Source organism: Nonomuraea sp. NPDC049129, from assembly GCF_040648495.1.
In the GTDB taxonomy this organism is placed as follows: Bacteria; Actinomycetota; Actinomycetes; order Streptosporangiales; family Streptosporangiaceae; genus Nonomuraea.
Genome location: NZ_JBEZDU010000020.1, coordinates 57,453 through 113,112 on the forward strand (window position 1 = coordinate 57,453; position 55,660 = coordinate 113,112).

Consider the following 55,660-nt stretch of genomic DNA (forward strand, 5'->3'; position numbering starts at 1 on the left):
CAGGGTGAGGCCCGCGCCGATCCACGTCACCGCCGCCGCCCGCAGCGACAGCCGGTCGCCCAGCACCTGGTGCAGTCCCAGGACGGCCAGCCCGGTGAGGATGAAGCCGATCATGGCGGCCAGGTGACCGTATACCCACGCGCCCGACGCCATGGCGGCCGCGTCGTCGCCGGACGGCCGCACGGCCGGATAGATGAGGAACAGCACACCGCCGGCGGCGAAGGCCGCAGAGCTCAGCCGGGCGTTCATGGTCACTCCAAAGGGGAAGGGCATTGCTCTCTTGTGTGAGCAATGCTCTCCCTTTGGAGCGTTGATGTCAAGAGCGGTGCTCTCGCTTAGCGAGCAGGGGTACGAGGGTGCGGTCGCCGAGGCGGGTCATCGCGGCCAGCGGCTTCGTGGCCGCGCCGACCAGTAGCGGCAGGCCCGGCTTGCCCGTCGCCCTGGCCAGGGCGGGGCCGAGGGCGGCCATCATGGCGGTCAGACCCGGCAGCGGCCTGATCCACATGGTGATCTCCTTGATCAGGCCCTGGTCGTCGAGGTGCAGCAGGGCCGACTCCTCGATCTCCTGGCGGCCCAGGCGGGCGGTGGCGGCGAGCATGCGGGTTCGCTCGTCGCCCACGTCCGTGTGGTAGCGCAGATCGGACAGGGCGCTCATCGCCGCCGTGAACAGGTCGCGTACCTGCTCCTGGCCGTGGAAGGTCGCCGTGGCGCTGAGGGGGGAGTGGAAGACCACGTCCGGCGCCAGGGCGGACATGATCGCGTTGACGTTCTTCGCCTCGCCGGCCTCGCGGTAGGCGCGGGCAGGTGAGTCCTGAATGTGAACTGTCATGAGTTCACTTTATCAACCCACTATGCTGGGGTCGTGAACAGGTTCGGGGAGATGCACTGCTCCATCGCTCAGGCCGTCGGCGTGGTCGCCGAGCCGTGGACGCCGTTGATCCTGCGGGATCTTTTCCTGGGGGTGTGCCGGTTCGACGATCTCGCGGAGGATCTGGGCATCTCGCGCAACCTGCTGACGCGGCGGCTGGAGCGCCTGGTGGAGTCGGGGGTGGTGGAGCGGCGGCCCTATCAGGAACGGCCGGTGCGCTTCACGTACACGCTGACCGAGGCGGGCCGTGACATCGTGCCCGCGCTGTTCACGCTGATGGCCTGGGGGGACCGCTGGGCGACCCCGCCCGGCGGGCCGCCCGCACTGCTGGTGCACTCCTGCGGCGAGCAGTTCACGCCGGTCGTGACGTGCCCGCACTGCGGGGGGCGGGCCGACGCGGACACGGTGCGGGCCGTAGGCGGCCCCGGCGCCGCTCAGGGGCCCGGCACGATGGTCCTCGCCGCCCCCGGCAGACGCGACGAGCTCGCCCCCGGCGGACGCGACGGGGCCGCCCCGCAAGACGGCGAGGCGGCCCCGTAAGACACGGCAAAGGCGTCAGATCCGCGCGGGCACCTCGTTGCCCGCGTCGCGGATGGCCTTCGGCAGGTTGACCATGGCCAGCAGGACGAAGCCGATCACGAAGAAGATGATCATCGAGATGATGGCGATCCGGTAGCTGTTGGTGAGCTGGATCGCGATCGTCACCGTCAGGGAGCCGATGAACGCCGACCCCTTGTCGCTGATCTGCAGCAGGCTGAAGTATTCGGCCTCCCGCCCCTTCGGGATCACCAGCGAGAACAGCGAGCGCGACAGCGCCTGGGTGCCGCCCAGCACGATCGAGATGGCGAACGCGAGCAGGTAGAACTGCAGGGCGGCCTTCTCCTGCAGGAAGTACGCGATCAGCACGATCACCGTCCACACCACCAGGCTGCCCAGCACCGTGTGCTTGGTGCCGAACCGGCGGGCCAGCCAGCCCATCAGCAGGGCGCCGAAGAACGCCACGAACTGCACCATGAGGATCGCGCTGATCTGCGTCTCCTTGCTCAGCTTGAGCGCCTCGGAGGCGAAGGCCGAGCTGTTGCCGATGACGGTCTGCACGCCGTCGTTGTAGACGAGGTAGGCCACCAGGAACAGCAGCGTCAGCGGATATTGGCGCAGCTCGCTCAGCGTACGGCCGAGCTGCTTGAAGCTGCCGCCGACAGAGCGCAGCGCCGTGCTCTCGTGGGCCGCGACCGGCCGGTTGCGCAGTCTCAGCAGGGGGACGATCGTGAAGATCGCCCACCACAGGCCCGCCGACATCATGCTGATCCGCACCGACATGCCCTCGTCCAGCCCGAAGCTCTCGTGCTTGAGGTAGAGGACCAGGTTGAGCGCGAGCAGCACGCCGCCGCCCAGATAGCCGATCGCCCAGCCGCGCGAGGAGACGCGGTCGCGTTCCTCGGCGGTGGAGATCTGCGGCAGGAACGAGTCGTAGACCACCACGGACGAGCCGTAGGCCAGGTTGGCCAGGATGAACAGCACCCCGCCCAGCATGTAGCGGTCGCCCTCGAGGAAGTACAGGCCCACGGTGGCCAGCGCGCCCACGTAGGCGAAGCCGCCGAGCATCTCCTTCTTGCGCCCGGTGTGGTCGGCCAGCGCGCCCACGACCGGCAGGAAGAGGATCTGCAGCAGCACCGCCACGGTCAGCGTCAGCCCGAAGAAGGCGGCCGGTCTGATGTCGGCGCCCAGCACGTCCACGTAGCCCAGGCCCGGGTTGGCCTCGGCCAGCTTGTCGAAGTCGGTCGAGCAGGTGGCGGCCGCGATTGAGGGGAAGTCCTTGGCGCAGGCCGCGGTCCTGGCGACCGAGATGAGGTACGGGCTGAGGAAGACCGAGATGATCGTGGTGTAGAAGGCGGAGTTGGCCCAGTCGTAGACGTACCAGCCGCGTTGTTCGCGCCTGCGTGCCGAGGGAGAGTCGGCGGTGTCGTCGGGAGCCGCGGGGGGTGCGGGTACGGGCATGTGTCGTGTCGCTCCTATGCGGCCATGCGGCCCGGATGCCACAGGCCGCGACGCTCCAGCACGTCACGCAGGCCGGTGACGTTGTCGGTCATGACACCGTCGACGCCGAGGTCGAGCAGGTGCTCCATGCGGGCGGGGTCGTTGATCGTCCATACGTGCACCTGCATGCCGATGGCGTGCGCCGTACGGATGAGACGGCCGGTGGTGACGCGCAGGCCGCGGAAGCCCACCGGCACCTGCGCGCAGGGCACGCCCGCGCGCTTGAGCCGGGTCAGCAGCCGGCCGTAGCCGGAGGTCGACGCGGCGGCGCGCAGTGCGGCGACGCCGCGCGGGCCGAGCGCCGAGCAGACCTCCCGGCCGAGCGCGGCCCTGGCCAGCACCAGGCGCTCGTCGGAGAAGGAGGTCAGGCAGATCCGGTCGTAGGCCCCGGTGCGCCGGACCGCCTCGGCGAGCGGCGCGATCGCGGCGGCCTCCTTCACGTCGATGTTGAAGCGGATCTCCGGCCAGCCGCCGAGCAGATCCTCCAGCAGCGGGATCTCGTGCACACCCCCGATGCGCGCCCGCCTGACCGTGCTGTAGGGCAGCTCCGAGATGCGGCCGCGCCGGTCGGTGACCCGGTCGAGGGTGTGGTCGTGGAAGGCGAGCAGCACGCCGTCGGCCGTGGCGTGCGCGTCGGTCTCCAGGTAGCGATAGCCCAGCCGGACGGCCTGCTCGAAGGCCGCGACGGAGTTCTCGGCGCCCTCGGCGGCGCCCCCGCGATGCGCGAAGGCCAGCGGGCCCGGATGATCGAGAAACGCGAAGCGGCGGCTGAGCACGTCCTGAAGTATGCCTTCCGTGGGTGAAAAATAAGGTTACGAATCAGGGAGATTCTGCCATTCCTGGCGCCGGGCCTCGGCCAGCGCGATGGCGGCGGCCACTGAGACGTTGAACGAGCCGACCCGCCCGACCTGCGGGATGTAGCAGACCCCGTCGACGGCGTCGAGCAGGGCCGGTGAGCAGCCGTGGTCCTCGCTGCCGACCACCAGGCACACGTCGCGGCCCAGGTCGGCCTGGTGCAGGGGCACGGCCTCGGCGGTCAGTTCGATGGCCAGCACGGAGTAGCCGTCCTCGCGGGCGGCCTTCACGGCGTCGACGGCGGGGACCGGCTCGTGCCAGGTGACCAGCCGCTCGGTGCCGAGCGCCGTCTTGCCCGCCTTCGGGTTGGTCGGCGGGGTGGCGTTGCCCGCCAGCCAGATCTGGTCGACGCCGAACGCGGCGGCGCTGCGGAAGATCGAGCCGACGTTGAACGGGCCGGTGACCGACTCGAGGATCAGCGACAGCCGGTTCGAGGTGTTTCTGCGCCAGGTGCGGTTGAGCCGCTTGACGTCGGTGGGGCGCAGCTGCCTTCTCATCGGGTTACCTTCAGGATTCGGTAGGCGGCGCGGGAGGCCGCGCGGCCGGCCTGCCAGCCCTGCTCGCCGAGCCAGCGCTGCAGCGAGTCGGAGCCGAGGTGCTTCTGTACGACCAGGTAGGCGACGCCGTCGGGCGTCAGCCGGGTGAGCCAGCGGGTGAGCATCTCGTGCAGGGCGGGCTTGCCAATACGGATAGCGGGATTAGACCAGATAGCCCGAAATTTCACGTCATCGGGTACCTCGTCGATATGCAGCGACCTTACTTTGTCAAGGCGCGCGGCCTGGGCATTGCGCGCCGTGAGCTCCACGCTGCGCCGGTTCACATCCACGGCCCAGACGGTCGCGCCGGGCGCCCGCGAGGCCATGGTCAGCGCGATCGGGCCGTAGCCGCAGCCCAGGTCGAGCAGGTCGCCCTCCTGTGGCGGCGGCGGGACGCTCTCCAGCAGCACGCGGGTGCCGAGATCGACCCGCTCGGGCGAGAACACCCCCCGGTCGGTCTCCAATCGCAGGTGCAGGTCGGGCAGCACCAGGTCGACGGAGCCCGGCCGGCTCGCGGTCCGCGGCTGTTCGGAGAAGTAGTGGGCCACGTGCCAAAACGTTACGGGATCCGGGCACCGAACAGGACCGCGGCACCCGCCACCAGCAGTCCGGCCACGATGGCGGCCACGATGAACCACTGGGTGACCTCCTGGTCCACCAGCTTGAAGCCGAGCGAGGTGCCGATCTGCTCGTAGACGTCACGCAGCTCGCTGCCGGACTCCGCGGCGTAGGCCCGGCCGCTGGTGCCGTCGGACAGTGACTGCAGGGTCTGCTTGTTGACCGGCACGTTCACCGGCCGGCCGTCGATGGAGACGGTGCCCTCCTGCGTGCCGTACGCGATGGTGGAGACCGGCACCCGGGCCTGCTGGGCGGCGTCGATGGCCTCGTTGACGCCCCGGCCCGAGGTGTTGTCGCCGTCGGACAGCAGCACGATCGCGGCCGGTGGCGGGTCGGTGGCGGCCTGCTGGTCGAAGGAGCGCACGGAGTCGAGCGAGTTGAACACCGCCTCGCCGATCGCGGTGCCCGGCCGGGTGGTCAGGTTGCCGATCGCGGTCACGACGGCCTGGTGGTCGGTGGTGGGGGCGATGACCACGTTGGCCGAGCGGGCGAAGGAGACCACGCCGACGTTGAAGCGGTCGGGCAGCTCCCTGGCGAACGCCTGGGCGGCCGCCTTGGCGGCGCTGATCCTGTTGGGCTGGACGTCGTCGGCGTCCATGGACAGCGACACGTCCAGCGCGATCATGATGGTGGCCCGGTCGCGCGGCACCTTCACCTGGTCGGCCGGCTTGGCCGCGCCGATGACCAGGAGCGACATCATGGCCAGGAACAGCAGCGGCGCCACGTGCCGCCGCCAGCCGGGGCCCGCGGGCGCGACCAGGTCGAGCAGCGCGAGGTTGGTGAAGCGCACGGTGTAGCGGCGCCGGGCGAACTGCGCCACGACGTATCCGACCACGAGCAGCGCCACCACCGCGAACAGCCACAACCACGCCGGCGACAGAAAGGTCACCCTGCCTCCTTTTTCGGCATAGGGCCATTGTCGCGCTGTTCGATGGCGGTCCCGCTACGCACGTGCCCTCCGATGGGCGAGATGGGTCATGCGCCGCTGGCGGAGGACGAACTGCGCGATGTCGAACACCCAGTCCCTGTCGGTCCGCAGCACCAGGTGCGCCACACCGGCGCGGCGCAGCGCGGCCTTGGTGCCTTCGCGTTGCAGTGCTGCAGCTTCGGCATAGTCTCGGCGTACTTTAGGGGAAAGGTGCACTTCGCGTACGTGCCCGCTCTCGGGGTCGGCGAACGCGACCCGGCCCACATCGGGGAGTTCGAGCTCGCGCGGATCGATGATCTCCACGGCCAGCACCTGGTGGCGGGCCGACAATCGCTTGATCGGCCGCTCCCAGGGCCGCTCGGCGCCGGGGTCGAGCTCGGGCTTGGCGTCGAGGAAATCCGACACGATCAGCCGCATGCCGCGCCGCCTGCGGGTGGCGGCCAGCACGTCGATGCCCTCCGCCAGGTCGGGCGCGTCGGGTACGGCCTGCCCGCGCGGCGCGTCCATCAGCGAGTGCAGCAGCCCGTACAGGGCGGGCCGCCCGGTGCGCGCCGGCATCCGGTGCACGAACTCGTCGTGCAGCACCAGCGCCCCGAACCGGTCGCCCATCCGGCTGGACAGGAACCCGATCGCGCCCACCGCGGCCACCACCAGGTCGCGCTTGTCACTCTCGGCGGTGCCGAAGTCCATGCTGGGCGACAGATCGGCCAGCGCCCACGTCTCCAGCTCGCGGTCGGCGATCAGGTCGCGGACGTGCGGCACGGTCGTGCGGGCGGTGACCGCCCAGTCCATCCGGCGCACGTCGTCCTCGCCGGGCACGTAGACGCGGCTGTCGCCCGCCTCGCTGCCCGTTCCCGGCAGCAGCCCCAGGTGAGCGCCGTGCAGCAGCCCGTCGAGCCGCCGGGTCACCGTCAGCTCCAGCCGCCGCAGCGCCTGCTCGGCCGTCCTCATCGGCCGCGCTCCGTTTCCGTCATCGGTTCTGGTTCCACACGACGAGGGGCGGCGGTACGGCGTGCAGGATCTGCCGGACGACCTGTTCGGGATCGACGCCGTCGGCCAGCGCGTCGAAGGTGAGCATCAGCCGGTGCGACATCACGTCGACAGCCACGTCCCGTACGTCGTCGGGCAGCAGGTAGTCACGGCCGCGCAGCAGGGCCAGGGCGCGCCCGGCGGAGACCAGGCCGAGCGTGGCGCGCGGGCTGACGCCGATCTCGATGGTGTCGGCCAGCTGGCCCAGCCCGTACTCGGCGGGCGATCGAGTGGACATGACCAGCCGTACGACATAGTCGGCGACGAGCTGGTGGACCGAGATCTGCTCGGCCGCCTCCTGCAGCGCCATCAGCCGCGTGGGGTCCAGCACGCGCTCGGGCGTCGGCGGGGTGACGCTCATGCGGTGCAGGATCTCCAGCTCCTCGTGCGCGCTCGGGTGCGGCACCCGTACGCGGAACAGGAACCGGTCGCGCTGCACCTCGGGCAGCGGGTAGACGCCTTCGGACTCGATCGGGTTCTGGGTGGCCAGCACGATGAACGGCTTGGGCAGCTGGTGCGTGACCCCGGCCAGCGTGACCTGGCGCTCGGCCATCACCTCCAGCAGCGCCGACTGAACCTTGGCGGGCGCCCGGTTGATCTCATCGGCGAGCAGGAAGTTGACGAACACCGGACCCAGTTCGACGTCGAACTTCTCGTTGGAGGGATGGAACACGCGGGTGCCGACGATGTCGCTCGGCACCAGGTCCGGGGTGAACTGGATCCGGGCGAACGTGCCGCCCACCACCGTGGCCAAGGTGGACGCGGCGAGGGTCTTGGCGACGCCTGGCACGCCTTCCAGCAGGCAGTGACCGCGGGCCAGCAACGCGACGACCAGCCTCTCGACCATGTGGTCCTGGCCGACGATCACCCGCCGGACCTCGTCAAGGGTCTGACGCAGCACGGCCGCATCGGTTTCGTCTGGCAAATCTTCGGCGACGCTCATGACGCCATTCCACCAAACGTCCCGCAAACGTGCACGGCGCCGGTCTGTGCTTTCATGGCAAACGTGGCCAGTCCGCTGCAGTACGGAGATCCGCCCCGGCTGGGGCCGTTCGTGGTGCAGGCCCGCCTGCACTCGGCGCCGGCCGGTTTCGTCTACCTCGGGCAGGGGGCGGACGGGCGCGCCGTCTCCCTGGCCGTGCTGACCCGGGGCGCCGCCTTCGACGCCGCCGCGCGCGAACGGTTCGTGACCGTGATGCGCGAGGCCGCGCCCGCCGGCATGCGCGGCTGGCTCGGCCGGGCCACCAAGACGCGCGCCGCGGTGCTGGACGGCGCGCCGGAGGTTCTGGCGATGGAGACCGGCACGGCGCCCTGGGTAGCGGTGCCGTACGCGCCGGGCCGACCGGGGGCCGAGTGGTTCCTGGAGCCGGTGATGGTCGGTGGCACCCTCATCGGCCAGGCGCACGGCCCGGACTTCGTGCCGTACTGGCTGACCGACCGCGCTCCCGCCCTGCCCGGCCAACCGCGCGGCCGCCGGCCGCTCACCGAGACCCGCCGGCGGGTGCTGCTGGCCGCGCTGGCGCTGGCCGTGCTGTTGCTGCTGGCCACGGTGATCGCGTTGCTGCTGATCATGGGCAGGGAGGACGCCGAGCCGCTGCCCAGGCCACTGCCGCCGACGAACTTCCAGCCGACGGCGCCCCCTACGCCGGCCTCGCCGGAGCCGCAGCAGCCGACGCCCAGCCAGACGCCGGCGCCGAGCAAGAGCGGGCAGGGCACGCCGGGGCCGTCGCCCGGCGAGGACACGGGAGACGGCTCGCCGCTCTGACCGCTGTTAATGGGTTTGAGCCTCACGTTACGTGAGGTTCTAGCGTCCGTGGGCATGGAGTTCATCGTTCAAGACACGCTCACGCCCATGGCCGAGCTGCTGGAGCAGCCGCTGGAGCGGCGCCCCGGCCTGCTGCGCGAGCTGCTCGAGCCCATCCGCCAGGTCATCCCGGTGCCTGGCGACATCGTCGACATCCACCACCAGGGCAGCGGCTTCCGGGTGGACGCCGAGGACCCGCGGTATCTGCCCGCGCTCCACGCCATGATGGAGGCGGACGTCCTGGGGCAGATCGAGGGCGAGCTGCACCGGGCCGCCGATCGGCTGTCCCACCTCAAGCTGCCCGAGTCGTTGCGGGTGCTGTTCGTGCTGGGCGATCCCGGCAGCGAGCAGCTGATGAAGGTCACGGGCGGCTACTACGGGATGGGCAGCTCGCCTGGCCTGCTGTACCTGCTCGGCTGGCCGTCGGAGGAGATCATCGGCAGGATCGCGCACTGTGCCGTCCACGAGTTCCACCACCAGGCGCGCTACACCAACGTGCCGTGGCACCCGACGGTGGGGGAGCACGTGATCTCCGAAGGGCTGGCGGAGGCGTTCGTACGGGAGCTGTCGGGGGTCGAGGCCATGGGGCCGTGGTCGTCGATGGTCAGCGGCGAGGAGCTGGAGCGGGCCGACGAGAAGATCATGGCCGACTTCGACCTGGAGGGGATGCACCTCACGTCCGCGTACGTGCTGGGGGACACCACCGTGGCGCGGTTCGGGCAGGAGCCTCGCGGTATTCCGGACATGGCGGGATATGCGGTGGGGTTGCGGCTGGTGGACGCACACCTGGCCGCCACTGGGATGACGGTCGCGGAGAGCACGGCACTACCGCTGTCGCAGCTCGTACGGCGGGGCGAGGCTTCGTCTTAGCCGGGTGAGGCCAGATCTCGGCGGGGTGATCTCAACGGGGCGATCTCAACGGGGCGAGACGAAGCCCGACTCGTAGGCGGCGATCACGGCCTGGGTGCGGTCTCGCGCGCCCAGCTTCGTGAGCACGTTGCCGACGTGCGTCTTGACGGTCTCCTGGCTGACGACCAGCTCGGTGGCGATCTCGCCGTTGGACAGCCCCCTGGTCATCAGCCGCAGCACGTCACCCTCGCGGCCCGTCAGCCGCCCGATGCCGGGCACCGAGGCGGGCCGGGCCGCAGGGGACTGACGGCCGGCCAGCGTCCGGATCGCCGCCGGGAACAGCAGCGACTCCCCGGCCGCCACCAGCTTGATCGCGTGGACCAGCTCGTCGGTCCTGGCCCGCTTGAGCAGGAACCCGCTGGCGCCCGCCCGCAACGCCTCGTAGACGTAGTCGTCGTTCTCGAACGTGGTGACCACCAGCACCTTGGGCGCCTCGTCCATGGCCACCAGGCGCCGGGTGGCCTGGATGCCGTCCACGGCGGGCATGCGTACGTCCATCAGGACCACGTCGGGCCGCTCGCGGCGCACCACGGGCACCACCGCGGCACCGTCACCGGCCTCGCCGACCACGCTCAGCCCCGGCTCGGCGTCGATGATGACCCGCAGACCGGCCCGGATGAGGTCCTCGTCGTCGGCGATCACGACCTTGAGCGTCACGAGCCCGCCCGCCGGAACGTCGCCCGCCGGGGCGCCGCCCGCCGGGGCGCCGACCGTGGCTGTGCCGATCGCCGGGACGCAGACCGTGGCGATGTCAACCATGAGGGTGTCGACCATGAAGGGGCCGAGCATGGGGGTGTCACGGAACCGACCGTAGTGGCAGCCGGACGGACACGCGCCAGCCGCCCTCCACCGGTCCCGCCTCCAGATCGCCGCGCAGCAGCCGGACACGCTCCCCCATGCCGGTCACACCCCGACCACCCGACCGGCCGCCGGATCCGGCGGCCGACCGGCTGTCCGGTTCCATGCCCGGCCGCTTGGTCTGCGCGCTTGACCGATGGGTCTGTCTGGTCTGTGCGCTTGACCGACCATCCAACCGGGCGCCGGTCGCGGCGGTCCCGTTGGTGATCTCCACTCTCAGGTCGTCGTCCTGTACGGCGACGGCCAGGCGTACCGGCCCCTGACCGTGTTTGATGGCGTTGGTCAGTGCTTCCTGGACGATCCGGTAGGCCTCCCTGGAGACCACGGCGGGCACGCCGGTCAGGTCGCCCACCTCGGGGCGCACGTCGGCGCCGGTGGCGGTGGCGAGGTCGCCGAGATCGGCCAGTGTCGCCTGCGGCGGCCCGGCCTCCGGGGGCGGGGAGCCGTCGCGCAGGACGCCGAGGACGTGGTCGAGATCGTCCAGGGCGGCGCGGGCCGACTGCTCGATGGCCGCCAGGGCCGTCCTGGCCGTCTCCGGGTCACGGTCGAGCACCCGCCCGGCCGCGGCGGCCTGGAGGGTGACGACGCTCAGGGCGTGACCGACGGAGTCGTGCAGTTCGCGCGCCAGGCGGTTGCGCTCGGCCAGCGTACGGGCCTGACGCTCGGCCGCGGCCAGTCGTTCGCCCGGGGTGGGGCCGAGCAGCGCGGGGGCCAGCCGGGCCAGCAGGGCGCCCCCACCGGCCGCGACCAGCACCACCGCGCCCAGCACGACCAGCCCGAGCAGCGGCCAGCCCAGTGCCGCCCAGCCCGGCTCGACGTCGAACCCCAGCAGGCGCGCGGGCCCGCCGACGAACGGCACCGCGAACGTGAAGACCGTGAACGGAATCCCGGCCAGCGTGAACCCGCTCGCCACGCCGCCGACTCCCAGGTGGAGGGTGTACCAGGCGGTCGTGCGCCACCGTTCCTCCCACGACCGGCGCGCCTGCCTGGGCGGCGTCTCCACGCCGACGCCGAGCAGCCCTTGGGCGGCGCTCACCTCCAGCGCCCGTACCGGCAGGAACAGCCCGGTCAGCGTCACCACCGGCAGCACCGCCACGAACACCCCGAGCTGGGCGGGCAGGAACATATTGACCGACTGGCCCTGGAGCAGGCCCGACGTCAGGACCCCGGCCATCATGTACGGCATCAGCAGCGCGCCGCCGAGGATCAGGCACGCCCATCGCCGGGGCAGGTTCCATCTCACACTCGCGATTGTATGTCGATGGTTATTCGCTCTCGGTGGAATGCGCCTTTAGAGAAATGCGCCCCCAGCGAAAAGGAGCTGGAATTCCGGCGGTCCGGGTCTAGCGTCGTTGAATAGTTCGAGAGAAAGGCGATTCCATGACGGAGACCCAGCGCGCGGCCTGGCCTGACCAGGTAAGCCAGCGCCTGCTGAAGGAGCGCATCCTTGTTCTCGGCCAGGAGGTCGACGACGAGATATGCAATCGGCTGTGCGGCGAGCTCCTTTTGCTGGCGGCTGAGGACCCGAATCGGGACATAACGCTTTACATCAATTCGCCCGGCGGATCGGTGACCGCGGGGATGGCTCTTTACGACATGATGCAGTTCGTCCCGTGCGACGTCGCGACGGTCGCGATGGGCTTCGCCGCCTCCATGGGGCAGCTGCTGCTGTGCGCCGGCGCCCCCGGCAAGCGCTACGCGCTGCCCAACGCGCGGATCGTCATGCACCAGCCGCTCGGCGGCATCGGCGGCTCGGCCAGCGACATCCAGATCCAGGCGGAGAGCCTGCTCTACACCAAGCGCAGGCTGGCCGAGATCATCGCCCAGCACACCGGCCGGCCGTTGGAGCAGATCCAGGCCGACTCCGACCGCGACCGCTGGTTCACCGCGCAGGAGGCGCTCGAATACGGATTCGTCGACCACCTGGCCGAGGGGATGAACTGACATGAGCGGACGTTACGTGCTGCCCTCGTTCACCGAGCGCACCTCTTACGGCATCAAGGAGATGAACCCGTACAACAAGCTGTTCGAGGACCGGGTCATCTTCGTGGGCACGCCGATCGACGACACCAGCGCCAATGACGTGATGGCGCAGCTGCTGACGCTGGAGTCGCTCGACCCCGACCAGGACATCAACATGTACATCAACTCGCCGGGCGGCTCGTTCACCGCCATGACGGCGATCTACGACACGATGCAGTTCGTCCGGCCGGAGATCCACACCGTCTGCATCGGCGAGGCGTCCTCGGCCGCCGCGGTCCTGCTAGCGGCGGGCACGCCCGGCAAGCGCGCCGCCCTGCCGCACGCCCGCATCCTGCTGCACCAGCCCGCCACCGAGGGCGGCCGGGGCCAGTCGAGCGACATGGAGATCCACGCCAGGGAGATCCTGCGCATGCGCGACCAGCAGGAGGCCATGCTGGCCCGGCACACGGGCAGGACGGAGCTGGAGGTCAGGAAGGACATCGAGCGGGACCGGATCTTCACCGCCGAGCAGGCACGCTCGTACCACCTGATCGACGACATCTACGCCTCCCGGAAACGGACACTGACCACCACCCGCTGAGGCGTGGAACCGGACGCTGGCAGCCACGCCCGCTGAAGCACGCAGTGGCCGCCGGCCGCCTCGGCCGGCCGACCACGGCCACGTCGGCCACCTCGGGGTGGCGGCCGAGCACCTCGGCCACCGAGGCGGGCCGCCGGCGGCTGCCTGCTGAAGTGCGGACGCGTGAAGTGCGGACGCGGCCACCGACGGCGAGGACGAGGACGCGCGGGGCGGCCTGCTTTGAGCCTGGTGTGTAGCGGCCGTCCCGCGCCCTTCGGGACCAAAGGGGCATCCCACCTGACCTACTGCGAAAGCAGGACATATACGCTTCTGGCGGTTCTCGGGGGAAATCGGGGGAGTGGCGTGCCGCTGGAGCATGTGGTGTTGGTGTTGGCGGCTGCCCTGTGCGCGGGCTGGGTCGACGCCGTCGTGGGTGGTGGCGGGCTGGTGCAGTTGCCCGCGGTGATGGTGACGGGCATACCGCCCGTACAAGCGATGGCCACCAACAAGCTCTCCTCCGTCTTCGGCACCGCCTCGGCCGCCGTGACCTACGCGCGCACCACGAAGCTGGACCGGGCGGTCGCGCTGCCCGGCGTGGGGCTGGCCGTGGTCAGCGCCGGGCTGGGCGCCCTGGCAGCGGCCGCGATCTCGGCCGAGGTGCTGCGCCCCGCCGTGATGGCGGTGCTGGTCGGTGTGGCCGCCTTCGTGACGCTGCGTCCGGCTATGGGCTCGGTGCCGCAGCCCCATCTGCGGACGAACGGCCGCGTCGTGGCGGCGGTGACGATCGCGGGCGTGGGCATCGCCTTCTACGACGGCATCATGGGGCCGGGTACGGGGACCTTCCTGATCATCGCGTTCACCACGATCCTCGGGCTCGACTTCGTGTCGGCCTCCGCCTCGGCGAAGATCATCAATACCGGGACCAATCTGGGCGCGCTGTTCGTGTTCGGCTGGCAGGGTCACCTGCTGTGGGGGCTGGGCCTGGGGATGGCCGTCTGCAACGTGGCGGGCGCGCAGCTGGGCGCCCGCATGGCGCTCAAGCGCGGCACGGGCTTCGTCCGCGTCGTGCTGCTGTGCGTGGTGGTGGCCATGGTGATCAGGCTGGGCTGGCAGCAGTTCGGCTAGGACCCGACCGGCAACCGTCAACCGGTTCCGACCCGACCGGTTCCGACCCGACCGGTTCCGACACGACCGGTCCCGACACGACCGTTTAGGATCCGACCGGCTCGGTCGTACGAGTGCGTAGCGCGGTCGCGGCCAGCGCCACGAACGCGGCCAGCAGCGCCGGTACGGCCAGTGCCCGCGGCAGCCCGGAGAGTTCGGCGATGCCCCCGATGAGCACCGGCCCGGACAGGAACCCCAGATAGCCGATGCTCGCCACCCTCGCCAGCGCCCGCCCCGCGAACGCCGGGTCACGATGCCCGGCGGCGGAGAACACCTGCGGCACGATGCACGACAACCCCGCCCCGAAGCACCCGAACCCGGCCACCGCCGCCACCGGATGCCCGATCGTCAGGGCCAGTCCCAGCCCGGCGGCGGCCAGCAGCCCGCACCCGCGCACCAGCGCCACCGGCCCGAAGCGGGCGGCCAGCCGGTCCCCGGCCAGGCGTCCCGCCGTCATCATGATGGAGAACGCCGCATATCCCGCCGCCGCGAACCCCGCGGACGCGGCCAGGTCCTCCCGCAGGTAGACCGAGCTCCAGTCGGCCGCCGCGCCCTCGCCCACCAGGCAGCAGAACGCCAGCACGCCGAGGAAGAGGATGCCCTTGGGCAGCCCCGGGCGTACTCCGTCGGCCGAGATCACCGGGGCAGGGCGGGAGCGTAGCGCCCAGGCCGCCGCCCACGCGGCCAGGAGCGCGATCACCGCCCCGACGGACAGGAACGTGACGGCGGGGGAGAGCGCCAGGTGCGCGAACAGCCCGCCGGCCGCGGCGCCGGCGAACCCGCCGATGCTGAACACCGCGTGGAAGGACGACATGATCGGCCGTCCCCAGGCGCGTTCCACCTCCACCGCGTTGGCGTTCATCGAGACGTCCAGCACCCCGTGCACCACGCCGAACCCGAACAGCGCCGCGGCCAGCGTGCCCAGGTTCGCGGCGTAGGCGGGCAGGACGAGCACGACTCCCTGGAGCAGCGCGGCCGGGATCATGACGCGGCTGCTGCCGTAGCGGTCGACGAGGCGGCCGACCGCCTGCATGCCCACCACCGCTCCGGCGGCGATGGCCAGCAGCGCCAGGCTCAGCCGCCCGTCGCTCAGCCCGAGGTTCTCCTTGATGGCCGGAATCCGGGCCGTCCAGGTGCCCACGGCGGCCCCGGCGAGGAAGAACAGCAGATAAACGGCGACCCGGGCGCGGCTCACGGCGACTCCTGAGCGAGACGGGCGGTGACTCGGGCGCGGTTCAACGGCGACTCCTGGACGAGACGGACGGCTACTCGGGGCCGCTTCACTGGGACTCCTGTACGAGGCGGACGGCGACCCCGGCGGCCGCCAGGGCGTCGTGCTGCTCGCGCGGAATGCCGTCGTCGGTCACCACCACGTCGAGCCGCGAGATCGGGCAGACCGCGCCGAACGCCGTCCTGGCGAACTTGCCCGAGTCGCACGCCACGATCACCCGCCTGGCGGCGGCGATGGCGGCCTGCTTGACGGCCACCTCCGGCAGGTCGTGGGCGGTCAGCCCGTGCTCGGCGGACAGTCCGCAGCAGCCGATCACCGCCGTGTCGAAGCGCAGGGCCTTGATGGAGGTCTCGGTCAGGGGGCCCATGAAGTTCAGCTCGCCCTGCCGTACCTCTCCGCCGGGCAGCACCAGACGTACGCGCGGCGCCGCGGCCAGCAGTGACACCGACTGGAGCGCCAGCGGCAGCACGGTGAGCCGGCGGTCCAGCAGCGCGCGCGCCACTTCCAGCGCGGTCGTGCCACCGTCGAGCAGCACCGCCTCGCCGTCGGCGATCAGCCCGGCCACCTCGGCGCCGATCCGCTGCTTGGTCTCGACCGCCTCGCGCTCCCGCACCCCGAACGGCGGCTCCTCGCCGCGCAGCAGCAGCGACAGAGCGCCGCCTCTGACCCTGCGGAGTACGCCCTGCTGGGCCAGCTCGTCCAGATCGCGGCGGATCGTCATCTCTGACACGCCGTGCTCGGCGGCCAGCTCGGCGACCGAGACGCTGTCGTGGGTGCGGAGGGCGTTCATGATGGACATCACACGTTCCATGTGTTCATACAAACACGAATAATGTGCGCAATACAATGGGGGCCATGCGCGCCAGCCGTCTGCTCTCCCTCCTGCTGCTCCTGCAGGCGCGCGGCCGGATGACCGCCACCGACCTGGCCGCGGAACTGGAGGTGTCGGTCAGGACCGTCTATCGCGACGTCGAGGCGCTGTCGGCCGCCGGCGTTCCGGTCTACGCCGATCGCGGCCCGGCGGGCGGCTACCAACTGCTCGACGGCTACCGCACCCGGCTGACCGGGCTGACGGCAGAGGAGGCGTCGTCGCTGTTCCTGGCCGGCCTTCCCGGGCCCGCGGCCGAGCTGGGGCTGTCGGAGGTGGTGGCGAGCGCGGAGCTGAAACTGCTGGCCGCGCTGCCGCCCGAGCCGCGCTCGCACGCCTCCCGGATGCGCGAGCGCTTCCTGATGGACGTACCCGGCTGGTACCGCGACGCGGACGACGTGCCGCACCTCAGCGAGGTGGCCGCGGCGGTCTGGGAGCAGCGGCGGCTGCGGATGACCTACCGGCGCTGGGGCCAACAGGACGTCGAGCGGGAGGTGAACCCCTACGGGCTCGTGCTCAAGGGCGGCTCCTGGTACCTGATCGCCGCCCCCGACGGGCAGACGCCGCGCACCTACCGGGTGGCCCGCATTCTGACACTGGAGACCCTGCCCGGCGGGTTCGACCGGCCCGAGGGCTTCGACCTAGGCGACTTCTGGCAGGACTATTCGCGCGAGTTCCGCGAACGCATGTACACCGCCGAGGCCGTCATCAAGGTCGCCCCCGGCACCGACAGCCTGCTCGCGTACACGATGGGCAACGACGTCGTCACCGCCGCGCTGGCCGAGGGCGGCGAGCCCGACGCGGAGGGCTGGCGCACGCTCACCGTACCGATCGAGTCGCTCACGCACGCCCGCTGGCTGCTGCTGCGGCTCGGGGCGAGCGTCGAGGTGCTCGGACCGCCCGAACTGCGCGCGCTGATGGCCGAGGCGATCGCGGAGCTCGGAAAAATCTACGGCTGAATCCGGGCGATTCTGCCACGATGCCCCACATGTATCTCATCGCATTCGTTGGCGCGTGCATCTTGGTGGCGATGGTTCCCGGGGTGAGTACCGCGATCATTCTCAGACAGACCCTGCGGGCCGGGCGCGGTTCCGGCCTGGCCGCCACCCTGGGCAACGAGGCCGGCATCCTGATCTGGGGGCTGGCCGCCGCGTTCGGCCTGTCGGCGCTGGTGCTGGCCTCGCAGGTGGCCTACGACGTGATGCGCGTCGCGGGCGCGGTGCTGCTGGTCGTGATGGGCGCGCAGTCGCTCTGGCAGGCCCGCCGCAAGGACGCGCCGCCGGTCGAGGTGGACGCGGTCAGCGGGCGGCGCAGGTCGTTCCTGGCCGGATTCGGGACCTGCCTGGCCAACCCGAAGGCGGCGGTGTTCGCGATGTCGTTCCTGCCGCAGTTCGTGCCGCGCGGGCAGAACGTCCCGCTCACCCTGGTCACGCTCGCCGTCGTCTGGGTGCTCGTGGACCTGCTCTGGTACGGCCTGCTCATCTGGACCGTCGCCAAGGCCAAGGCGTTTCTGGGCCGCCCGGCGGTCAGGCGGCGGTTGGAGCAGATCTCCGGCGTCGTCCTCATCGGCCTCGGCCTGAGGCTCGTCCTGGATTCGCGATGACGGGCCGCTGGGCTACGTTAAGGGGATGACGAACGACCTGGCGACGCTGATGCGGCAGGCGCAGGACGAGGATCCGCTGCGGGCGCTGCAGGCCACCACTGCCTTGCGGCACGAACTCGAGCGCATGGAGGCGGTGCAGGTGCGCCGGGCCAGGGTGGCCGGGCTACCGTGGGCGCAGATCGCCAACGCGATCGGGGTGAGCAAGCAGGCCGTGCACAAGAAGTACGGCAGGGGCTAGCGTTCGGTTCCTCAGCGTGCGCGCCATTTGTCGAGGAGCTGGGGCAACTCCCGCTCCACGAACTCGAAGTAGTCGCGCATTCTGGCCAGGTTCGCGCCGGCCACGGTGCCGTCGCCGCCGACCGCCTCGACCGCGGCCGACGCCTCGCCGGTGATCTGCCGGAAGATCGGCATCTTGGTCAGCGTGAGCTCGTACCAGGCGTCGTCGGGCAGGCGGTAGACGTCGCGGCGGGATCCGGGCACCGGCTCGCGCACCACCAGGTGCATCTGCGTGAGCAGACGCACCGCGCCGGAGATGGCGGCCGGGCTGACGCCGAGCCGCTCACCGAGCTCGGCGGCCGTCAGCGTCCGCTCCTCGGCCGCCATCATCGTGAACAGCACCCGCGCGGCCATGGGCGGCAAGCCCCAGTCGGAGAAGATCCGCGCCATCCGCTCGACCGTGTGGCGCACGGCCTCCTCGTCACGACTCACAGGCGGATTCTACGGGCTTCACAAACGGGCGAAACTTCCCGCGTGTTTGCGCAGGGTGAGGGCGGCGACGATGACCCTCACCGCTTCCGGTCCCTCGTCGCAGCCGAATGCACCGACGACCAGGGCACCGAGATCAGCATCTGGCAGTCCGCGCCCGGCTTCTGACCGGCGGGCCGCTCGGGGAGGGTGCGCCCGTCAGTCGGGGGCCTTCACGGTGGCGATGCCGAGCGTGCTGGTCATCGGGAGAATGCCCGCCTCGAAGACGGCTCCCAGGACGGGCTGGATGAGCTGAGCCAGCCGATCGGCGCGCTGTTCGCCCAGCTGCCGCCACGGCTCGGCGGCCAGGTCGTCGGTCATCCGCTCGACCTGGTCGCGCAGCGCCCGGCCCTGGTCGGTGGCCTGGCCCTCGGTGTCCACCAGGCCGCGCCCGGCCAGCCGGTCCTGGGCGGCGGCCCACTCGCTCTCGCTCCAGCCGCGCCCGGCGAAGTTGGCCACCGGGGCGCCGCCGATCGCGGCCAAGGAGACCAGCGACTCGCACGGGTCCAGCTCCGACGCCTGCAGTGCCACCAGGTGGCCGTCGCCGCGGTGCTCACGCAGCACGGTGGCGGCGTGCCAGAGCGCCAGGTGCGGCTCATCGGGCCAGGGCAGGTCCAGGTTGGCCGCGGCGAACGGCCGTCCGCCCACCGTCACGCTCTCCGCCACCCGCCGGGCCAGCTCGGCGGCCTCGCCGAGCGCCCCGACCCCGTCGCCGAGCAGGGTCCGATAGGTACGGTCCACGGCCCGATGGCGGGCGCGCAGCACCTCTGCGGGACTCGCGGTGTCCCAGACGGCCGGAACGTGTTCGGCGATCGTCCGCGGGCTGAAGCTGTAGTAGGTGGCGAAGGCCAGGTTCGTGCCCGCGCGGCCCAACGGCGCGGTGCGGTAGGCGAAGTAGCTCGGCCAGCGCGACTCCACGTCGTAGCCGATCGCCGCCGCCTCCTCGAAGGCCTGCGGGGAGAAGTACAGCGCCGCGTGGATCGGCTCCAACTGGTGCCACATGCGCCGGGCGAGTCTGCCATCGATGGACATGCCGATTCCTCACTGTCTAGGTAAGCTATGACAGTGACGATAGACTCCTGGCGCATCACTGGTCAATCGCAAATAGACAGTTATGTTGGCCGGTGGGTGGAGCTCGCCGTCCTCCTGGTGAACGTACTGGCCGTGGGCGAGGCGCATGGGCGCGATCTTGAGCCGCCGGCCGGCGGGGCCGCGCGCCGTGCCGCCGTACTCGATGCCACGGCCCGCCTCGAGCGGCCGCCCGCCGGGGGGCTGACCGCCGCCGACGCCGACCACCTGGCGGAGGTGGCCGCCGAGCTGCGGCCCGTCTTCGGCGGCGGTCCCGATTCCGTCGCGTCGCTCAACGCGCTGCTGGTACGGTACGCGGCCGTCGCCCACCTGGGCGGAGAGCCGCCCATGCTGGCCTTCCACCAGCCGGGAGCCCCACTGGTCGACGCGTGGGCCGCCGACATCGGCACGGCGCTGGCCATGGTGATCGGGGTGGGGCAGGGGGTACGGCTCCGGTCGTGCGAGGCGGAGGGGTGCTCGCTGGTCTTCTTCGACGTGACGCGTAACGCCTCGCGGCGGTTCTGCGGGCTGTCGTGCCAGAACCGCGCCAAGGCCAGCGCGTATCGCGCCCGGCGGCGGACCTAGGGTAGCCATGGTTTCCCGGGTGGTTTGTCACGTAACCGGGCTCCATCCGTGTGACGGTCCGTGGTGGCTGGTGTCCTTTTGGAGGGATACCCCCTTCGGGGGGTGGAGAGAGGGCGGTCCGTCGGGGCGGAGGTCCTATGGAGGGACATCCTCTTCAGGGGGTGGAAGAAGGTGGTCCCTCGGGGCAGAGGCCCATGGAAGGGCACCCCCTTCGGGGGAGGAAGAACGGAGCCAGGGCTGGGGGAGTGGCGGGCCAAGCGAGGGCTTGGCTTGGGGGGTAGGCAGGTGTGGCGGGGAGGCTACCGGCGGTTGAGGGCGAGAGGTAGCACGACGTGGTCCACGAGGCGCCGGGCCAGCTCGCTGTCGACGGGCTCGCCGCTCACCAGCGCGCGGAAGAACAGGACCGCCGGGCCCACCTGCCACAGCAGGTCGGTGTCGGCGCTGCGGGACAGCTCGCCCCTGGTCCAGGCCCGCTCGAACACCTCCAGCGTCAACCGGCGGCGCGTCGCGACGTAGTTCTGCTGCACCGCGCGCGCCAGGTCGGCGTTGTGCAGGATCTCCCCGACCAGCCCGGCGACGACGTCGCTCAGCCGGGCCAGCTCGCCCACCAGCGACTCCATCAGCCCGAGCAGATCGGCCCGCAGCTCACCCGTGTCGGGCGCCACCGGCGTGGTGGAGACGGCGTTGACGAATGCCGCGACCACCAATTCCGCCTTGGACGGCCAGCGCCGGTAGACGGTGTGCTTGCCCGCCTTCGCGCGTGCGGCCACGGCGTCGATGGTCAGCCGGTCGTAGCCGGTTTCGCGCAGCACATCGAGCACGACGCCGAGCAGTTCGGCCTCGCGCGCCGGCCCGCCCCGCAAGGGCGTCACGGACATGACTTCAAGAGTAGGCGTCAGCGCTGCCAGACTGTCAGGTCCATAGTGATGTAGTTGCTGTCACCCTCGCTGACCTTCGTCACCTTGACGAGGCCGATCGTGTTCCGGCCGAAGACGCACACGAGCCTGCCTTCGGCCTGGTCGGGTTCGTAGGTGCTCATGTACTTGGTGTTGTCGACGCGCGCCTGATGAGTGCCGGTCTGTCTGGAGTCGAGCACGGCCATCTTGTCCGCGGCGAGGCCGGCGGCGCCGTATCTGACGTCGTCCTCGTTCTCCGTCGGGTGGGCGGGTGCCTGTCCGGTGACCGTGACGATCGCGGCGGGCTGGGCGAGCGGAGTGCCGTCGGCGGCGCCCGGCCTGATCAGCCCGGCCGTGGCGGCCGTCGCGACCACCGCGGCGGCCACGGCCGCCCCCGCCACGACGCCGAGCCCGAACGTGCGCCGCGTGCGCCAGACCTCCCAGCGCGAACACGTCGGCGGCGGAGCCCAGCGATTGCCAACATCTCTTCGCGAAGAACTCTTTGCGAAGAGATGTTGGCAATCTAGGGTGGGGGCATGACGTCAGTCGTAGTTCTCGATGCCAAGGGCTTGCGGGCCCTCGCTCACCCGGTGCGGGTGGAGCTGGTCCAGTTGCTGCGCAAGTACGGTCCTTCGACGGCCACCCGGCTGGCCGAGCGCCTCGGCGTCAACTCCGGTACGGCCAGCTACCACCTGCGCAGGCTGGCGGCGGCGGGCTTCGTCGAGGAGGACGCCGAACGCGGGAACGCGCGGGAGCGGTGGTGGCGCGCGGTGCACGAGGTGACCCGGCTGACCTCCAGCGACGTGGCCAGGCAGGAGCCCGAGGCGCTGATGGCATACCTGCGCTCCGTGGCCGCCGCGCACAGCCTGCTGACACAGCGCGCGCTGAACGAACTGCAGACCATGCCCCGCCCCTGGTTCGATGCCTTCGACATCAGCCACTGGGCGCTCCGTCTCACCCCGGAAGAGGCGGAGCGGATGCGTGAGGAGCTGCTGTCCGTGATCGACCGTTACCGGCGAGACGCGTCCGAGCAGACGGCCGAGGGTGCCGAACGCGTGTCGCTGGTCATGCACCTGCTGCCGGAGCCGGACGGATCGGAGGTGGATCCGTCATGACTCCTCCTGCGACCGGACGGTCCTTACGCCCGCTGGCCGGTGTTCTGGCCGCCATGGCGATGTCGTTGACCGGCACCCGGGTGTCGGCCATCGCGCTGCCGTGGTTCGTGCTCGTCACGACCGGCAGCGCCGCCATGACCGGGCTCGTGGCCTTCTGCGAGATGGCGCCGTACGTCCTGGTCAAGCTGCTCGCGGGGCCGCTGGTCGATCACCTGGGCCCGCGCCGGGTCTCGTGGGTCGCCGACGTGGTGAGCGCCGCCGGAGCCGGGGCCGTGGCTCTGCTGCACGCGCTCGACCTGCTGGCCTTCCCGGCGTTGCTCGGGCTGGTGGCACTGATCGGCGCGGCTCGTGGGCCCGGCGATCTGGCCAAGGAGATCATGGTGCCGGAGGCGGCCGAACGTGGCCGGATACCGCTGGAGCGGGCCGCGGCACTGTCGGGCGTGACCGAACGGCTGGCCGCCACCTTGGGTCCGGCGATGGGCGGGGCGCTGGTGGCGCTGGCCGGTCCGCTGGTGGGGCTGGCGCTCAGCGGGGCCTGCTTCGCGCTCGGCTCCGTCGTCATCGTGTGGGCGCTGCCACGCACCCAGGCACGGTACGCGGGCGCCCCGATCCCCGCCCCGGTGCTGGAGGCGGGGGGCTACTGGCGGCGATTCGCCGAGGGGGTCGCCTTTCTGCGGGCCGAGCCGATGCTGCTGGCCCTCACCCTCATGGTCGCCGTGACGAACCTGCTGGACGCCGCGTTCGCCCAGGTACTCGTGCCGGTGTGGGCCCGGGAGTCCGGCCATGGCCCGGCCGTGATCGGGCTGAACAGCGCCGCCATGGGATTGGCCGCGGTCGGCGGGAGCCTGGTGGCCGCCGCGGTGGCGCACCGGATGCGGCGGCGGGCGGTGTTCTTCGTGGCCTTCCTGGTGGCGGGGCCGCCGAGGTTCCTGGTCCTGGCGATGGACGCGCCGGTGTGGGTGATGCTGGTCGTGTTCGCGGTGAGCGGGCTCGGCTGCGGGCTCATCAACCCGATTCTGGGCGCCATCCTCTTCGAGCGGGTGCCGCGACGGCTGCTGGGGCGGGTCAACGCGCTGGGAGACTCGCTGGCCTGGGCCGGGATTCCGCTGGGCGGGCTCATGGCCGGCGCGGCGGTGGCCGCCGCCGGACTGTCGCCGGTGCTGGTCGCGTGCGGGGCGGCCTACTTCCTCACCATCGGGCTGACCGGGTTGCGCCGTGAATGGCGGCAGATGGACCAGCCCCGTGGCGTGGGCTCGCCCTCCGCGCCGGCATCAGCCGAAAGCATCGGTACGGAGAGCAGCCGCAGCCCATGACCGGACGGGGGAAGCCCGCCCCGACGGCCTGTCCGGTGAGCACTAATCTGTGGACGTGTCCTCCTACCTCACTCTCAGCGCCGCCATCGAGCACGAGACGGAGGCCCGCCGCTCCCGTTTCGTCTGCGCGCTCGCCCCGGCGAGGACGCCCGCGGAAGCCTCGGCCTTCATCGCCGAACGCCGCCACCTGCACCCGAGCGCCTCCCACAACTGCACGGCCTACGTGATCGGCGATGACCGGAAGGGCGACGACGACGGCGAACCAGGCGGCACGGCGGGCACCCCCATGCTCCAGGCCCTGACCGGCAGAGGCTTCAACGATGTGGTGGCGGTGGTGACCCGCTACTTCGGCGGCACCCTTCTGGGCGCCGGCGGCCTGGTCCGCGCCTACAGCTCCGCGGTGACGGAGACCCTGGACCAGGCGGTACCGATCCGCATGATCCCGGCGACGCTCTTCGAGGTGACAGTGGCCCACGACCAGGCGGGCCGCATAGAGAACGACCTACGGGCATCGAGACACCCCATCAGGGAGGTTTCCTACGGCAGCAAGGTCGTCTTCACAGTGGCGGTGGGGGACGACGAGACGGCCGCCTTCACGGACTGGCTGGCCACCCTGACGGCGGGCAGGGCTCAGGTGACACCGGGCAACAGAATCCACGTAGTCGGTTAAGAATGCGGCCGTAACGGCGGCCGGCCCTGTGCGGGCTCAGCGGCCGTGTCCCTGGAGGCCCTCAGCCACGTACGGCGGGTGGGTCTTCCCAGGCTTGCCGTAACAAAACATTAGACCATAACAAGAAACCAGCAGGTCATCCCTCGAGGGCGTACTGCATGACGCGGAACTTCGCTTGCGCCTCGGCGAGTTCGGAGCTCGGGTCGGAGTCGCCCATGATGCCGGCGCCCGCGAACAGCCGCGCCCGGCGCCCCCGGACGATCCCCGACCGCAGCGCGATCCCCCACTCCCCGTCCCCGTGCGCATCGATCCACCCGACCGGACCCGCGTAGCCCGCGCGGTCCATCCCCTCCAGCTCCCGGATCACCTTGATGGCGGTGTCGGTGGGCGTGCCGCCCACGGCCGCGGTCGGGTGCATGGCGGCGACCACGTCGAGCACCGACGCGCCGTCGGCCAGGCGCCCGGTCACGTGGCTGGCCAGGTGCTGGACGTTGGGCAGCATGAGCAGTTCAGGCTCGTCGGGCGTCTGCAGCGACGAGCACAGCGGGGCGAGCGTCTCGCGTACGGACGCGATCGCGCACTCGTGCTCGTGCCGGTCCTTGGCCGAGGCGAACAGCGCCGCGCCGCGCGCCAGGTCGTCGGCCGGACCGGTGCCGCGGGGCGTGGTGCCGGCCAGGACGAGCGACTCGATCTCCTTGCCGGTGCGCCGGATGAGCAGCTCGGGGGTGGCGCCGACCAGGCCGGCGACGGAGAAGGTGTAGCAGTCGGGATAGCGCTGTGCGAGGCGGTCGAGCAGGAGGCGTACGTCGATCGGCCGCTCGGCCGTGGCGATCAGGTCGCGGGCCAGGACGACCTTCTCCAGCTCGCCCTCGCGGATGCGCCGGGTGGCCTGGGCGACGACATGCTCCCATTCGGGGGCGGACAGGCTGCCGTCGCCGTAACTGATGCGGCCCGGATCGCGTACGGGCGTGAGGGGTTCGAGGCGCGCGTCGCCGATGGTGGTGAGCCAGGCGCGGCCGGCACGCCGGGCGAGCACGGCCTGCGGCACGACGAGGACGGAGCCGGCGGCGTTCTCGTCGAAGGTGAAGGAGCCGAAGGCGACGGGTCCGACGCCGGGCATGCCACCGGTACCGTCGAAATAGCCGTCCATGTGGGCGTCGCCGAACAGGTCGGCGAGCCACCGGCTCGCCCAGGCGAACCGGTCGGGACCTGCGGGAACGGCCACCCGCGCGGCCTCACCCCAGCCGACGAGTCCTTCGCCGTGCCGGATCCAGGCATAGGGGGCGGCGGTCCGGGGCAGGGAGGCCAGCAGGTCACCGGGGTCACCTATGGGGGCGGTGCGAACCGGTAGCGGGCGGGTGGTTCCGAGCGCGACACTCACCCAGACACTCTATGCGGGAACTGAACACGTTCGACTGGGACCCCCGTGAATGACCGGTTACGGTCAATGAACCCAGATAAAGGGGGAACCCGCATGATATTCGGAGCATCCTCATCGGATGAGGACTGTCAAGCAGCGATATGAACACGGTCCCGAGATGGCAGATGTTGCCTTGACGACATAGTCGGCCTCCGCGCCCATCCCTACTTTGGGCCGCATGATCACTCGTCTCGCACCCCTCTTCGCCGCTGCCCTCGTTCTTCTCGGTTCCGGTACGGCACACGCGTCGTCCTCGGCGGAGCCTGTCCCAGAGGTCATGGCGGCGTTGGGAGACTCGATCTCGGCGGGGTTCAACGCGTGCGGCTGGTACGTCTCGTGCACCTCCCGCTCCTGGTCGGCGGGGGACAACGCCGAGGTGACCAGCCACTACCTGCGGCTGGCCGGGCTGAGCCGGACGATCACGGGGCACAACCGCAACTTCGCGGTGCCCGGGTCGACGAGCGCGGACCTGATGGGTCAGGTGAAGCAGGCGATCACCGCCAAGGCGACATACGTCACAATCCTTATCGGCGCTCAGGACGCCTGCAAGCCGGCGGAGAAGGACATGACGCCCGTAAGCGTCTACCGGCAGCGGCTCGACGCGGCTCTGGCGGAGTTGCGGGCCGGGGTGCCGGGGGTCAGGGTGTTCTTCGCCAGCATTCCCGACCTGCGCCGGTTGTGGCAGGTCGGCAAGAGCAACGCGCTGGCGCGCACGTTCTGGACGCTCGGCCGGATCTGCCCCACGATGCTGGCCTCCCCTTCGTCGGCCAAGCCCGCGGACGTGGCGCGGCGGGCCCGGGTGCGGGCGCGCGTGATGGCCTACAACCACGAGGCCGCCCAGGCGTGCGCGACGCTGGGGACCGCGTGCCGTACGGACGGGGGCGCGGTGTTCGCCTACCCGTTCACGCTCGACCACATCAGCAAGTGGGACTATTTCCACCCCAACCCCCAGGGGCAGCGGGCCCTGGCCCAGCTGACGTTCAAGAACGGCTTCGAGTGGATCGACGTGCTCTGAGCGGCGCTGGTCATCTGAGCGGCGGTCAGCGGCACTGGGCGAGCATGGCGTTCTTGTCCGCACGGGTGACGGGCAGGTCGTACTTGAGCGCGACCTGCGCGAAGCGGGTGACGTAGGCGCAGCGGATACGGTGTTGCGGCGGCAGCCAGCCCGCCGGCCCTGAGGCGTCCTTCTGCTCGTTGGCGGCACCGTAGACGGGCAGCAGGTTGAGCGGGTCGTTGGCGAAGTCCACGCGCTTGGACATCGACCAGCGCGGTGTGCCCATCCGCCAGCCGTAGGCGAGCGGGATGACGTGGTCGACCTGGATCTCGTCGGCGTGGTCCTTGCGCCAGTCGATGGTCCGGCCGGTGTAGGGGTCGGTCAGGACGAGGGAGACGACCTCGCAGCGGGAGCCCTGGCGATACTTGACGTCCTGGCCGTCGCGGGCGAGCAGGTCGTCGCGGGTGCGGCAGCCGTTGCGGGCGTACGGGACGCCGGTGGCGGTGTCGGCCCAGTTGTCGCCGTATCTGGTGCGCTCGTAGCCGGTCTTGGGGCCGCGTCCCTTGACCCGGAGCCGCTTGATGAGGGTGCGGGCGCTGGCCCGGTCGGCGTCGGTGGCGATGGGGGCGAGTCCTGGGCGGGTTCCGCTGGTGTTGGTGAGGGGGCTGGCCGCGGTGGCCGGGCTGGTCTTGGTGCCGCCGATGAGGGAGACGACCAGGACGCCCCCTGCCAGGAGGGCGACCGTTTCCTTTGTGCTCAAGTACGCCTCCGGGGATTCTTGGGCACAGGTTCTCTAGAGATCAATTCCCGACATTGTGGTGTTTGACACAGTGAGAGGTTTGAGGCGGCAGAGAGAGGGGTGTGTGGCGCGCGGTCCTGTTGATCCGGATGCGGATCTTCATGGGCGGTGGCCGTTTTCTCAGTTGCGGAGTAATGATGTAAGCAACTGAGAAGGGTGTCGTCATGGATGATTACTCTCGCGTCGTCTCCTCGGTGGCGGCCGAGCTGCTGCCGAGGGTGGCCAGTGTTCGGGCGGATCGGGGCAGCGGGTCGGCGGTGGTCTTCACGGCCGACGGGTTCCTGCTGACGAACGCGCACGTGGTGGGCTCGTCGAGGGCGGGCACGGTGGCGTTCGCCGACGGGTCGTCGGGTGAGTTCCTGGTGGTGGGGCGCGATCCGCTGTCGGATCTGGCGGTGATCAGGGCGCAGGTGCCCACGCCGGAGCCCGCCGTCCTGGGCGACAGCGACGAACTGGTGGTGGGACAGCTCGTGGTGGCGGTGGGCAGCCCGCTGGGGCTGGCCGGTTCGGTGACGGCCGGCGTGGTGTCGGGACTGGGACGGTCGTTACCGGCCCGGAGCGGTCAGGCCGTACGCCTCATCGAGGACGTGATCCAGACCGACGCGGCCCTGAACCCCGGCAACTCGGGAGGAGCGCTGGCCGACTCGCGGGCGCGGGTGGTCGGCGTCAACACGGCCGTGGCCGGCGTCGGGGTGGGGCTGGCCGTGCCGGTCAACAGCACGACGCGGGGGATCATCGCCACGCTGATCAAGGACGGCCGGGTACGGCGGGCCTACCTCGGACTGGTGACCTCGCCGGCGCCGCTGAGCGAGCCGCTCCGCCGGCGGACCGGGCAGGACAGCGCGCTGCGGGTGGTGGAGGTGATGCCCGGATCGCCCGCCGACCGGGCCGGCCTGCGGGCGGGGGATCTGGTGCTGAGCGCGGACCGCCATCCGGTGGGCGACGCGCAGAGCTTGCAGCGGCTGATGTTCGCCGAGGCGATCGGGCGGCCCCTGCCGATCACGGTCCACCGCAATGGGGCGCTGGTGGACGTCATCGCGGAGCCGGTCGAGCTGACGAGCCGCGCTTAGTCGGCCGTCAGGAGGACCACGGAGTCTGCGCGGGCTCGGCCGGCGCCGGTGCGGATTCCGCGGGTGCCGGTTCGGCCGACGCCGGTTCCGCGGGCGTGGGCGGCGTCGGCTTGACGTAGGTGCCGTTGCGGCGGGCCAGGAGCTCCTCGAACAGGGCGTCCCACTGCGCGCCGATGACGTCCACGTCGTACGTGCGCGCCGTCTCCAGCGCCCCGGCCGCCAGGCGGCGGCGCAGTTCCTCGTCCTCGATGACGCGCAGGAGCGAGGTGGCGAGGTTGGCGTTGGTACGCGGCTTGACCAGCAGCCCGTCGACCTCGTCGGTGATCATTTCCTTTGGCCCGTGCGGGCTGTTGAAGCTGACGATGGCCAGCCCCTTGGCCATGGCCTCCAGGATGGTCATCGGGAAGCCCTCGTGGCGCGAGCTGAGCACGAAGACGGACGCCTTCTCCAGCTCGGCGCCGACGTCGGAGGTGGCGCCGGGCAGCTCGATCTGGCCCTCGAGACCCGCGTCGATCACCTGCTGGCGCAGGTTGTCCTCCTGGGGGCCGGCGCCGTAGATGCGCAGCTTCCAGTCGGGGTGGGTCTTGGCGACCTCCTCCCAGGCGACGATGAGCCGGTGGAAGCCCTTGAGGCGGGTCAGTCTGCCGACGGCGATGACGACCTTGGAGTCGAGCTTGGCCACGTCGCCGGTCATCGGCGGCACGGCGTTGGGGATGCGGATCAGCCGCTTCGGCTTCTTGGGCAGGGCGGCGCGGTAGTCGCGCAGGTCGGCCTTGGTGAGGGTGGCCAGCGCGTCGAAGCGGCGGTAGCGCCACTTGATCAGCTCCTGCACCGCCTCCGGCTGGGTACGCAGCGCGACGTGCTCCTGGCCGATGGTGATGACGCTCGGCAGCGCTAACTGGGCCATCGCCAGGTTGAGGCCGGGCCTGGTGGAGATGAGGATCCCGGTGTCGAGCGAGCGGATGTAGCGGGCCAGCTTCAGGTCGGTCCACAGGTTGAAGCGGTGGAACGCCGACTCCTCCGGCGGGATGAGCTTGCTCGGCCGCTTCGACAGCATCGCGCGTACCGGGTCCGGGCCCGGGTTCAGCCGGTCGTCCAGGAAGCGGAACTTGACCCGCGGGTCGATCGGGAAGAAGGGCTCCTCGGCCTCCTTCAGGATGCTGACGATCTCCACGTCGTGGTTCTCGGCCAGATAACTGGCGAGGTTGAAGACGGTCCTGATCGTGCCGCCCATGCCGTACGCGTGCAGGATCAGGATTCTGACCTTGTCCGTGGACGGCGGCGGCGCTTTGCGCACCTTGCGGCGGTTGTAGCCCTTGTACAGCCGGACCATCGCCGACCTGCCCTTGCGTGCCAGTGCGCGCACCTGAGAAGTCCCCCTTGAACCGAGAGTGTCACTACACAAGTGGCCAATGGCGATGTGTGCGAATTCGCCACCGGCTTATTGTCCCGCTTCGGTGGAGTGTCCTGTCCATCCCCGAGGACTAACCCCACGCATGATCTATAGACGTTGCAAATCCTCTTAAGGTTGCATCCGTGGCCGATGTGTTGGATCCGGGGTGTGTGGGGGGTGTTCGGCCAGCAGCCCGAGTATCACGTCGATGGCCTTCTCGAGCTGGGTGTCCGTGCCCGCCGCGTAGTCCTGCGGGGTGATGTCGATCTCGATGTCCGGGTCGGTGCCGTAGTTCTCGACCTGCCAGCCGACGTCGTCGAAGGCGAAGGAGAACTCTGGCTGTGTGGTGACAGTGCCGTCGGCCAGCCGGTGCCGCGGCCAGATGCCGATGACCCCGCCCCAGGTTCGCTTGCCGACGAGCGGGCCGAGGCCGCGCAGCTTGAAGGTGTGGCTGAAGATGTCGCCGTCGGAGCCGGCCCATTCGTTGGTGATGGCGACCAGCGGACCGCGCGTCGACTCCGGCGGGTAGGGCTCGGGATCACCCCAGCGGGGATAGTCGTAGCCGAGTCTGCGGCGGGCCAGCTTCTCCAGCAGCAGCGCCGAGACGTTGCCGCCGCCGTTGAAGCGGACGTCGACGATGAGCGCGTCACGGTCGTGCTCGGCCAGGAATCCGCGGTGGAACTCGGCGAACCCGTCGGTGCCCATATCGGGAATGTGTACGTATCCGACGCGGCCGTCCGAGCGCTGATGGCAACGGGCGCGGTTGAGGTTGACCCAGTCGCGGTAACGGGCGGGCCCCTCGTCGGCGATGGCGCGGACGACGGCGGTGAAGACGCGCTCGCCGCGCCGCAGGGTGAGCTCGACCTCCTCGTCGGCCTGGTTGACCAGGCGTTCGTTGGGGGTGGCGGTCTCGCCGATGGGGGCGCCGTTGATGGCCAGGACCGCGTCGCCCGGCCGTACGTCCAGGCCGATCCGGTTGAGCGGGGAGGTGGCCTCGGGGTTCCACGCGTCGCCGGTGACGATGGCGCCGATGTGGTAGACGCCGTCGCGATAGTCCCAGTCGACGCCGAGCTTGCCCTGCGTGTAGTCGGGGCCCGGCCGGTACTCGCCGCCGCTCTCATAGGCGTGACTGGTGGCCAGCTCCCCGTGGAGCTCCCACAGCAGGTCGGAGAACTCGCCGCGGGTGCTGACGCGTTCGACGAGCGGCAGGTAGCGCTCGTAGACGGCGTGCCAGTCGACGCCGGCCATGTCCTCGGTCCAGAAGTTCTCGAGCTGCAGGCGCCACGCCTCACGGAACATCTGCCGCCATTCCGCCGCCGGGCAGACCGACACCTTGATCCGGGACAGGTCGATCCACCCGGTTTCGCGGCCCGGGGTGTCGCCGTCGTCGTCGGGCGTCTCGGCGGCCTTCAGCACGCGCAGCCGGTCGCCCGCCCGGTACAGGAGCGTTTTGTGATCGCGGCACAGCTCGAAGTCGCTGACGCCGCGGGCGAAGGTCTCGCGCTCACCCTTGGTGAAGTCGTACAGGTCCAGGATGCTCTCACCCTGCAGCGGGCTGCTGAGAATGAGCGCCTTGCCCGGCAGCCCGGCGACCCGCTCGTAGCGGCCTTCCGGCAGGGGGAACGCGGTGACGCGGCGGGCCAGGCCCTCGAGGTCGACGCGCAGCGGCTCGGGCTCGCCCTCCTCCTCTTCCTCTTCCTCCTCGTCCTTCGCTCCCAGGAGGCGGGGCTGCGGGACGAACGGGTCGGGGACGTCCCGTCGCAGCGCGATGGCGTAGGGGCGGGTGCCGAGGGGGAAGCCGAGGTCGAACTGAAGCTGGTCGTAGACGGGGGAGAAGACCCGCTGGCCGATGAAGTAGAGATAGCGGCCGCGCGGGTCGAAGGCGGGGCGGGAGTCTTCGAGCAGGGGTTCGGTGGCGGCGACGGTCTGGCCGGTCGCGGGGTGGTGCAGCATGATCGCGGCGGTGTGGGCGTTCAGCGGGGTGGCGTACGCGAGCCAATGGCCGTCGTGCGACCAGGCGGGGTCCGCCGGCGGGCCGTGCGGGTTGGCCTCGACGAGTACGGCCCGCCCGGTGGCCAGATCGACGAGGTGCAGCTCGTCGCGGTGGTTGGTCACGGCGACGCGGTCATGGGCGGGATCGGGCACGAGCGCGGTGATCCGCCCGAGCCGGGCGATCTCCGGGGCGGCCGGGTCGCCGAGGATGACCAGCTGTTCCTCGTCACCGTCGTCACTGGCGGCGGCGATGAGGCGGCGGCCGTCGTTGAGGAAGGTCAGGAAGCGGTAGCGGACGCCGTCGGGCTCGCCGTGCTGCCGGACCGGCCCTTCCCAACCGGCCATGGTGTACGCCTTGCCGCGCGCGGTGACGGCCAGGGCGCTGCCGTCGGGAGTGAGCGTGGCGCTCTCGAGGTAGTCGTCGGCCTCCACGAACCGGCGGTTGCGCTGGGTCCTGGAGCTGGCCAGCCGTACGTCGATCCGCTGGGGCGCGTCCTCCGGATCGAGCAGGTAGAGGTCGGCGCCCGCGTGGTAGACGAGGCGGTGGCCGTCACCGGACAGATTGCGCGCGTAGTAGTCGTCGTGGTGGGTGTGCTTGCGCAGGTCGTCGCCGTCCGGAGTGCAGGAGTAGACGTTGCCGACGCCCTCGTGGTCGGACAGGAAGCAGACGCGGTCACCGCTCCAGCAGGGCGACGCCAGATTGCCGGGCAGCCGGATGAGCCGGCGGAAGCGGCCTTCGCCGTCGGGGTCGATCCACAGGTCGCCGACGGTGCCGCCGCGGTACCTCTTCCAGCGCGCGGGGTCGGCGGTGTTGCGGCCCAGGACGATCATGCCGCGGGGGCCGTGGGCGATGGAGTTCGCCGGCCCGTACGGCAGGCGGTGCGGCACGCCGCCCGGCGCGACCCGGTGCAGCCACTTGCGGCCCTCGAACGGCTGGCACTCGTCGCTGGCGTACAGGATGCGGCCCTCGGGGTCCCAGCCGGTCACGGTGCAGCGGGCTCCGTGATAGGTGACCCGCCGGGCCGCGCCGCCGTCGGCGGGCATGACGTACACCTCTTCCGGGCCCTCCTCGCGCCCGACGAAGGCGAGCTGGTCGCCGCGCGGCGAGATGCGCGGGTAACCGGCCTCAGCGAGCCCGGCGGTCAGACGGAAGGCGCGTCCCCCGAGGGCGGAGACCATCCACAGGTCGTCCTCGGCCGCGAAAACGACCACGTCCTGGAAGATAGAGGGGAAGCGCAGGTAGGCGGACATGTGTGCTCCGTGATCAGGCAGCCGGGACTCCGGCCGCGGCTGCCTGATCCTTTCACCGCGTCAAGCCATGTCCGGCTTCTTGGGCTCCTTCTTGGCGTCCTTGGCGTCCTTGTCCTGGCGGGCGGGCTTGATCGTCTGTTTCTTGGTCTTGCCGGTCTTGGCGGCCGGCTTCTTGTTCGTCTGTGCCATTGGTTCCCCCTGAACGGATGATGTGGGATTAGTACATCAACCGCCTTAGTACCCATTTCCGGAAGAAAACCGACATGTGAAGTAACTGTCGGCGGACGACTGGTGACATATCGTTACCTTCGGGCGGGACGATCACCGAAGGGCCGCGACCACCACACGCCCTCGCCATGCGACAGGCCGGGCAGCGCCAGCTCGAACTCGCGCACCGCCAGGGCCGGGATGTCACCGCTGACCAGCCACACCGCCTCCCGCGGCACGGCATCGGCCACCACGGCGCCCAGCGCCGCCAGCCGTACGGTCGCCGCGCTCAGCGACTCCGGCGGCACCTCCAGTTCGAAGCGGTGGCACGGCTCGTACACCCGGGTGCCCGCCTGGCGCAGCGCCCGCCGCAGCACGTTCGTCGTCCGCCCCCGGAAGTCGGCCGCCGTGGTGACCGGGCTGTCGTAACCGGTCCTGGTCAGCGTGACCAGGAGGTCGGTGACCGGCCAGCCGTGCGGGCCCACGGACAGCGTGTCGCGTACGGTGTCCTCGATGGCCCGGTGGAAGGCCAGCGGCAGCGACCCCAGATCCACGCCCAGCCGGTATCCGACACCGGACCCGATCGCGGCGGGCTCCACCCGCAGGCCGACGGTGGCGACGAAGTCGTTGCGGCCATGGCGGGCGATCTCCTCGACGACCTCCGCCCGGCGCGCGGGCCGTTCGAGATAGACGGGCCGGGTCGGCTCGAACACCGCCTCCACCCCGAACTCCCCGGCCAGCGTCTCGGCGATGACCTCCTTCTGCACCTCCCCATAGAGCAGGACCGACGTCTGGCCGCCGGGCAGGGCGCGGGTGCCGATCAGCGGATCCTGCTCGGCCAGGGCGGCGAGCGCGGCATGCAGCCGGCCCTCCTGCCCGGGAACCCGCGGCCTGACCACCGTCTCCAGACTGGGCGCAGGGAAGTGCCCACCCTTGGACGCGTCCTCTGGTGAGATGCCCAGGCGCCTGTCCGGCGCGGTGTCGAGGTGGTCGTCTGGTGGGGTGCCGACGCGGCTGCCTGATGGGGTGCTGAGCTGGTCGCTTGGTGGGAGGCCGAGGTGGTCGCCGACCCGGACCTCGGGCACGCCCCACACCTTCGCGATGTCCCCGGCCACCGCCTGCGACTCCGCCGACCCGGCCACGCGTACCGCGGTCGGCCGCCCACCGTACTCCTCCACCGTCCCGTCACGGCGCAGGCGATGGAAGGGCACCCGCTGCCGCGCACGCAGCACGCCGGACCGCATCCGCAGATAGGCGACCTTCTCCCCGGCGGCGCCCCGCTCGATCGCGAACACGGTCGCTTTGAGCGCCTCACCCGACGAGGCCGTGCCTGACTTAGGCGAGCCCGCCACGGCTGTGCTCGCTCTGGGCGTGCCTGACCCGGCCGTGCCCGCTATGGCTGTGCCCGCTATGGCTGTGCTCGCTCCGGGCGTGTCCGGCATGGTCGTGGCGGGCAGCAGCCGGAACCCGTGGAGCAGATCGCCGACACCCCGCCCGGTCATCGCCGACCCGAACAGCACCGGATGCAGCACTCCGTCGGCGCACTGCCGGGCCATCGCCGCCCACACCTGCCGGCCACTCGGCGCCCGCCCCTCGACGAGCGACTCCAGGATGCCGTCGTCATGCTCGGCCAGCATCTCAGCCACCTCGCCGCCGACCGCCTCACCGCCAAGGAGGGAATCGCCGGAACCGTCCGCCTCGTCCGGGCCGATGATGCGGCGCGTGCGGGCATCCGGACCGCCGATCTCCTCGACGGTGTTCAAGGCGACGGTGTACGGCGAGAGCCACCGCCGGATGTCCTCCAGCAGCTCCCGCTCCCGGGCCCCGGCCCGGTCGATCTTGTTGACGAAGATCAGCGTAGGCACCCGCAGCCTGCGCAGCGTCTTCATCAGCAGCCGCGAGTGCGGCTGAACCCCTTCGACGGCCGACAGCACCAGCACGGCGCCGTCGAGCACGCCGAGCGCGCGTTCGACCTCGGCCACGAAGTCGGCGTGGCCGGGTGTGTCGATGAGGTTGACCCGTAGGTCGCCCACGGTGAAGGAGGCGACGGCGGTGCGGATGGTGATGCCGCGGCGCCGCTCGATGGCCCCGCTGTCGGTCTGTGTGCTGCCGTCGTCGACGCTGCCCAGCCGGTCGATCGCGCCGGTCTGGAACAGCAGCCGCTCGGTCAGGCTCGTCTTACCCGCGTCTACATGCGCGAGGATGCCGATGTTGAGGATGTACATGCGTGGTCGAAGCCTCGAGAACTCTCGTGCCAATGGGGCGCTGGGAGACTCGAAGGCACCGCATTACATGCTCCTGCTGGTCGGCGTCAGAAACGGCCTCATGATGTCATCTGCGTCGGCCGCGCTGCCAATGATTATTCGCGGCTCACCCGCTCGCCGGCCCGGAGAGGCCGGAGAGGCCGAGCAGTCACAGGCCGGAGAGCCCAGAGCTGATCGCACCCCACGGGCCGGAGAGGTCGAGCTCCTGCGCCGTCAGAGGCAGAGAGGTTGAGCCGGCGCGCCGTCGCAAGCCGTAGAGGTCGAGGTGCCGCGCTGTCACAGGCCGGGGAGGCTGAGTTGCCGCGCCTGTGGTGCGGGCTCGGGGTGGGCCGGTGGAGCGGGCTCAGCACGAGGCGGGAGGCGGCGGGCTGAAGCCGCGGTCGCCCGGCCGACACCGTGGCGTCGGGCCAGCTCCTTGACCTGGTCGGTGATGCGCTGCTGGTAGGCCTGCGGCGCGTAGGCGCCCCTTCCGTACAGCTCCAGGTAGCGCGGCACGAGCCGGGGATGCTCACGCGACAGCCACTCCAGCCACCACTCGCGCGCCCCGGGCCGCAGGTGCAGGACGATGGGCGCGAGGTGGGTGGCGCCCGCCTGGGCGATCTCCTTGACCGTGCGTTCGAGCTGGTCGGGGGAGTCGGTGAGGTACGGCAGGATCGGCGCCATCAGCACACCGCAGGAGATGCCGTGGTCGTTGAGCGTGGCGCAGACCTCCAGTCGTCGGCGCGGAGCGGGGGTGCCGGGCTCGACGGAGCGCCACACATCGGGGTCGACGAAGCCGACCGACACGCTGGCGCTCACCTGGGTGACCTCGGCGGCCTCGGTCAGCAGGTCGAGGTCGCGCAGGATGAGCGTGCCCTTGGTGAGGATCGAGAACGGATTCGCGGCGTCGCGCAGGGCGGCCAGGATGCCCCTCATCAGCTGGTAACGGCCCTCGGCCCTCTGGTAACAGTCGACGTTCGTGCCCATGGCGATGGGGCCGCCGTGCCAGCGCGGCGCCGCCAGCTCCTTGCGGGCCAGTTCGGCGGCGTTGACCTTGACCACGATCTTCGAGTCGAAATCGGCGCCGGCGTCGAGGTCGAGATATTGGTGGGTCTTGCGGGCAAAGCAGTAGACGCAGCGGTGGCCGCAGCCCCGATAGGGATTGATGGTGTGCTCGAACGGGACCCGGCTGGCCGCCGGCACCCGGTTGATGATCGAGCGGGCCTGGATCTCGTAGAAGGTCATCCCCTTGAACTCGGGAGTGTCGAACGTGCGGGTGACCGCGCCGCGGGCGAACAGCGGCACGGCCGGATCGTCCCGGCCGGAGTCGGCCAGGCGCAGGTTGTCCCAGCGCATCCCATGATTAGAACAAAGGTTCGACGAAGATCGCAAATGAAAAGAGGTGGCAATTACCTGCTTGGGCGGGGGCTAATGATCTTCATGGTTGGGCAGAAACCCGGCACAGAGCTTGCGTTCCGGAGGTGCACCCATGGCCTGGTCGCAGGACGAGGAGCGGATGCTGGCGCAGATCGAGCAGCACCTCGTCGACGACGATCCGCGACTTGTGGCGAGGTTGGAGTCGTTCAACGAGCGGGCTCGTCGCAGCGAGGAGAAGGTCGACGGGCAGTCCGGCCGCCGGCGCAGGCCGCGCCGCTCGACGGTCATCATCCTGATCAGCTGGCTGTTGATCGCCACTCTGGTCGCGACGCTACTGATCATGGTCCTGCGCCACGAGGCCGCCACGGCACTGGCGCTGGCCGCCTCGCTCTAACGCATCTCCCGAAATATCCGGCGTTTTGTGACGCCCGTGCGCCAGACGCCGTACGTCAGACGCGAGACGCCGTGCGCAGTGCGGTAGACGCCTGACGCAGTGTGTCGGATGCCAGACACCGTGTGCCGTGCCCGCAGGCCGTGATCTCGCCCGCTGGAGACACAAGTCCTATTGCTCCCGGAATACTCGCATGCGTATAGTCGCCCACGAATATTCGTCTACGAGGATGGTGTGGGTGGCGCAACGACGCCGGGTGGCCAATCTGCTGGCCCTCGCCGTGCTCACGGTGGTCGCGGAACGGCCGATGCATCCGTACGAGATGGCATCCGTCCTGCGGGCCCGTGGTAAAGACCGCGAGACGCCCATCAAGTGGGGCTCCTTCTACACAGTGGTACGCAATCTGGAGAAGCACGGTTTGATCAGGGCCACCCAGAGCGCCCGGCAAGGGGGCCGGCCCGAGCGGACCGTCTACCGCATCACCGCCGACGGCCGCGAGGAGGCCGAGGACTGGACGCGCGAGCTTCTGGGGACTCCTGAACGGGAGCCGACGGGGTTCGAGGCCGGGCTGTCGGTGATGGGCGGGCTCGACCCCGAAGAGGTCACCGCGCTGCTCCGGCGGCGGCTCGCCCTGCTTCGTGACCGGATCGCCGTCCAGCGCGAGACTCTGGAGGTCGAGCGCGGCGAGATCCCGCGGCTGTTCCTCATCGAGTCCGAATACGCCCTGGCCATGAGCATGGCCGAGGAGGCGTGGACCGGAGCGCTGCTGGCGGAGCTGACGATCGGCACGTTCCCCGGCATCGACCAGTGGCGGGTCTACCACCAGAACACCCGCCCCGCACCGGTCGCGACTGGCCCCGCGACAAGGGGCCACGCGGACGAGATCGGCACGGCGGAAAGAGCCCGACTGGACAGAGGCGGCCTGGCGGGCTGATCGGGTCACAGGGGAATGTGACCCGATGCCCAAGCGGTCACAGAGGAATGTGACCGCCCGGGCATAGGCGGGCAGATCGGGTCACAGGTGGCGCAGGAAGGTGGCCGCCACCGGGGCCGCGACCTTGCCCCCGGTGCCGCCGCCCTCCACCACCACGGCGAAGGCCACGTCACCCTTGAACCCCATGAACCAGGCATGAGTCTTGAGCTTGTCGCCGGTGCCGTACTCCGCCGTGCCCGTTTTGCCGAGCGTGCCCGAGGGCAGCCCGGACGCCTTGGCGGTGCCCTTGGAGACGACGGCGGCCATCATGGCGTGCAGGTTGGTTTTGACGCCCTCGGGCAGCGGCTGTTCGGCCGCCTTCTGCTTCAGGTCGGGCACCAGCGTGGGCGGCCGCCAGGTGCCGTCGGCGATGGCCGCCGCGACCGAGGCCATCGACAGCGGACTGGCCGTGATCCTGGCCTGCCCGAACGATTCGGCGGCCAGTTCGGCGTCCGACTCCGCCTTGGGGAAGCTCGCCTTGGTGGCCGACACCCCGATGTTCAGCGGCTGGTTGAATCCGACGTCCTCAGCCGTCTTGAGCAGCTTGTCGGCGCTCAGGCGCGTCTCGGCGAGCGGCGCGAACGTGGTGTTGCACGAGTGCGCGAAGGAGTCGAGGAACGACAGCGACCCGAACTCCTCCTTCTCCGAGTTGCGGATCTTCAACCCGCCCACCGTCGCGTACATCGGGCAGGTCACCTTGTCCTCGGGCGACATCCCGGCCGCCAGCAGCCCGATCGCGGTGACGGCCTTGAACGTCGAGCCCGGCGGGTATCGGCCGTCGAGCGCCCGGTTGAAGCCGCCCTGGTTGTTGACCACGGCCAGGATCTCGCCGGTGCTCGGCTTGATCGCGACCATCGAGGTGGGCTTCTTGACGTCCTTGACGGCGGCGACCGCCGCGGCCTGCGCGCGCGGGTCGAGCGTCGTCTTCACATCCTCGCCCTCGCTGCCCTCGATCGTCTGCAGCGTCTTGTCGCCGACCTTGATCTCGGTCGCCGGGGTGCCGGCCAGCTGCTTCTGGAACGTCGCCTGCAGCCCGTCCCGGCCGATGGCCTGGCCGACCTGGTAGGAGGAGCCGAGCTTGGCCACGTCCTTCTTGGTCGCCTTCTCGAGGTAGCCGACGAGCTGTTGCACCGACCCGCCGGCCGAGCCGTCGTCGATGCGGCCGCCGTCGGCGTCGGTGATCTTCGCCCGGTCGGGCCAGCGCGTCTTGAGCGCGAACGTGGCGCCGGCGGTCAGCGACGGGTGCAGGGTCTTGGGCGTCCAGTCGACCTTCCAGGCGCGATCGGCCACCTTCAGGTCGATCTGTCCCTCGTAGGTCCAGTCGCCGATGTTCTTCAGCTTCAAGGTCGTGGTGTACGGCACGTGGGCCCGGTCGTCGCCGGACTTGGTGACGGTGCCGAGCTTGACCGAGGTCGACTCGACCGCGAGGCCGGTGCGCATCTGGTCGTACGCCGTCAGTTGCTGCGGCGCGGCCAGCGTGGCGCTCATGGCCGCCTTGTCACCCGACTGCCAGGCGGCGGCGAAGAGCCGCGCCGTCTCGGCGGGTGTGCCTCTCGTATGAAGCACGTAGTACGCGCCACCGGCAGCGGCCCCCGCCGCCAGCACGGTGACGCAGGACACGATCGCGATGGTGCGGCCACGCGCCACTGGTCAGCCCCCATGGTCATCGACAGGTTGCAGAGCTTAGCGACAAATTAGGACATATTGCTGGCAGCTTTGAAGCTCGACGCATAGGTCGGCACGTACTCCTGGCCGGACAGCTCCCGGATCGCGGCCATGATCTCGTCGGTCACCCGGCGGCGGTCGCGGGCCTTGCTGTGGTCGCCCTCGAACCGCATTGGCGCGCCGATCGTGATGCCGATCCTGGCCGGGCGCGGCACCTTGGCGCCGACCGGCAGCACGCGTTCGGTGCCGCTGAGGGCCACCGGCAGCACGGGCGCGCCCGTCTTGAGCGCCAGCCAGGCCACGCCGATCTTGCCGCGGTAGAGGCGGCCGTCGGGGGAGCGGGTGCCCTCGGGGTGGATGCCGAACAACTCGCCGCGGTCCAGCAGGTCGGCGGCGGCGTCCAGCATCTCCTGCGCGGCGTGCGCGCTGTCGCGGTCGGTGGGCAGGCTGCCGCCCAGGCGCATGAACCAGCCGGAGACCGGGTTGCCGGAGAAGTATTCCTTCTTGGCGGCGAACGTCACGTGCCGCGGCAGGAGCGCGGGCAGCAGGTAGGAGTCGAGCACCGACAAGTGGTTGGCGGCGAGAATCGCCGGTCCCGTCCTCGGCACGTGCGCCGCGCCGGAGATGTGCGGGCGGCACATCGCATGGGCGATCGGCGTAGCGGCGAACTTGACCACTTCATATAGCAACGGGCTCTCCTGGATGATCGGCGGTCCGGCCACCCACCCTAGAGCAGGCGCCCCGGCCGGAACCGGGGCGCCTGAAAAGCCTAAGGCCGATGTGGCGGTCGCCTCCTCGGCGAGATGCACAACACGGCTCCAGCCGAACGGTATTCCGTGAAGGCGGTAATTTGCGGCCCGGGGGACACAGACCACATCGGCCATTCGATGCTAACGGACATCCGGCGGCACGTATTCCACCGGCCTAAAAGAAACGGTCAGGTTCTGGTCCAGTGTGGCTGGGCGACGTCGAAGACCCGCAGCTCACGGCCACGCAGAGCGACCTCCGCGAACTGCCACAAAATCGCCCCCGTCGGCGCGTGGACGACGATCGAGGGCCCCAGCGGCATCTGCAGCAGCCCGCCGCGCCAGCGCGGTACCCCCGGCGCCAGGAACCGCTCCAGCGGCACCGCGTGCACCGAGGCTACCTCGTGCGCGTCGGCGACCGGCCGCTGCTCCCCGCCGAAGGCCACCACCGGCGTGATGACGAACCCCGAGTCGGTGACGAAGTCGTCGAGCAGCCCCGCCACCTCGACACCGGTGACGGCCGTCTCCTCGGCCAGCTCCCGCAGCGCCGCCTCGACAGGCTGCTCGCCGTCGTCGAGCCGCCCGCCCGGCAGCGCCCACTGCCCGGGATTGCGTCCGCGAGGCGCCCGCCTGATGAGGATCATGTACGGCAGGCCGGCCGGGTCCCTGAGCACGCACACCGTCACGGCGGCCCGGCGCACCCCCTCGGCCGGCGGCACCTCCCGGCGGTCGAAGGCGGTCAGGCGGGTGGCGACCAGCTCACGCAACTCATCGATCGGAGGAAGCACCAGCACAGGATCTCACGCCCGCTATATCCACCTATGTCATTCGAGACGGCGCTTGCCGGGCGTCCGGAAGGTGTCTCGAGACGGCGCTTGCCGGGCGTCCGGAAGGTGTCAGTCGAGTCCGCGCTTGCCGGGCGTCCAGAAGGGCTTCGTCCGGACGTCCCCGCGCTGCCAGCCCCGTTCGCGTACGAGATGCGCGCGGACGGCCTGGATCGTCCGGGCCTCCCCGGCGAGGTAGGCCACCCCGGGCTCGTCCGGCAGGTCGAGCTTCCTGACGGCCTCCACCAGCAGCTCGGAGCTCGCGGCGGACGCTCCGTCGCGGCAGACCCGGGTGAGCTCGCGCGGCAGGTCCAGATGGTCACCGGGCCCATCGGCCTCCACGGCCCCGAACACCGTCTCGCCCAGCGGCAGCGCGCGCAGCATCGCGCCGAACGCGACCGACGCCGTCTCCTCCCCGGCGAACAGATGGTAGGGCGCGGGGCGTACCACGAGGCTGCCTTCCGGCTTGGTGAAGGCGATCTCCTGGCCGGGGTGGGCGTTCCTGATCCAGGTCGTGCCCGGTCCGTCGCCGCCGTGGTCGAAGCCGATCAGCTCGATGGTCTGCCAGCTGGGGTCGTGGTGCCAGATCGAGTACGTACGCAGGGCGTCGGTGATCTCGCCCCGTAACCACGTACGGGCGGCGAAGATGTCGTTGACCGCCAGCCGGACGTGCTGGCCGGGGGTCCACTTCAGCCCGCTCAGGGCCTCGCCGCCGATCCTGACCTTCCGCATACGCGGCGTCACCTGCTCGGTCTCCAACACCTCCCCGACGACGAACAGCCGGTCGCGCAGCGCGCGGGTGATGGTCGTCTTCATTTCCAACTCCTTGCTGAGTGCGGACGCGGGCTTAGTGCGTACGGGCTGCGCGTCTACGCGCTAAGCGCGTACGGGCCGCTGCGCGCGTACGGGCTAAGTGCGTGCGGGCTGTGTGTGTACGGGCTGTGTGCGTACGGGCTGAGCGAGAACGCGCGGGCGGGCTGTGTGCGGACCTGTGGCCGGGCTGAGCGCGGACCTGTGAAGCTGAGCGCGGATGGTCAGCGGCGGCGGGGGTCCAGCTGCTCGATCCGGCGGCGGGCCTCGATGAAGATCGTCTGGATCTCGTCGACCACCCGGGGATCGCCGTGCACGTGGGCGAGCGTCTTGACCGCGGCCTTCACCAGGCGCAGGGCCGGGCCGATGATCTCGGCCGCCTCGGGCTCGCGGAACATCCCCCATTCGCCCCGGCTGGCCGCCCGCGCCCAGAGCCGGTCGATCTCCTCGGCCTGCTCACCGACCACGCTCTGGCCCGCCTCGGTGATGTGGTGCACCTTGCGGCCCTCGTCCGCCTCGACCCGGACGAGGCCCTCGTCCTCCAGCATCTGCAGCGTGGGGTAGATGGAGCCCGCGCTGGGCTCGTACGTCCCGTTGAACCGGTCGGCGAGGCGGTTCATCACCTGATAGCCGTGGCCGGGCTGCTCGGCGAGCAGGGCCAGGATCGCCAGGCGCAGCTCACCGGGCCCGAAGAAGCGCCCGGTCGGCCCGAGACCGCCTCCGCCGGGCGCGCGGCGTGCGTTCATCATGGCTCGGATGCTATATCGAACGATATAACTAAGTAAACCTCAGCTCCGCGTCAAGGCCAGCCCCCGTGCGTCGTGGCGGGCGGTGAGGGTCACGCCGCTGTGGTCGCAGCGGACCGACTGCAGCAGGGGAGTGTTGGACAGGACGGTGACACCGGGGTCCGCCCAGCGCGCGGCCGTGGCCGCCGCGTCCGCGCCGGGCAGGACCAGGCACGCGTACGTGGCGTCGGCCGGCCGCGGGCCGTGGTCGAAGCCGACGGTGAACACCTCGGCGGCCAGCGTCGCGGTGGACCCGGTCGCGGTGATGTCCGCCCAACTGCCGCTCCGGCGCTCCACCCGCGCCGAAAGGGGCTCCCGGTCGGACAGCGGCAGGTAACCGATCTGCCCCTGATGCACGAAGGGCCCGGTGGTCCTCGGCCCGGTGGTCCTCGGCCCGGTGGCCAACGGGCCGATCGTCAACGGGCCGGTTGCCAGGCGCTGGTCGATCGTCGTCACCACCCTGTACGCGGCCGACGGCGCGGTGATCCCGGCCCCCAGCGCGACGAAGACGTCGTCGAAGCAGAACCACGCCTTCCAGCCGTCCGTGATCCGGTCGGTCCCCGCCAGGCGCATCACGGCCATGCCGTGGTGGCCGTCCGTCCAGCCGCCGACGTCCGGTGACGCGCCGTGCCGGTCGTTGGGACGGGGGAGGAGCGCCGCCGGGTCGGGGGGTTGCTCGGCGGTCACACCGGGCAGGCGCGCCCAGTCCCACAGTGGGATGACCCCCCGGTAGCCGTCCTCCGGCCCGTCGCCGACCCGGATGGGGGCGACGCCGTCGCCGAGGTGGCGGCCACGCAGGTTCTCGCCGTTCATGCTCTCGGTGGGCGCGGTACGGGTGGACGACATGCGCACCGACACCGACCAGCCGGGCCGCCGGTGCACGAGGTAGTCGGAACGTGGGTAATAACGACACCCAACGGGCCCGGCAGCGGGTCGTGCGGCCTCGGTCCTGGCAGCGGGCTGTACGCCTTCGGTCCCGGTAGGGAGCCGTGACGCCTTGGACCCGGCACTGGACCCGGGAGCGGGTCCTGCAGTGGCCCCGGGAGTGGAGTTGGGAGCGGGCTCCGCAGTGGTCCCGGCAGTGCGTTCCGCGGTCGGTTGTTCGGCCTCGGCCAGGCGTTGTTCGAACGCCGCCAGTTCGGCCTGCCGGGGCGCGCCGGACACGCGCAGGCGGCGGATCGCGGTTCGCAGGTCGGGGGTGGGTCGGTGGGCGTCCGCTCGGGTGATGTTGCGGCCCATGGTGGTGAAGTCGAAGACGCCCCCGTGTATCGCCCACTGCAGGCCCTCCAGCAGGAAGTCGGTGAAGAAGCTCACCTCGGTGCCGCCGAACGCCCACGGCGTGCCGTACACCACATAGATCCACAAGCCCAGGTCGGCGGCCAGCGCGAAGCCGTAGCCGCCGGAGTAGAGCTGCGCGCCGTGCTGGTGGAAGCTGAAGTCGTCCTGGATGCCCTCGCCGTGGGTCGGCCGCAGGGTCGTCGCCATCCGCGCGACCGCCGAGGAGACCAGGTCGGCGTCGTCCACCAGCAGGCCGTGGCGCAGGACGACCGCCTGGGTCCAGACGAGGTTCTGGCCGGTCATCTCCCCATGGCCCGCGCAGCCCGCGAGCCAGGTGCCCCAGGCCGTGCGCTCGGCCGGGTCGAGCCGGTCGGCGAGTAGCAGGAGGGCGTCTCCGGCCAGTTGGGGAGCGGCGATCTCGTTGTACCACCAGTTGGCGCTGCGCGGCCCGCGGCGGCGCCAGGCGTCCAGGGCGGTGAGCGCGCTGGGATGGTGCTGCGGGGAGAGCGCCAGGGAGAGGGTCCTGGACAGGTGTTCCAGCGGTGCCCAGTTCCGGCCGTCGCCCCGGTCGGCGTAGTCGAGGTCCGGCCAAGTGCCATCAGCCCCGAGCCGGTTCACCAGAGGAGTGGGCCCGTCGGCGCCGGGACCGGCCGGTGGGTTGGCGACAAGGCTGGTCGGGAGGCCGGGGATGGGGCCGGTTAGAAGGGCCGGGTCGGCCAGGCCGGTGGCCGCGCCGACTGCGGTGGTGCCGGAGGCAGTGTCCAGCAGTTCGTGCCGCAGCCGGCCCCTGGCCGTTTCGAGGGCCGTGGCGACGGCCGTTTCGAGATCTGGCATGTCGCTCCTCAATCGTGGCGCAGCAGGGCGAAGGCGCGGTCGGCGCGGTGTACGGCCTCCGGCTCTACTTCCGCCAGCGCGCGCCCGTCGGCCAGGGACTGCCAGTTGTACCTGGCCAGTACCCGGTGCGCGGCCAGCACCTGCGCCGCCAGCAGCGAGGCGGTGAGGGCGTCGGGGATCTCCGGGGCCTCCGCGAGCGCGGCGGTCAGGGCGTCCTCATCCATCGACATGTGATGCAGCAGGCGGGCGGCCACGCTGGGCGTGCCGAACACCATGCGGCGAAAGGCGATCACCTCTGGCTGGTCGTTCAGCCCGGTGACCGGGTCGTGCCGGGCCAGGGCGTCGAGGAAGTGCCGGTGCAGCGCCGTCAGCGGATGCTCGCCGGCCGTGCGCTGCCGCACCACCCGCGCGAACTCGCCCTGGTGGTCGCTGATGCGGTGCAGGACGAGGTCCTCCTTGGCCGGGAAGTACTTGAACAGTGTCGGCTTCGACACCCGCGCGGCGGCGGCGATCTCGGTGACGGGGACCTCGTCGAAACCACGCGCCAGGAAGAGCGAGATGGCCGCCGTGGAGATGGCCTCGCGCACGTGTTCCCTCTGCAACTGCCGAAGTCCTGTCATGAGGCCACTCTACCAAAGTGTTAACCTGGTAAAAGTATTAACCGAGTTTACTGGAGGTGGAATGACCACGCTCGACGAGGAGAGGCGATACGTCGAACAGTGCGGAGCCGGGCTGCGCAGGATGCTCGACGCGGCACGGGACAACGTGATCGTCGGCGAGAGCGTGGCGGGCGACCGCTACAGCGCCGAACGGCTCGGCCGCCACCTCAAGAGCCTGGCCAAGGAGCTGAGCGAGGAGCCCGAGGGCCCGCCGTTCTTCGGACGGCTCGACTTCGGCGGCGATTCCGCCGAGCACCGGGGGCGCAGCTACCACATCGGCCGGCGGCACATCACCGGCGAGCACGGCGGCCCGCCGGTGGTCATCGACTGGCGGGCGCCCGTCTCTCGGGCGTTCTACCGGGCCAGCGCCCGCGACCCGCTGGGCGTCGAGGTACGCCGCCGATTCGGCTGGGCCGGCACCACGCTCACGTCATTCGAGGACGAACGGCTCGCCCAAGGCCAGGAGACCGAGAGCCGGATCCTGGCCGCCGAGATCGAACGGCCGCGCGTCGGCCCGATGCGCGACATCGTCGCCACCATCCAGCCCGAGCAGGACGACCTGGTCCGTGCCGGGCTGGAGGAGTCGATCTGCGTGCAGGGCGCACCTGGCACCGGCAAGACGGCCGTCGGCCTGCACCGGGCGGCGTTCCTGCTGTACGCGCACCGGCAGCGGCTGGAGCGCTCGGGGGTGCTGGTGCTGGGTCCCAACCGGGCCTTCCTCGGATACATCTCGGCGGTGCTGCCCGCGCTGGGCGAGGTCGACGTCGAGCAGACCACGCTGGAGCGGCTGCTGGGCACGGTCGCGGTCACGGCCACCGACAGCCCGGCCGCCGCGCTGGTCAAGCACGACGCGCGGATGGCCGAGGTTTTGCGCAAGGCCCTGTACGGGCGCATCGGCAAACCGGTCGAACCCGTCGCCGTCGCCGACGGCTCCTACCGGTGGCGGGTCGGCGAGGACGAACTGCGCCGCATCGTCGACGACACGCGGCGCGAGGCCATGCCGTACGCGATCGGGCGTGAACGGGTGCGCGCCCGGATCACCGAGCTGATGCGGCGCCAGGCCGAGCTGCGCGGTCACACGGGCAACGCCGTCTGGACGCGCAAGATCGGCAAGGCGCTCACGCCGTTCCTGGATGAGATCTGGCCGGCCGTACGCCCCGAGGAGCTCCTGTGCGCGCTGCTGAGCGACCCGGAACCGGCCGCCCCGATCCTGACGGCCGACGAACGGGCGGCCATCACCTGGGCCCGGCCGCCGCGCGGCTACAAGAGCGCCAAGTGGTCCGAGGCCGACCTGGTGCTGCTCGACGAGATCGCCGGGCTGCTGGAACGGCCGCGCGGCTACGGCCACGTCATCGTGGACGAGGCGCAGGACCTGTCGCCGATGCAGTGCAGGGCGGTGGCCAGGCGCAGCGAGCACGGCTCGATCACCGTGCTCGGCGACCTGGCGCAGGGCACCACGCCATGGGCGGCCGTGTCCTGGCCGCGGCACCTGGAACTGCTCGGCAAGCCGGAGGCCGGGATCGTCGCGCTGACGACCGGGTTCCGGGTGCCCGCGGTGGTGGTCGGCCCGGCCAACCGGCTGCTGGCGGCGCTCGACGTGGACGTGCCCGCCACCACGTCGTACCGCACCGACGGCAGGCTGCTCGTCACCGAGGTGACCGAGCTGGAGAAGGGGGTCGTCGCGGCCGCCCGTGAGGCGCTGACCTTCGAGGGGTCGATCGGCGTCATCGCGGCCGACGCCGACGCCGGCCCGCTCACCGACGCCCTCTGGAACGGCGGCCTCGACATCGGCGAGCGGCTGAGCGTGGTGCCCGCCTCGATGGCCAAGGGCCTGGAGTACGACCACGTGGTGCTGGCCGAGCCCGCCGCCATCGTCGAGGCCGAGGCGCGCGGCCTCAACCGCCTGTACGTCGCGCTCACCCGCGCGGTCTCCCGGCTGGATGTGGTGCACTCCCGGCCGCTACCTCTCGATGTCTTTACAGCCCCCGAAATCACCTGAATTACCAGATGTCGTAGCCTGATCCGCTCGACAGGACGACCGACACGGTGTGTGATGGCCTCACGTCAGGAACGGGCCGCCGACTTGGTTGTGTTCTCGAGAGGAGCCCAGATCGTGACCTCCCCCCAGGATCAGCCCCCGGGCGACGATCCGTCCCGCCGTGAGGCCCAGTGGGCGCAGCAGCCGCCCCCCGGGCCGCCGCCTCCGCCCCCCTACGAGCAGGCGCCGTACGCGCAGTCCGGCCAGAAGTCGGCCGGGCAGTTGCTGTCGATCATCGCGTTCGTCTGCGCGGCGATATCCCTGCTGTTCATCCCTATTCTGTTCGGCCTGGCCGGGATCGGGCTGGGCATCGCGGGCCACACGCGCGGCGAGACGCTGGGCAAGTGGGCCGCGGTCACCTCGGGTGTGGCGATGATCCTCGGCATGGTCATCGGCTACATCGTGGTGTCCAACATGAACACCTGATCCCGCCGTCCCCTGCCTGCCGCCCGGCCAGGACGGTGGGCAGGGACAGCACCTGGAAGGTTCAGCGGAGCGGTCGCGCGGCCGGCAGGCGGAGCCGGTCGACGGCCTCGCGGCGGGTCTTCTCCGGGCGGCGGTCGTAGCGGGCCGTGGTCGCCGGTGACGAGTGGCCGACCAGCGCCTGGGCGGTGGCCAGGTCGACGCCCGCGTCCAGCAACTCGCCGATGAAGGTGCGACGGAAGTCGTGCGCCGTACGCCGGGACGCCCCCGCCTCGCCCAGCCGCCTTGCCAGGATGTCGGCGATGCCCTGCCCGGTCAGCCCGACGGGGCGGCCCTCGCGCATCCGTACGCGGCCCATCCTGCTGATCGGGCTGAACAACGCGCCCGCCTCATCGCCCCGCACCGCCAGCCACCGCTCGACCAGCCCGATCGCGTCGGTCGTCAGGTAGACCATCCGCTCTTTGTCGCGCTTGCCGCGGACCCGGAGCGAGCGGGCGCCAGGGTCGTAGTCGGACAGCGACAGGCCGCCGATCTCGGCGCGGCGGCAGCCGGTGGAGTAGAGCACCGCGATCAGTGCCGCGTCGCGGATCCCGGCGGGTGAGTCGTCGCAGGCCGACAGGGCCGCCCCCACGACCTCCGGTGGCACGTGGTGACCGGTGGGCAGGCGGCTCTGGCGTACCGGAGCCAGGTCGGAGGCGCGCGCGTAGTCCTCCGCGCTGCTCTGCCCGAGCCGCCACGCCTCCTTCAGCACCCGGCGCAGCGCCACCAGGTGCTTGTTGACGTAGGCCGCCGACCAGCCTTGATCGGTCAGCAGGGTGCGAATGCGTACCGTGTGCTCGTAACGCAGCAGATGCCACGGTTGGCCCGCGCCGCTGGCCGCCTCGTCGCCGGTGAGCAGGCGGGCCAGCCGGTCGAGGCAGCCGCGCATCGTGCGGCGCGACTCGGGGCTGGTCAGCGAGTCGAGATAGACGTGATAGGGGTCGCGGGCCGGCTCGACGAGCGTGGTCGGCAGGCCCGGTACGGCGGGCAGGCTCACCCGGCGATCTTAGCCCCGGGATCACTCTTCGAGGCGGGTCACGGCCTTCAGCAGGCGGTCGACGTCAGAATGGTCGTTGTAGTGCACCAGCCCGACCCGCACCGCGCTGCCGGAGTCGCGGATGCCCAGCGCGCCGGTCAGCTCCCAGGCGTAGTTGTGACCGTTCCACACGTTCACGCGGCGCGCGGCCAGCGCCTCCGCGACCTCGCGAGGGGTGCGCCCGGCGACGGTGAAGTAGGCGGTCGAGGTACGCCTGGCGGGCTTGCCGTACAACGTGACGTGCGGCATCGCCTCCAGGCCCGCGATCAGCACGGCGAACAGCTCCTGCTCGTACACCTCGGCCGCGGACAGCGAGGTGAGCAGCCGCTCCCTGCGCGTCCCGGTGCCGGGGACCATGGTGGCCAGGTGGTTCACCGCGGCAGTCACGCCGGCCAGATCGGCGAAGGGGGACGTGCCCCACTCGAAGCGATCCGGCACGGTGTCGGGGGAGGAGGCCAGCTTGTCCGGTCTGATCGTCTCCAGCAGCGCCGGATCGGCGATGACCGCGCCGATGTGCGGGCCCGACCACTTGTAGGCGCTGGTGGCGTAGAAGTCGGCGCCCAGCTCCGCGATGTCTACGGGGCCGTGCGCGGTGGCGTGCACGCCGTCCACGTAGGTCAGCGCCCCCGCCGCGTGTGCCAGCGTGGTGATCGCGGCAACGTCCGGGCGGGTGCCCAGCACGTTGCTCGCGGCGGTCACCGCCACCAGCTTGGTACGCTCGCCGATCAGGTTCGTGTACTGCTCCACCGGCAGCTCCCCGGTCGCCGGGTCCACCTCGGCCCAGCGGATCGTCGCCCCGGCGCGCGTGGCGAGCTGTATCCAGGGCCGTACATTGGCGTCGTGGTCGAGCCGCGAGACCACCACCTCGTCGCCGGGGCCCCAGCCCAGGGCCAGCGCGCCGGCCAGGCGATAGGTCAGCGTCGTCATGTTCGGCCCGAGGATCACCCCGTCCGGCAGGCCGCCGACCAGGTCGGCCACGGCCGCGCGGCAGGCCGCCACGATCTCGTCGGCGCGGTGGCTGGCCTCGAAGGCGCCGCCCGCGTTGCCGATACCCGTACGGTAGGCGCTCACGATGGCGTCGATCACCGACTGCGGGACCTGAGTGCCCGCCGCGCCGTCGAGATAGGCGTGGCCGTCGTCCAGCGCGGGATAGGTCGCGCGTACCGATTGAACAGGGAATTTAGCGACCGGAAATTTAGTGGCAAAGGGCATGATGTGTTCATGCTCACCCTGAGAGAGCTCAACCGGGCCACCTTGGCGCGGCAGCATCTTTTGCGCCGCCACCAGGGCGGCGTGGCCGCCGTCGTGCACCGCCTGGCCGGGCTGCAGGCGCAGGAGCCGCGCCCGCCGTACCTGGGACTGTGGACCCGGCTCGACGGGTTCGCCCGCGCCGACCTGCACGCGGCGCTGCGCGCGCGGACGCTCGTGCGCGCCACCATGATGCGCGCCACCCTGCACCTGGTGACCGCGGCGGACTTCGCCGAGTTCCGGCCCCTGTTACAGCCGCTGCTCGCCGCCGCGGCGCGCCGCTTCCCGGAGGTCGACTTCGCCGCCGTCGCGGTAGCGGCGGAGCGGCTGCTGGCCGAGGGGCCGCACACGTTCAACGAACTGCGGCCGAGGCTGGAGAGGGAGTTCCCGGGCGCCTACGACCGGGCGCTCGGCTACGCGGTGCGCATGATGGTCCCGTTGATCATGGTGCCGACCGAGGACCGGTGGAGCTTCCCGCGCGAGGCCGCCTTCGCCCTGCCGGGCATCGAGCTCGCCGCGGAGCCGGACATCGGGACGCTCGTCGAGCGGTACCTGGCCGCGTTCGGGCCGGCCACCGCCGCCGACATGCAGACGTGGTCGGGGCTGAGCGGGCTCAAGGCCGTGCTGAACGGCATGCGCGACCGGCTGGAGGTGCTGGTGGACGAGCGCGGCCGGGAGCTGTTCGACCTGCCCGAGGCGCCCAGGCCGGAGGGGGACCTGCCGGCGCCGGTCAGATTCCTGCCCGACTTCGACAATCTGATGCTCGGCCACGCCGACCGTACCCGCGTGCTGGCCGAGGAGCACCGCGGCGAGGTCGTCACCAAGAACCTGCGCGTCCGCGCCACCTACCTGGTCGACGGCTTCGTGGCCGGGACCTGGCAGATCAGGCGCACGGGTAAGAAGGCCAAGCTGCTCCTCACGCCCTTCACCCCGGTGCCGACCGAGGCGCTGGAGGAGGAGGCGATGGCCCTGCTGGCCTTCGCCGAGCCGGACGCGGAGGCCCGCTCACTTGAAGTAATGAGCTGATTCTGATTTGTTCGGGGCGGAGGTATGAGCCATGCCGCAGCTGACCGCCCTGGATGCCCAGTTTCTCCATTTCGAGACGGCGACGAACATCGCCAACATCGCCGGCCTGGCCATCCTGGACGGCGATCTCAACCGCGCCGACCTCCAGGCCCTGCTGGAACGGCGCCTGCCGTACGTGCCCGCGTTGCGGCGCAAGCTCGCGTTCGTGCCCCTCGGGCTGGACCACCCCTACTGGGTGCAGGAGGACGACCTCGACCTCGACTATCACGTACGGGAGATCGGGCTGCCGCCGCCCGGCGACGACCGGCAGCTGGCCGACCAGGTGTCCCGGCTGCACGCCCGCCGCCTGGACCGCCGCCGGCCGCTGTGGGAGATCTACCTGATCCACGGCCTGTCCGGCGGCCGCATGGGGCTCTACACCAAGATCCATCACGCGGCCGTGGACGGCATCGGCGGCGCCGACGTACTGGCCGCCCTCCTCGACGTGGGCCCCATACCCGCGCCGGCGCCCGCGGTCGCGCCCGAGCGCGACTCGGAGCCGCCGGGAGCGGCCGAGATGGTCCTGCGCGGGCTCGCCAGGCTGGCCGGCAATCCGGCGCAGGCGGTGCGCTTCGCCGCCCGGGCGATGCCGCACCTGGACGAGATCCCCGTCGTGTCGTCGCTGCCGGGCAGCCGGATGGTGTCGGGGCTGGCCCGCCGGGTCGCCGGCTCCGGGCAGGCCCCGGAACTGCCGTCGCTGCCCGCGCCCAAGACGCCGTTCAGCGGGCCGGTCTCCGAGCATCGGCGCTTCGCGTTCGTCTCGCTGCCGCTGGAGGAGATCAAGCAGGTGCGCAAGGCGTTCGGGGTGACGGTGAACGACGTGGTGATGGCCGTGTGCGCGGGCGCGCTGCGCCGGTGGCTGGCCGCGCACGGCGGCGTCCCGCGTCAGCCGCTGATCGCCGGGGTGCCGTTCTCGCTGCGGGAGGCGGGGACGGGCGGCAACCAGGTGACGTTCATGACGGCGCCGCTGGCCGTCCACCTCGAGGATCCCGTGGCGCGGCTGCAGCAGGTGCGGCTCGCCATGCAGCGGATCAAGGACAGGTTCTCGCTGGCGCCCGCGCGGTGGCTGCGCGAGCTGAGCGAGTCGATGCCCGCCGCCCTCATGGGGCTGGCCTCCAGATCGGCGTTCGGCCTGGTCGGGCAGACCGCGCCGCCCATCAACGTGGCCATCTCGAACGTACCGGGCCCGCAGTTCCCCCTGTACGTGTGCGGCGCCCGGCTGCTCACCCACTACCCGGTCTCGGTGATCACCGACGTGAGCGGCGGGGTGAACATCACCGCCTTCTCCTACGACGGCTCCCTGGACATCGGCGTGGTCACCGACCGGGAGATGGTGCCCGACGCGTGGGAGCTCGCCGACGATCTGCGCGGGGCGCTGGACGAACTGCTCAACGCGGAACGGAACCTGCCGCAATAGCGCACGCTGCCCCGTTTTCTACCGGCGGCTTTTACCGGTCGCCGGGCGGGCGCCGAGCATGGCCGGGCAGCGGGTAGCGTGGAAGACGATGGTGGGACTGAGGCCGGACACGCGTCTCGTCGCCTTAACGAGTATGGCGGCGAGTTCACTCTCGCCCTGCCGCGCGCGGCCACGGCGAACCTCTTACGACGGACAGGTGCCGAATCACCCGCGCGCGGGAAGTAACCGATGATGGCCATCTTCGCCCCCCGGGCCGCGGTCGTCCAGCCGGACCCGCGCATCAGGAGCAGCCGGACAGCGTGGTCGGCGACGACCCGCTGCGTCTCCCGCTCCCTCGCCCCCGAGGGACTTCTTGGTCCGAGATCGATATTCGCCAGTCGAACGACCCGAGCGAGGAGAGTGTCTTGTCCCAAGCAGCAGAGGTTCTCGAGCTAGACGAAAACATCGCCGACGGCGCCCCCGTCGCCGGCGCTGACTCGGTCAAGGCGTACCTGAAGGAGATCGGGCGGGTGCCGCTGCTCACCGCCGAGCAGGAGATCGACCTCGCCAAGCGGATCGAGGCGGGACTGTTCGCCGCCGAGCGCCTCAGCACGGAGGCCGATCTGCCCGGTCAGCTCCGCGCCGACCTCGAATGGATCGCCTGCGACGGCCTGCGGGCCAAGGAACGCATGCTGGAGGCCAACCTGCGCCTGGTGGTCTCGATCGCCAAGCGCTACACCGGCCGCGGCATGCTCTTCCTCGACCTGATCCAGGAGGGCAACCTCGGGCTGATCCGTACGATCGAGAAGTTCGACTACCGGCTCGGGTTCAAGTTCTCCACCTATGCCACGTGGTGGATCAAGCAGGCCATCACCCGGGCGATGGCCGACCAGGCGCGGACGATCCGCATCCCGGTCCACATGGTCGAGATGATCAACAAGGTGGCGCGGGCGCAGCGGCGGCTGTCCGGCGAGCTCGGCCGCGAGCCCACGCCCGAGGAGATCGCCGTCGAGACCGAGCTGCCCATCGACCGGGTCGCCGAGGTGCAGGGCTACGGCCGCGAGCCGATCTCCCTGCACACGCCGCTGGGCGAGGAGGGCGACAGCGAGTTCGGCGACCTCATCGAGGACACCGAGGCCGTCTCCCCGGCCGACGCGGTCTCGTTCACCCTGCTCCAGCAGCAGCTGCGGGCCCTGCTCGACGAGCTGTCCGAGCGCGAGGCGGGCGTCATCTCCATGCGGTACGGCCTGAACGACGGCAAGCCGATGACCCTCGACGAGATCGGCAGGATCTACGGCGTGACCCGCGAGCGGATCCGGCAGATCGAGGCCAAGACCATGTCCAAGCTCCGCCACCCGTCGAGGGCTCTGGCGCTGCGCGAATACCTCAGCTAGGACGGGTGGCCCGTACCCCAGCTAGGACGGGCGGCTCAGCTGGGACGGGCGGTCAGCCATGTCCGGTCGGGGGTCAGGAAGCGGTCCACGACCAGCCCGGACTCGGCCAGAGCCGTGGTGAGCTGGTCGTCGCTGAGCGGCCGCTCGACGATCGACTGGGTCCAGAGTCGGCCGTCGGTCTCGTACCTCAGGGTGAGATTCACCAGATCCCGCCCTGACGGGGCGAACTCGGTGATCGTGGTGGTGAACCCGGACCGCCCGAAGGTCGTCCCCACTGACCAGGTGGCGCGTACGTCCAGCGGAATCCACTGGATCACCACCACGCCGTCGTCACACACGTGGCGGCGGCAGCAGTCGAGGAAGCGCCGCCTGGTCGAGACCAGCGGCACATGAATGAGCAGCGAGGCCAGCAGCACGGCGTCGAAGCGCCGCTCAAGCGCGAGGTCCTCGATCCGCGCGTGTACCCGCTCGGCGCCCTCGACCCTGGCCAGCATCTCGGCCGACTCGTCGACGGCCACCACGTCGTAGCCGAGGGCGGTGAGGGCGTGCGTGACCCGGCCCGTGCCCGCGCCCAGTTCGAGGATCGACCCGCCCACGGGCACACCCCGCTGAATGATCTCCGGTTCGCCCGCGGCGTCGATCGCGGCGTAGAACTCCACCGGTGAGCCGTCGGAGGTGAACACCCCCGGTCCAGTACCCGTGTTCATAACCGCACTGTAGATCGGAAAGGCGGCCCACCGGGGTAATTCCCATTTCCGCTTCATCCTGTTGAATTCCTGTGAACTCCGTGACGCCGGATGCAATTGACGAACAACATCGGTTGGTTCATGCTGGGCGGTGTTGGCGGCCAACGGCCCCGGGATTCCGCGGCCGACCTGCTATTCCGTGACGAAGCTGCCACGTCCTGTGCCGTTCTCTTTACCATGCGCTTTGTCCGGAGGTGTAATGGAAATCGAGAGCACCATAAAGAAGATTCTGGCGACCGAATTGTTCGTCGAGATGCCGGCCGAGGAAATCAGCGACCACGAGAGCCTGCGCGACATCTACGGGCTCGATTCTCTGGGATTCA

At 70.8% G+C, this 55,660-nt stretch carries 57 protein-coding genes and 1 pseudogene (2 of these 58 only partly in view); 24 read left to right on the plus strand and 34 right to left on the minus strand.

What is annotated here, in order from left to right; genetic code table 11:
* Both AB0B64_RS43830 and AB0B64_RS43835 read right to left on the minus strand, forming a co-directional pair.
* Positions 1-249, minus strand: partial view of a hypothetical protein gene (locus AB0B64_RS43830; RefSeq protein WP_358186098.1) — the beginning only. 393 nt of this gene lie to the left of the window's left edge; the window shows 249 of its 642 coding nt (coding positions 1-249); its start codon is at positions 247-249; its stop codon lies off the left edge, out of view.
* Between the two features lie 67 nt (positions 250-316).
* Positions 317-829, minus strand: coding sequence for a nuclear transport factor 2 family protein (locus tag AB0B64_RS43835; protein ID WP_358186106.1), 513 nt, complete (start codon positions 827-829; stop codon positions 317-319).
* A gap of 33 nt (positions 830-862) precedes the next feature.
* Between AB0B64_RS43835 and AB0B64_RS43840 the strand changes: the two genes are divergently transcribed.
* Complete coding sequence (locus AB0B64_RS43840; RefSeq protein WP_357951805.1) at positions 863-1,408, plus strand: helix-turn-helix domain-containing protein; 546 nt, start codon at positions 863-865, stop codon at positions 1,406-1,408.
* 15 nt (positions 1,409-1,423) lie between these two features.
* Here AB0B64_RS43840 and AB0B64_RS43845 read toward each other — a convergent pair whose 3' ends face one another.
* From AB0B64_RS43845 to AB0B64_RS43875, 7 genes are read right to left on the minus strand one after another with little or no spacing between them, the layout of a single operon-like run.
* Positions 1,424-2,866, minus strand: a complete 1,443-nt coding sequence (locus AB0B64_RS43845) for an MFS transporter (RefSeq protein ID WP_358186111.1) — start codon at positions 2,864-2,866, stop codon at positions 1,424-1,426.
* Positions 2,867-2,880: 14 nt separating this feature from the next.
* Complete coding sequence (locus tag AB0B64_RS43850; RefSeq protein WP_357951809.1) at positions 2,881-3,681, minus strand: glycerophosphodiester phosphodiesterase family protein; 801 nt, start codon at positions 3,679-3,681, stop codon at positions 2,881-2,883.
* A 36-nt stretch (positions 3,682-3,717) separates the two neighbouring features.
* Complete coding sequence (locus tag AB0B64_RS43855; RefSeq protein ID WP_358186117.1) at positions 3,718-4,257, minus strand: TrmH family RNA methyltransferase; 540 nt, start codon at positions 4,255-4,257, stop codon at positions 3,718-3,720.
* Positions 4,254-4,844, minus strand: a complete 591-nt coding sequence (locus AB0B64_RS43860) for a methyltransferase (RefSeq protein WP_357951811.1) — start codon at positions 4,842-4,844, stop codon at positions 4,254-4,256. The genes AB0B64_RS43855 and AB0B64_RS43860 overlap by 4 nt, the downstream gene beginning before the upstream one ends.
* Before the next feature lie 11 nt (positions 4,845-4,855).
* A complete protein-coding gene (locus AB0B64_RS43865; RefSeq protein ID WP_357951813.1) occupies positions 4,856-5,803 on the minus strand; it encodes a VWA domain-containing protein in 948 nt (315 codons plus the stop codon).
* A 54-nt stretch (positions 5,804-5,857) separates the two neighbouring features.
* Positions 5,858-6,793, minus strand: coding sequence for a DUF58 domain-containing protein (locus tag AB0B64_RS43870; RefSeq protein WP_357951815.1), 936 nt, complete (start codon positions 6,791-6,793; stop codon positions 5,858-5,860).
* Between the two features lie 19 nt (positions 6,794-6,812).
* Complete coding sequence (locus tag AB0B64_RS43875; RefSeq protein ID WP_357951817.1) at positions 6,813-7,814, minus strand: MoxR family ATPase; 1,002 nt, start codon at positions 7,812-7,814, stop codon at positions 6,813-6,815.
* A gap of 54 nt (positions 7,815-7,868) precedes the next feature.
* Between AB0B64_RS43875 and AB0B64_RS43880 the strand changes: the two genes are divergently transcribed.
* Positions 7,869-8,636 carry a hypothetical protein gene (locus AB0B64_RS43880; RefSeq protein WP_357951819.1) on the plus strand — a complete coding sequence of 256 codons (768 nt, stop codon included), beginning with the start codon at positions 7,869-7,871 and terminating at the stop codon, positions 8,634-8,636.
* 54 nt (positions 8,637-8,690) lie between these two features.
* A complete protein-coding gene (locus AB0B64_RS43885) occupies positions 8,691-9,545 on the plus strand; it encodes a DUF2268 domain-containing putative Zn-dependent protease (protein WP_357951821.1) in 855 nt (284 codons plus the stop codon).
* A gap of 45 nt (positions 9,546-9,590) precedes the next feature.
* Here the strand turns inward: AB0B64_RS43885 and AB0B64_RS43890 are convergent, their stop codons facing one another.
* Positions 9,591-10,241: a response regulator transcription factor gene (locus AB0B64_RS43890; RefSeq protein ID WP_358186688.1), complete on the minus strand. Its 651-nt coding sequence runs from the start codon at positions 10,239-10,241 to the stop codon at positions 9,591-9,593.
* A 139-nt stretch (positions 10,242-10,380) separates the two neighbouring features.
* Positions 10,381-11,685 carry a histidine kinase gene (locus AB0B64_RS43895; RefSeq protein WP_357951823.1) on the minus strand — a complete coding sequence of 435 codons (1,305 nt, stop codon included), beginning with the start codon at positions 11,683-11,685 and terminating at the stop codon, positions 10,381-10,383.
* Positions 11,686-11,822: 137 nt separating this feature from the next.
* Between AB0B64_RS43895 and AB0B64_RS43900 the strand changes: the two genes are divergently transcribed.
* From AB0B64_RS43900 to AB0B64_RS43910, 3 genes are all read left to right on the plus strand, one after another.
* Positions 11,823-12,386: an ATP-dependent Clp protease proteolytic subunit gene (locus AB0B64_RS43900; protein ID WP_357951824.1), complete on the plus strand. Its 564-nt coding sequence runs from the start codon at positions 11,823-11,825 to the stop codon at positions 12,384-12,386.
* A 1-nt stretch (position 12,387) separates the two neighbouring features.
* The gene (locus AB0B64_RS43905) at positions 12,388-13,005 is read left to right on the plus strand and encodes an ATP-dependent Clp protease proteolytic subunit (RefSeq protein WP_357951825.1); all 618 of its coding nucleotides are present in this window, start codon (positions 12,388-12,390) and stop codon (positions 13,003-13,005) included.
* A 342-nt stretch (positions 13,006-13,347) separates the two neighbouring features.
* Positions 13,348-14,109 carry a TSUP family transporter gene (locus AB0B64_RS43910; protein WP_357951827.1) on the plus strand — a complete coding sequence of 254 codons (762 nt, stop codon included), beginning with the start codon at positions 13,348-13,350 and terminating at the stop codon, positions 14,107-14,109.
* 85 nt (positions 14,110-14,194) lie between these two features.
* On the opposite strand, the gene AB0B64_RS43915 is transcribed toward AB0B64_RS43910, so the two are convergent.
* Both AB0B64_RS43915 and AB0B64_RS43920 read right to left on the minus strand, forming a co-directional pair.
* The gene (locus AB0B64_RS43915) at positions 14,195-15,343 is read right to left on the minus strand and encodes an MFS transporter (protein WP_358186132.1); all 1,149 of its coding nucleotides are present in this window, start codon (positions 15,341-15,343) and stop codon (positions 14,195-14,197) included.
* 85 nt (positions 15,344-15,428) lie between these two features.
* The gene (locus AB0B64_RS43920; protein ID WP_358186136.1) at positions 15,429-16,178 is read right to left on the minus strand and encodes a DeoR/GlpR family DNA-binding transcription regulator; all 750 of its coding nucleotides are present in this window, start codon (positions 16,176-16,178) and stop codon (positions 15,429-15,431) included.
* Between the two features lie 56 nt (positions 16,179-16,234).
* On the opposite strand from AB0B64_RS43920, the gene AB0B64_RS43925 reads away from it, so the two are divergent.
* The 3 genes from AB0B64_RS43925 to AB0B64_RS43935 all read left to right on the plus strand — a co-directional run bounded on the left by AB0B64_RS43925 (position 16,235) and on the right by AB0B64_RS43935 (position 18,088).
* Positions 16,235-17,206 carry a YafY family protein gene (locus AB0B64_RS43925; RefSeq protein WP_357951832.1) on the plus strand — a complete coding sequence of 324 codons (972 nt, stop codon included), beginning with the start codon at positions 16,235-16,237 and terminating at the stop codon, positions 17,204-17,206.
* A gap of 71 nt (positions 17,207-17,277) precedes the next feature.
* Positions 17,278-17,850 carry a LysE family translocator gene (locus AB0B64_RS43930; protein WP_357952189.1) on the plus strand — a complete coding sequence of 191 codons (573 nt, stop codon included), beginning with the start codon at positions 17,278-17,280 and terminating at the stop codon, positions 17,848-17,850.
* 25 nt (positions 17,851-17,875) lie between these two features.
* Complete coding sequence (locus AB0B64_RS43935) at positions 17,876-18,088, plus strand: hypothetical protein (RefSeq protein WP_225291204.1); 213 nt, start codon at positions 17,876-17,878, stop codon at positions 18,086-18,088.
* 11 nt (positions 18,089-18,099) lie between these two features.
* Here the strand turns inward: AB0B64_RS43935 and AB0B64_RS43940 are convergent, their stop codons facing one another.
* Entirely contained in the window at positions 18,100-18,558 is a 459-nt protein-coding gene (locus AB0B64_RS43940) for a MarR family transcriptional regulator (RefSeq protein WP_357951833.1), read from the minus strand.
* Positions 18,559-18,600: 42 nt separating this feature from the next.
* Between AB0B64_RS43940 and AB0B64_RS43945 the strand changes: the two genes are divergently transcribed.
* Complete coding sequence (locus AB0B64_RS43945; RefSeq protein WP_358186144.1) at positions 18,601-18,723, plus strand: hypothetical protein; 123 nt, start codon at positions 18,601-18,603, stop codon at positions 18,721-18,723.
* Positions 18,724-18,753: 30 nt separating this feature from the next.
* Here AB0B64_RS43945 and AB0B64_RS43950 read toward each other — a convergent pair whose 3' ends face one another.
* On the minus strand, positions 18,754-19,626 hold the full coding sequence (locus AB0B64_RS43950) for a hypothetical protein (RefSeq protein WP_358186147.1): 873 nt from the start codon (positions 19,624-19,626) through the stop codon (positions 18,754-18,756).
* 96 nt (positions 19,627-19,722) lie between these two features.
* On the opposite strand from AB0B64_RS43950, the gene AB0B64_RS43955 reads away from it, so the two are divergent.
* Positions 19,723-20,247 (plus strand): CGNR zinc finger domain-containing protein, encoded by a 525-nt coding sequence (locus AB0B64_RS43955; RefSeq protein WP_358186153.1) that lies wholly within the window; start codon positions 19,723-19,725, stop codon positions 20,245-20,247.
* A gap of 299 nt (positions 20,248-20,546) precedes the next feature.
* Here the strand turns inward: AB0B64_RS43955 and AB0B64_RS43960 are convergent, their stop codons facing one another.
* Complete coding sequence (locus AB0B64_RS43960; protein ID WP_357951839.1) at positions 20,547-21,125, minus strand: TetR/AcrR family transcriptional regulator; 579 nt, start codon at positions 21,123-21,125, stop codon at positions 20,547-20,549.
* A gap of 17 nt (positions 21,126-21,142) precedes the next feature.
* Positions 21,143-21,544, minus strand: a complete 402-nt coding sequence (locus AB0B64_RS43965) for a hypothetical protein (protein ID WP_358186159.1) — start codon at positions 21,542-21,544, stop codon at positions 21,143-21,145.
* Positions 21,545-21,679: 135 nt separating this feature from the next.
* On the opposite strand from AB0B64_RS43965, the gene AB0B64_RS43970 reads away from it, so the two are divergent.
* From AB0B64_RS43970 to AB0B64_RS43980, 3 genes are read left to right on the plus strand one after another with little or no spacing between them, the layout of a single operon-like run.
* Entirely contained in the window at positions 21,680-22,258 is a 579-nt protein-coding gene (locus AB0B64_RS43970; RefSeq protein ID WP_357951843.1) for a helix-turn-helix domain-containing protein, read from the plus strand.
* A complete protein-coding gene (locus AB0B64_RS43975) occupies positions 22,255-23,571 on the plus strand; it encodes an MFS transporter (RefSeq protein ID WP_358186166.1) in 1,317 nt (438 codons plus the stop codon). Before AB0B64_RS43970 ends, AB0B64_RS43975 begins: the two co-directional genes overlap by 4 nt.
* A gap of 55 nt (positions 23,572-23,626) precedes the next feature.
* Positions 23,627-24,241, plus strand: coding sequence for a YigZ family protein (locus AB0B64_RS43980; protein ID WP_358186170.1), 615 nt, complete (start codon positions 23,627-23,629; stop codon positions 24,239-24,241).
* A 136-nt stretch (positions 24,242-24,377) separates the two neighbouring features.
* Here AB0B64_RS43980 and AB0B64_RS43985 read toward each other — a convergent pair whose 3' ends face one another.
* Positions 24,378-25,622, minus strand: a complete 1,245-nt coding sequence (locus tag AB0B64_RS43985; protein ID WP_358186176.1) for an isochorismate synthase — start codon at positions 25,620-25,622, stop codon at positions 24,378-24,380.
* 217 nt (positions 25,623-25,839) lie between these two features.
* Between AB0B64_RS43985 and AB0B64_RS43990 the strand changes: the two genes are divergently transcribed.
* Positions 25,840-26,676 (plus strand): SGNH/GDSL hydrolase family protein, encoded by an 837-nt coding sequence (locus AB0B64_RS43990; RefSeq protein WP_358186181.1) that lies wholly within the window; start codon positions 25,840-25,842, stop codon positions 26,674-26,676.
* 25 nt (positions 26,677-26,701) lie between these two features.
* Here AB0B64_RS43990 and AB0B64_RS43995 read toward each other — a convergent pair whose 3' ends face one another.
* Complete coding sequence (locus tag AB0B64_RS43995) at positions 26,702-27,415, minus strand: HNH endonuclease family protein (RefSeq protein WP_358186183.1); 714 nt, start codon at positions 27,413-27,415, stop codon at positions 26,702-26,704.
* A gap of 203 nt (positions 27,416-27,618) precedes the next feature.
* Between AB0B64_RS43995 and AB0B64_RS44000 the strand changes: the two genes are divergently transcribed.
* Positions 27,619-28,524, plus strand: coding sequence for a trypsin-like peptidase domain-containing protein (locus AB0B64_RS44000; protein WP_357951855.1), 906 nt, complete (start codon positions 27,619-27,621; stop codon positions 28,522-28,524).
* 7 nt (positions 28,525-28,531) lie between these two features.
* Here the strand turns inward: AB0B64_RS44000 and AB0B64_RS44005 are convergent, their stop codons facing one another.
* The 5 genes from AB0B64_RS44005 to AB0B64_RS44025 all read right to left on the minus strand — a co-directional run bounded on the left by AB0B64_RS44005 (position 28,532) and on the right by AB0B64_RS44025 (position 36,966).
* Positions 28,532-29,890, minus strand: coding sequence for a glycosyltransferase family 4 protein (locus tag AB0B64_RS44005; protein WP_357951857.1), 1,359 nt, complete (start codon positions 29,888-29,890; stop codon positions 28,532-28,534).
* Positions 29,891-30,046: 156 nt separating this feature from the next.
* Complete coding sequence (locus AB0B64_RS44010) at positions 30,047-33,160, minus strand: S41 family peptidase (RefSeq protein WP_358186193.1); 3,114 nt, start codon at positions 33,158-33,160, stop codon at positions 30,047-30,049.
* Between the two features lie 60 nt (positions 33,161-33,220).
* Positions 33,221-33,349 (minus strand): hypothetical protein, encoded by a 129-nt coding sequence (locus AB0B64_RS44015; RefSeq protein ID WP_357951861.1) that lies wholly within the window; start codon positions 33,347-33,349, stop codon positions 33,221-33,223.
* 113 nt (positions 33,350-33,462) lie between these two features.
* Positions 33,463-35,592 carry a GTP-binding protein gene (locus AB0B64_RS44020; RefSeq protein ID WP_358186198.1) on the minus strand — a complete coding sequence of 710 codons (2,130 nt, stop codon included), beginning with the start codon at positions 35,590-35,592 and terminating at the stop codon, positions 33,463-33,465.
* 315 nt (positions 35,593-35,907) lie between these two features.
* Positions 35,908-36,966 carry an Rv2578c family radical SAM protein gene (locus AB0B64_RS44025; RefSeq protein ID WP_358186203.1) on the minus strand — a complete coding sequence of 353 codons (1,059 nt, stop codon included), beginning with the start codon at positions 36,964-36,966 and terminating at the stop codon, positions 35,908-35,910.
* A gap of 133 nt (positions 36,967-37,099) precedes the next feature.
* Between AB0B64_RS44025 and AB0B64_RS44030 the strand changes: the two genes are divergently transcribed.
* Complete coding sequence (locus AB0B64_RS44030; RefSeq protein WP_357951866.1) at positions 37,100-37,381, plus strand: DUF3040 domain-containing protein; 282 nt, start codon at positions 37,100-37,102, stop codon at positions 37,379-37,381.
* A 235-nt stretch (positions 37,382-37,616) separates the two neighbouring features.
* Positions 37,617-38,312, plus strand: coding sequence for a PadR family transcriptional regulator (locus AB0B64_RS44035; RefSeq protein WP_357951868.1), 696 nt, complete (start codon positions 37,617-37,619; stop codon positions 38,310-38,312).
* An 81-nt stretch (positions 38,313-38,393) separates the two neighbouring features.
* Here AB0B64_RS44035 and AB0B64_RS44040 read toward each other — a convergent pair whose 3' ends face one another.
* From AB0B64_RS44040 to AB0B64_RS44070, 7 genes are all read right to left on the minus strand, one after another.
* Entirely contained in the window at positions 38,394-39,998 is a 1,605-nt protein-coding gene (locus AB0B64_RS44040) for a penicillin-binding transpeptidase domain-containing protein (RefSeq protein WP_358186211.1), read from the minus strand.
* Between the two features lie 47 nt (positions 39,999-40,045).
* A complete protein-coding gene (locus AB0B64_RS44045; protein ID WP_357951870.1) occupies positions 40,046-40,705 on the minus strand; it encodes a lysophospholipid acyltransferase family protein in 660 nt (219 codons plus the stop codon).
* A gap of 248 nt (positions 40,706-40,953) precedes the next feature.
* Positions 40,954-41,550, minus strand: a complete 597-nt coding sequence (locus tag AB0B64_RS44050; RefSeq protein WP_358186220.1) for a CoA pyrophosphatase — start codon at positions 41,548-41,550, stop codon at positions 40,954-40,956.
* Positions 41,551-41,658: 108 nt separating this feature from the next.
* Positions 41,659-42,402 carry a siderophore-interacting protein gene (locus AB0B64_RS44055; protein WP_358186225.1) on the minus strand — a complete coding sequence of 248 codons (744 nt, stop codon included), beginning with the start codon at positions 42,400-42,402 and terminating at the stop codon, positions 41,659-41,661.
* Positions 42,403-42,620: 218 nt separating this feature from the next.
* Positions 42,621-43,145 carry a PadR family transcriptional regulator gene (locus tag AB0B64_RS44060; protein ID WP_358186228.1) on the minus strand — a complete coding sequence of 175 codons (525 nt, stop codon included), beginning with the start codon at positions 43,143-43,145 and terminating at the stop codon, positions 42,621-42,623.
* A 39-nt stretch (positions 43,146-43,184) separates the two neighbouring features.
* A complete protein-coding gene (locus AB0B64_RS44065) occupies positions 43,185-45,293 on the minus strand; it encodes a polysaccharide lyase family 8 super-sandwich domain-containing protein (protein ID WP_358186232.1) in 2,109 nt (702 codons plus the stop codon).
* An 8-nt stretch (positions 45,294-45,301) separates the two neighbouring features.
* The gene (locus tag AB0B64_RS44070; RefSeq protein ID WP_357951878.1) at positions 45,302-45,913 is read right to left on the minus strand and encodes a TetR family transcriptional regulator; all 612 of its coding nucleotides are present in this window, start codon (positions 45,911-45,913) and stop codon (positions 45,302-45,304) included.
* Positions 45,914-45,974: 61 nt separating this feature from the next.
* Here AB0B64_RS44070 and AB0B64_RS44075 point away from each other — a divergent pair, with 61 nt between their 5' ends.
* Together AB0B64_RS44075 and AB0B64_RS44080 are read left to right on the plus strand one after the other, a co-directional pair.
* Positions 45,975-47,951: an AAA family ATPase gene (locus tag AB0B64_RS44075; protein ID WP_358186239.1), complete on the plus strand. Its 1,977-nt coding sequence runs from the start codon at positions 45,975-45,977 to the stop codon at positions 47,949-47,951.
* A gap of 114 nt (positions 47,952-48,065) precedes the next feature.
* Positions 48,066-48,416, plus strand: a complete 351-nt coding sequence (locus AB0B64_RS44080) for a hypothetical protein (protein ID WP_357951881.1) — start codon at positions 48,066-48,068, stop codon at positions 48,414-48,416.
* A gap of 61 nt (positions 48,417-48,477) precedes the next feature.
* Here AB0B64_RS44080 and AB0B64_RS44085 read toward each other — a convergent pair whose 3' ends face one another.
* Together AB0B64_RS44085 and AB0B64_RS44090 are read right to left on the minus strand one after the other, a co-directional pair.
* Positions 48,478-49,449, minus strand: coding sequence for a tyrosine-type recombinase/integrase (locus AB0B64_RS44085; protein ID WP_357951882.1), 972 nt, complete (start codon positions 49,447-49,449; stop codon positions 48,478-48,480).
* 21 nt (positions 49,450-49,470) lie between these two features.
* On the minus strand, positions 49,471-50,700 hold the full coding sequence (locus AB0B64_RS44090; RefSeq protein WP_358186246.1) for a cysteine desulfurase-like protein: 1,230 nt from the start codon (positions 50,698-50,700) through the stop codon (positions 49,471-49,473).
* Positions 50,701-50,709: 9 nt separating this feature from the next.
* On the opposite strand from AB0B64_RS44090, the gene AB0B64_RS44095 reads away from it, so the two are divergent.
* The 3 genes and pseudogenes from AB0B64_RS44095 to AB0B64_RS44105 form a co-directional block, all read left to right on the plus strand.
* Positions 50,710-51,762 (plus strand): winged helix DNA-binding domain-containing protein, encoded by a 1,053-nt coding sequence (locus tag AB0B64_RS44095; protein ID WP_358186250.1) that lies wholly within the window; start codon positions 50,710-50,712, stop codon positions 51,760-51,762.
* Between the two features lie 31 nt (positions 51,763-51,793).
* Positions 51,794-53,218 (plus strand): wax ester/triacylglycerol synthase family O-acyltransferase, encoded by a 1,425-nt coding sequence (locus AB0B64_RS44100; RefSeq protein WP_357951888.1) that lies wholly within the window; start codon positions 51,794-51,796, stop codon positions 53,216-53,218.
* A gap of 464 nt (positions 53,219-53,682) precedes the next feature.
* Positions 53,683-54,591: pseudogene (locus AB0B64_RS44105) on the plus strand (RNA polymerase sigma factor); the annotation flags it as partial.
* Positions 54,592-54,626: 35 nt separating this feature from the next.
* On the opposite strand, the gene AB0B64_RS44110 reads toward AB0B64_RS44105, so the two are convergent.
* Positions 54,627-55,298 (minus strand): class I SAM-dependent methyltransferase, encoded by a 672-nt coding sequence (locus tag AB0B64_RS44110; RefSeq protein WP_358186259.1) that lies wholly within the window; start codon positions 55,296-55,298, stop codon positions 54,627-54,629.
* Positions 55,299-55,536: 238 nt separating this feature from the next.
* Between AB0B64_RS44110 and AB0B64_RS44115 the strand changes: the two genes are divergently transcribed.
* Positions 55,537-55,660: the 5' end (the start) of an acyl carrier protein gene (locus AB0B64_RS44115; protein ID WP_358186265.1), read on the plus strand. The gene runs 131 nt beyond the window's last position; only the first 124 of its 255 coding nucleotides appear in the window; the start codon lies at positions 55,537-55,539; its stop codon lies beyond the right edge, outside the window.

Coding starts and splice junctions, on each gene's coding strand:
- AB0B64_RS43835 (WP_358186106.1), bottom strand. CDS start 829: ATGACAGTTCACATTCAGGACTCACCTGCCCGCGCCTACCGCGAGGCC.
- AB0B64_RS43845 (WP_358186111.1), bottom strand. CDS start 2,866: ATGCCCGTACCCGCACCCCCCGCGGCTCCCGACGACACCGCCGACTCT.
- AB0B64_RS43855 (WP_358186117.1), bottom strand. CDS start 4,257: ATGAGAAGGCAGCTGCGCCCCACCGACGTCAAGCGGCTCAACCGCACC.
- AB0B64_RS43870 (WP_357951815.1), bottom strand. CDS start 6,793: ATGAGGACGGCCGAGCAGGCGCTGCGGCGGCTGGAGCTGACGGTGACC.
- AB0B64_RS43875 (WP_357951817.1), bottom strand. CDS start 7,814: ATGAGCGTCGCCGAAGATTTGCCAGACGAAACCGATGCGGCCGTGCTG.
- AB0B64_RS43880 (WP_357951819.1), top strand. CDS start 7,869: ATGGCAAACGTGGCCAGTCCGCTGCAGTACGGAGATCCGCCCCGGCTG.
- AB0B64_RS43885 (WP_357951821.1), top strand. CDS start 8,691: ATGGAGTTCATCGTTCAAGACACGCTCACGCCCATGGCCGAGCTGCTG.
- AB0B64_RS43900 (WP_357951824.1), top strand. CDS start 11,823: ATGACGGAGACCCAGCGCGCGGCCTGGCCTGACCAGGTAAGCCAGCGC.
- AB0B64_RS43905 (WP_357951825.1), top strand. CDS start 12,388: ATGAGCGGACGTTACGTGCTGCCCTCGTTCACCGAGCGCACCTCTTAC.
- AB0B64_RS43920 (WP_358186136.1), bottom strand. CDS start 16,178: ATGTCCATCATGAACGCCCTCCGCACCCACGACAGCGTCTCGGTCGCC.
- AB0B64_RS43925 (WP_357951832.1), top strand. CDS start 16,235: ATGCGCGCCAGCCGTCTGCTCTCCCTCCTGCTGCTCCTGCAGGCGCGC.
- AB0B64_RS43930 (WP_357952189.1), top strand. CDS start 17,278: ATGGTTCCCGGGGTGAGTACCGCGATCATTCTCAGACAGACCCTGCGG.
- AB0B64_RS43935 (WP_225291204.1), top strand. CDS start 17,876: ATGACGAACGACCTGGCGACGCTGATGCGGCAGGCGCAGGACGAGGAT.
- AB0B64_RS43950 (WP_358186147.1), bottom strand. CDS start 19,626: ATGTCCATCGATGGCAGACTCGCCCGGCGCATGTGGCACCAGTTGGAG.
- AB0B64_RS43960 (WP_357951839.1), bottom strand. CDS start 21,125: ATGTCCGTGACGCCCTTGCGGGGCGGGCCGGCGCGCGAGGCCGAACTG.
- AB0B64_RS43970 (WP_357951843.1), top strand. CDS start 21,680: ATGACGTCAGTCGTAGTTCTCGATGCCAAGGGCTTGCGGGCCCTCGCT.
- AB0B64_RS43975 (WP_358186166.1), top strand. CDS start 22,255: ATGACTCCTCCTGCGACCGGACGGTCCTTACGCCCGCTGGCCGGTGTT.
- AB0B64_RS43990 (WP_358186181.1), top strand. CDS start 25,840: ATGATCACTCGTCTCGCACCCCTCTTCGCCGCTGCCCTCGTTCTTCTC.
- AB0B64_RS44000 (WP_357951855.1), top strand. CDS start 27,619: ATGGATGATTACTCTCGCGTCGTCTCCTCGGTGGCGGCCGAGCTGCTG.
- AB0B64_RS44010 (WP_358186193.1), bottom strand. CDS start 33,160: ATGTCCGCCTACCTGCGCTTCCCCTCTATCTTCCAGGACGTGGTCGTT.
- AB0B64_RS44015 (WP_357951861.1), bottom strand. CDS start 33,349: ATGGCACAGACGAACAAGAAGCCGGCCGCCAAGACCGGCAAGACCAAG.
- AB0B64_RS44020 (WP_358186198.1), bottom strand. CDS start 35,592: ATGTACATCCTCAACATCGGCATCCTCGCGCATGTAGACGCGGGTAAG.
- AB0B64_RS44025 (WP_358186203.1), bottom strand. CDS start 36,966: ATGCGCTGGGACAACCTGCGCCTGGCCGACTCCGGCCGGGACGATCCG.
- AB0B64_RS44030 (WP_357951866.1), top strand. CDS start 37,100: ATGGCCTGGTCGCAGGACGAGGAGCGGATGCTGGCGCAGATCGAGCAG.
- AB0B64_RS44055 (WP_358186225.1), bottom strand. CDS start 42,402: ATGAAGACGACCATCACCCGCGCGCTGCGCGACCGGCTGTTCGTCGTC.
- AB0B64_RS44060 (WP_358186228.1), bottom strand. CDS start 43,145: ATGATGAACGCACGCCGCGCGCCCGGCGGAGGCGGTCTCGGGCCGACC.
- AB0B64_RS44065 (WP_358186232.1), bottom strand. CDS start 45,293: ATGCCAGATCTCGAAACGGCCGTCGCCACGGCCCTCGAAACGGCCAGG.
- AB0B64_RS44070 (WP_357951878.1), bottom strand. CDS start 45,913: ATGACAGGACTTCGGCAGTTGCAGAGGGAACACGTGCGCGAGGCCATC.
- AB0B64_RS44075 (WP_358186239.1), top strand. CDS start 45,975: ATGACCACGCTCGACGAGGAGAGGCGATACGTCGAACAGTGCGGAGCC.
- AB0B64_RS44090 (WP_358186246.1), bottom strand. CDS start 50,700: ATGCCCTTTGCCACTAAATTTCCGGTCGCTAAATTCCCTGTTCAATCG.
- AB0B64_RS44095 (WP_358186250.1), top strand. CDS start 50,710: ATGCTCACCCTGAGAGAGCTCAACCGGGCCACCTTGGCGCGGCAGCAT.
- AB0B64_RS44100 (WP_357951888.1), top strand. CDS start 51,794: ATGCCGCAGCTGACCGCCCTGGATGCCCAGTTTCTCCATTTCGAGACG.
- AB0B64_RS44110 (WP_358186259.1), bottom strand. CDS start 55,298: ATGAACACGGGTACTGGACCGGGGGTGTTCACCTCCGACGGCTCACCG.